The sequence below is a fragment of the Pseudomonas sp. B19(2017) genome, assembly GCF_002113165.1.
In the GTDB taxonomy this organism is placed as follows: Bacteria; Pseudomonadota; Gammaproteobacteria; order Pseudomonadales; family Pseudomonadaceae; genus Aquipseudomonas.
This window is the reverse complement of sequence record NZ_NEJR01000006.1, coordinates 171,191-228,861: the sequence shown is the minus strand read 5'-3', so window position 1 is coordinate 228,861 and position 57,671 is coordinate 171,191. Positions and strand designations below refer to the sequence as shown.

44 protein-coding genes and 1 pseudogene (2 of these 45 running past the window's edge) are annotated in these 57,671 nt (G+C 62.5%); 19 read left to right on the top strand and 26 right to left on the bottom strand.

Annotated elements, in window-relative coordinates:
* Nucleotides 1-1,322 carry the end of a DEAD/DEAH box helicase gene (locus CAF70_RS11700; protein WP_085623041.1) on the top strand. The gene continues 1,333 nt to the left of window position 1, outside the view, so the window shows 1,322 of its 2,655 coding nt (coding positions 1,334-2,655); its start codon lies beyond the left edge, outside the window; the stop codon is at nt 1,320-1,322.
* Between the two features lie 55 nt (nt 1,323-1,377).
* On the opposite strand, the gene CAF70_RS11695 is transcribed toward CAF70_RS11700, so the two are convergent.
* The 3 genes from CAF70_RS11695 to CAF70_RS28130 form a co-directional block, all read right to left on the bottom strand.
* Nucleotides 1,378-2,088, bottom strand: a complete 711-nt coding sequence (locus CAF70_RS11695; protein WP_085623163.1) for a hypothetical protein — start codon at nt 2,086-2,088, stop codon at nt 1,378-1,380.
* Between the two features lie 5 nt (nt 2,089-2,093).
* Entirely contained in the window at nt 2,094-2,720 is a 627-nt protein-coding gene (locus tag CAF70_RS11690) for a DarT ssDNA thymidine ADP-ribosyltransferase family protein (RefSeq protein ID WP_085623039.1), read from the bottom strand.
* A 105-nt stretch (nt 2,721-2,825) separates the two neighbouring features.
* Nucleotides 2,826-2,936, bottom strand: a complete 111-nt coding sequence (locus CAF70_RS28130; protein ID WP_371915947.1) for a DUF4113 domain-containing protein — start codon at nt 2,934-2,936, stop codon at nt 2,826-2,828.
* Nucleotides 2,937-3,124: 188 nt separating this feature from the next.
* On the opposite strand from CAF70_RS28130, the pseudogene CAF70_RS27880 reads away from it, so the two are divergent.
* Nucleotides 3,125-3,194: pseudogene (locus CAF70_RS27880) on the top strand (hypothetical protein); the annotation flags it as partial.
* A gap of 836 nt (nt 3,195-4,030) precedes the next feature.
* Here the strand turns inward: CAF70_RS27880 and CAF70_RS11680 are convergent.
* From CAF70_RS11680 to CAF70_RS11665, 4 genes are all read right to left on the bottom strand, one after another.
* Complete coding sequence (locus CAF70_RS11680) at nt 4,031-5,407, bottom strand: cytosine permease (RefSeq protein ID WP_085623037.1); 1,377 nt, start codon at nt 5,405-5,407, stop codon at nt 4,031-4,033.
* A 72-nt stretch (nt 5,408-5,479) separates the two neighbouring features.
* Entirely contained in the window at nt 5,480-6,361 is an 882-nt protein-coding gene (locus CAF70_RS11675; protein WP_085623035.1) for a carboxylate/amino acid/amine transporter, read from the bottom strand.
* A gap of 285 nt (nt 6,362-6,646) precedes the next feature.
* Nucleotides 6,647-7,246 carry an FMN-dependent NADH-azoreductase gene (locus CAF70_RS11670; RefSeq protein WP_085623033.1) on the bottom strand — a complete coding sequence of 200 codons (600 nt, stop codon included), beginning with the start codon at nt 7,244-7,246 and terminating at the stop codon, nt 6,647-6,649.
* 109 nt (nt 7,247-7,355) lie between these two features.
* The gene (locus CAF70_RS11665) at nt 7,356-7,670 is read right to left on the bottom strand and encodes a hypothetical protein (protein WP_003254609.1); all 315 of its coding nucleotides are present in this window, start codon (nt 7,668-7,670) and stop codon (nt 7,356-7,358) included.
* Nucleotides 7,671-7,718: 48 nt separating this feature from the next.
* Between CAF70_RS11665 and CAF70_RS11660 the strand changes: the two genes are divergently transcribed.
* The 4 genes from CAF70_RS11660 to CAF70_RS11645 all read left to right on the top strand — a co-directional run bounded on the left by CAF70_RS11660 (nt 7,719) and on the right by CAF70_RS11645 (nt 11,914).
* Nucleotides 7,719-8,642, top strand: a complete 924-nt coding sequence (locus tag CAF70_RS11660; protein WP_012273620.1) for a LysR family transcriptional regulator — start codon at nt 7,719-7,721, stop codon at nt 8,640-8,642.
* Between the two features lie 13 nt (nt 8,643-8,655).
* The gene (locus CAF70_RS11655) at nt 8,656-9,468 is read left to right on the top strand and encodes an alpha/beta fold hydrolase (RefSeq protein WP_085623031.1); all 813 of its coding nucleotides are present in this window, start codon (nt 8,656-8,658) and stop codon (nt 9,466-9,468) included.
* The gene (locus CAF70_RS11650) at nt 9,462-10,019 is read left to right on the top strand and encodes a peptidylprolyl isomerase (RefSeq protein ID WP_063912933.1); all 558 of its coding nucleotides are present in this window, start codon (nt 9,462-9,464) and stop codon (nt 10,017-10,019) included. Before CAF70_RS11655 ends, CAF70_RS11650 begins: the two co-directional genes overlap by 7 nt.
* A 62-nt stretch (nt 10,020-10,081) precedes the next feature.
* On the top strand, nt 10,082-11,914 hold the full coding sequence (locus tag CAF70_RS11645) for an ABC transporter ATP-binding protein (protein WP_085623028.1): 1,833 nt from the start codon (nt 10,082-10,084) through the stop codon (nt 11,912-11,914).
* A gap of 126 nt (nt 11,915-12,040) precedes the next feature.
* On the opposite strand, the gene CAF70_RS11635 is transcribed toward CAF70_RS11645, so the two are convergent.
* Nucleotides 12,041-13,168, bottom strand: coding sequence for a GNAT family N-acetyltransferase (locus tag CAF70_RS11635; RefSeq protein WP_085623162.1), 1,128 nt, complete (start codon nt 13,166-13,168; stop codon nt 12,041-12,043).
* Nucleotides 13,169-13,430: 262 nt separating this feature from the next.
* Here CAF70_RS11635 and CAF70_RS11630 point away from each other — a divergent pair, with 262 nt between their 5' ends.
* Complete coding sequence (locus CAF70_RS11630) at nt 13,431-14,675, top strand: putative porin (protein ID WP_023660852.1); 1,245 nt, start codon at nt 13,431-13,433, stop codon at nt 14,673-14,675.
* A gap of 200 nt (nt 14,676-14,875) precedes the next feature.
* On the opposite strand, the gene CAF70_RS11625 is transcribed toward CAF70_RS11630, so the two are convergent.
* Nucleotides 14,876-15,997, bottom strand: a complete 1,122-nt coding sequence (locus CAF70_RS11625; RefSeq protein WP_015271305.1) for a beta-ketoacyl-ACP synthase III — start codon at nt 15,995-15,997, stop codon at nt 14,876-14,878.
* A 199-nt stretch (nt 15,998-16,196) separates the two neighbouring features.
* Nucleotides 16,197-20,102, bottom strand: coding sequence for an ATP-dependent RNA helicase HrpA (gene hrpA / locus CAF70_RS11620; protein ID WP_085623024.1), 3,906 nt, complete (start codon nt 20,100-20,102; stop codon nt 16,197-16,199).
* A 532-nt stretch (nt 20,103-20,634) separates the two neighbouring features.
* Between hrpA and CAF70_RS11615 the strand changes: the two genes are divergently transcribed.
* Both CAF70_RS11615 and CAF70_RS11610 read left to right on the top strand, forming a co-directional pair.
* Nucleotides 20,635-21,999, top strand: coding sequence for a glutamine synthetase family protein (locus tag CAF70_RS11615; protein WP_085623022.1), 1,365 nt, complete (start codon nt 20,635-20,637; stop codon nt 21,997-21,999).
* Between the two features lie 24 nt (nt 22,000-22,023).
* Entirely contained in the window at nt 22,024-23,331 is a 1,308-nt protein-coding gene (locus CAF70_RS11610) for an FAD-binding oxidoreductase (protein ID WP_085623020.1), read from the top strand.
* 103 nt (nt 23,332-23,434) lie between these two features.
* On the opposite strand, the gene fadD1 is transcribed toward CAF70_RS11610, so the two are convergent.
* Both fadD1 and fadD2 read right to left on the bottom strand, forming a co-directional pair.
* Complete coding sequence (gene fadD1, locus CAF70_RS11605; RefSeq protein WP_085623018.1) at nt 23,435-25,132, bottom strand: long-chain-fatty-acid--CoA ligase FadD1; 1,698 nt, start codon at nt 25,130-25,132, stop codon at nt 23,435-23,437.
* Between the two features lie 358 nt (nt 25,133-25,490).
* Nucleotides 25,491-27,179 (bottom strand): long-chain-fatty-acid--CoA ligase FadD2, encoded by a 1,689-nt coding sequence (fadD2, locus tag CAF70_RS11600; protein WP_085623016.1) that lies wholly within the window; start codon nt 27,177-27,179, stop codon nt 25,491-25,493.
* 219 nt (nt 27,180-27,398) lie between these two features.
* Between fadD2 and CAF70_RS11595 the strand changes: the two genes are divergently transcribed.
* Nucleotides 27,399-28,343 carry an alpha/beta hydrolase gene (locus CAF70_RS11595; RefSeq protein WP_085623014.1) on the top strand — a complete coding sequence of 315 codons (945 nt, stop codon included), beginning with the start codon at nt 27,399-27,401 and terminating at the stop codon, nt 28,341-28,343.
* Between the two features lie 34 nt (nt 28,344-28,377).
* A complete protein-coding gene (locus CAF70_RS11590; RefSeq protein ID WP_085623012.1) occupies nt 28,378-28,848 on the top strand; it encodes a MaoC family dehydratase in 471 nt (156 codons plus the stop codon).
* Between the two features lie 126 nt (nt 28,849-28,974).
* On the opposite strand, the gene CAF70_RS11585 is transcribed toward CAF70_RS11590, so the two are convergent.
* From CAF70_RS11585 to CAF70_RS11565, 5 genes are all read right to left on the bottom strand, one after another.
* On the bottom strand, nt 28,975-30,213 hold the full coding sequence (locus CAF70_RS11585) for an RNA polymerase sigma factor (protein WP_085623010.1): 1,239 nt from the start codon (nt 30,211-30,213) through the stop codon (nt 28,975-28,977).
* Entirely contained in the window at nt 30,213-30,698 is a 486-nt protein-coding gene (locus CAF70_RS11580) for an SRPBCC family protein (RefSeq protein ID WP_063912944.1), read from the bottom strand. Before CAF70_RS11580 ends, CAF70_RS11585 begins: the two co-directional genes overlap by 1 nt.
* 21 nt (nt 30,699-30,719) lie before the next feature.
* A complete protein-coding gene (locus CAF70_RS11575; RefSeq protein WP_013973721.1) occupies nt 30,720-31,064 on the bottom strand; it encodes a YciI family protein in 345 nt (114 codons plus the stop codon).
* A gap of 44 nt (nt 31,065-31,108) precedes the next feature.
* Nucleotides 31,109-31,534, bottom strand: coding sequence for a nuclear transport factor 2 family protein (locus tag CAF70_RS11570; protein ID WP_085623008.1), 426 nt, complete (start codon nt 31,532-31,534; stop codon nt 31,109-31,111).
* A 158-nt stretch (nt 31,535-31,692) separates the two neighbouring features.
* The gene (locus CAF70_RS11565) at nt 31,693-32,025 is read right to left on the bottom strand and encodes a type II toxin-antitoxin system HicB family antitoxin (protein ID WP_015271315.1); all 333 of its coding nucleotides are present in this window, start codon (nt 32,023-32,025) and stop codon (nt 31,693-31,695) included.
* An 80-nt stretch (nt 32,026-32,105) separates the two neighbouring features.
* Between CAF70_RS11565 and CAF70_RS27575 the strand changes: the two genes are divergently transcribed.
* Entirely contained in the window at nt 32,106-32,360 is a 255-nt protein-coding gene (locus CAF70_RS27575; protein WP_158090318.1) for a hypothetical protein, read from the top strand.
* A gap of 56 nt (nt 32,361-32,416) precedes the next feature.
* Here the strand turns inward: CAF70_RS27575 and CAF70_RS11555 are convergent, their stop codons facing one another.
* Complete coding sequence (locus tag CAF70_RS11555) at nt 32,417-32,674, bottom strand: DUF2790 domain-containing protein (RefSeq protein WP_003254632.1); 258 nt, start codon at nt 32,672-32,674, stop codon at nt 32,417-32,419.
* Between the two features lie 354 nt (nt 32,675-33,028).
* Between CAF70_RS11555 and CAF70_RS11550 the strand changes: the two genes are divergently transcribed.
* Nucleotides 33,029-33,397 (top strand): GNAT family N-acetyltransferase, encoded by a 369-nt coding sequence (locus CAF70_RS11550; RefSeq protein WP_256573272.1) that lies wholly within the window; start codon nt 33,029-33,031, stop codon nt 33,395-33,397.
* On the opposite strand, the gene def is transcribed toward CAF70_RS11550, so the two are convergent.
* From def to CAF70_RS11535, 3 genes are all read right to left on the bottom strand, one after another.
* On the bottom strand, nt 33,352-33,888 hold the full coding sequence (gene def, locus CAF70_RS11545) for a peptide deformylase (RefSeq protein ID WP_013973724.1): 537 nt from the start codon (nt 33,886-33,888) through the stop codon (nt 33,352-33,354). The two genes, CAF70_RS11550 and def, sit on opposite strands and share 46 nt — an antisense overlap.
* Nucleotides 33,885-34,844: a YihY/virulence factor BrkB family protein gene (locus CAF70_RS11540; protein ID WP_085623004.1), complete on the bottom strand. Its 960-nt coding sequence runs from the start codon at nt 34,842-34,844 to the stop codon at nt 33,885-33,887. Before CAF70_RS11540 ends, def begins: the two co-directional genes overlap by 4 nt.
* 219 nt (nt 34,845-35,063) lie before the next feature.
* Nucleotides 35,064-35,243, bottom strand: coding sequence for a CsbD family protein (locus CAF70_RS11535; RefSeq protein WP_085623002.1), 180 nt, complete (start codon nt 35,241-35,243; stop codon nt 35,064-35,066).
* A gap of 186 nt (nt 35,244-35,429) precedes the next feature.
* Here CAF70_RS11535 and CAF70_RS11530 point away from each other — a divergent pair, with 186 nt between their 5' ends.
* A complete protein-coding gene (locus CAF70_RS11530; protein ID WP_085623000.1) occupies nt 35,430-35,810 on the top strand; it encodes a hypothetical protein in 381 nt (126 codons plus the stop codon).
* Here the strand turns inward: CAF70_RS11530 and CAF70_RS11525 are convergent, their stop codons facing one another.
* Nucleotides 35,811-36,647, bottom strand: coding sequence for a S1 RNA-binding domain-containing protein (locus CAF70_RS11525; protein WP_085622998.1), 837 nt, complete (start codon nt 36,645-36,647; stop codon nt 35,811-35,813). It abuts the gene before it with no gap.
* Nucleotides 36,648-36,778: 131 nt separating this feature from the next.
* Here CAF70_RS11525 and CAF70_RS11520 point away from each other — a divergent pair, with 131 nt between their 5' ends.
* The gene (locus CAF70_RS11520; protein WP_085622996.1) at nt 36,779-37,639 is read left to right on the top strand and encodes a DUF6279 family lipoprotein; all 861 of its coding nucleotides are present in this window, start codon (nt 36,779-36,781) and stop codon (nt 37,637-37,639) included.
* A gap of 128 nt (nt 37,640-37,767) precedes the next feature.
* Here the strand turns inward: CAF70_RS11520 and aceK are convergent, their stop codons facing one another.
* On the bottom strand, nt 37,768-39,483 hold the full coding sequence (gene aceK / locus CAF70_RS11515) for a bifunctional isocitrate dehydrogenase kinase/phosphatase (RefSeq protein WP_085622994.1): 1,716 nt from the start codon (nt 39,481-39,483) through the stop codon (nt 37,768-37,770).
* 248 nt (nt 39,484-39,731) lie between these two features.
* On the opposite strand from aceK, the gene CAF70_RS11510 reads away from it, so the two are divergent.
* Both CAF70_RS11510 and CAF70_RS11505 read left to right on the top strand, forming a co-directional pair.
* Nucleotides 39,732-40,607, top strand: a complete 876-nt coding sequence (locus CAF70_RS11510; RefSeq protein WP_085622992.1) for a DMT family transporter — start codon at nt 39,732-39,734, stop codon at nt 40,605-40,607.
* Nucleotides 40,608-40,619: 12 nt separating this feature from the next.
* Complete coding sequence (locus tag CAF70_RS11505) at nt 40,620-41,078, top strand: DUF4265 domain-containing protein (RefSeq protein ID WP_085622990.1); 459 nt, start codon at nt 40,620-40,622, stop codon at nt 41,076-41,078.
* A gap of 3 nt (nt 41,079-41,081) precedes the next feature.
* Here CAF70_RS11505 and CAF70_RS11500 read toward each other — a convergent pair whose 3' ends face one another.
* On the bottom strand, nt 41,082-41,963 hold the full coding sequence (locus tag CAF70_RS11500; protein WP_085622988.1) for a DMT family transporter: 882 nt from the start codon (nt 41,961-41,963) through the stop codon (nt 41,082-41,084).
* A 117-nt stretch (nt 41,964-42,080) separates the two neighbouring features.
* On the bottom strand, nt 42,081-42,245 hold the full coding sequence (locus CAF70_RS27695) for a hypothetical protein (RefSeq protein WP_178076375.1): 165 nt from the start codon (nt 42,243-42,245) through the stop codon (nt 42,081-42,083).
* Between the two features lie 433 nt (nt 42,246-42,678).
* Between CAF70_RS27695 and CAF70_RS11490 the strand changes: the two genes are divergently transcribed.
* On the top strand, nt 42,679-43,539 hold the full coding sequence (locus CAF70_RS11490; RefSeq protein WP_178076374.1) for a formylglycine-generating enzyme family protein: 861 nt from the start codon (nt 42,679-42,681) through the stop codon (nt 43,537-43,539).
* A gap of 127 nt (nt 43,540-43,666) precedes the next feature.
* Nucleotides 43,667-46,132, top strand: a complete 2,466-nt coding sequence (locus CAF70_RS11485) for a TonB-dependent siderophore receptor (RefSeq protein WP_085622983.1) — start codon at nt 43,667-43,669, stop codon at nt 46,130-46,132.
* Between the two features lie 265 nt (nt 46,133-46,397).
* Here the strand turns inward: CAF70_RS11485 and CAF70_RS11480 are convergent, their stop codons facing one another.
* On the bottom strand, nt 46,398-57,671 hold the 3' portion of the coding sequence (locus CAF70_RS11480; protein WP_371915950.1) for an amino acid adenylation domain-containing protein. The gene runs 567 nt beyond the window's last position; the window shows 11,274 of its 11,841 coding nt (coding positions 568-11,841); its start codon lies off the right edge, out of view — the gene reads right to left on this strand; the stop codon is at nt 46,398-46,400.

The following is a 57,671-nucleotide window of genomic DNA, read 5'->3' as shown; positions in this document are numbered from 1 at the left end:
ACCACGCAGGACTTCCTGACATCGCTAGGATTGAGATCGAAGAGCTTTATTCACAAGAGGCAATAACTAATCTGGTTTGCACCTCTACACTCCTACAAGGCGTCAACCTTCCTGCTGACAAGCTTATTGTTATCAATCCAAAAAATGATACAACTCCACTCACGCCGTTTGAGTTCAAAAATCTGATTGGCCGCGCCGGGCGCATTAGCACGAACCTCTACGGCGAAGTTTATTGCCTGGAAGTCAAAGACGAAGAATGGGGGGAGGAAAAGCTCACCAATGAAGAAAAAAGCAAAATCAAGCCCAATACCACTTCAATCTTGCAGGAGCATACGGACACTTTAATCCGCCTGGCCACAGCAACTCGTGGCGAGATAGTCGAGGACTTGGAGGGCAGCAAGCTTTACACCACAATTTGCTATCTCAGACACTTGTTCGTCTCCGACCAAAAGCACTTTGATCGCCTACTAGATACGTCGAGAATAAATCCGCAGCACCGAACCCTACTTGAAGAGAAACTCTCTGGAATCAAAGATCAGCTTTCGATTCCCTTAGAGCTTCTTCGCCAGAACCCATACGTAGATCCGCTACTTCAAAATCAGCTCTACCTGAAAATCCATGCAGATCCATATGCATGGATCCCCACAAGCTTCCCCAACTCTCGACGTTCAACAACACCCACGGGAGAAATTGACTTCGAAGACCTGAATTTCTATGAGCAATTCGATAACATCGCCCGTAGGCTCGACTCAATCTTTCATATAGAGGCCGAGATAAATTCAAAATGGGGCGACTACATTGGTATCCGCCCATTGATCTATGATGCTTTCCAGTGGATGTCCGGAAAACCACATCGATACTTCATTGATAAGTTTCTAGTAAAGCTTACTGCAAACCATGACAACCCCGACAAAGATGATAGCTCGGATGGTAGCACTAAAACTCGAAGCGTAGACAGGGCAGCCAGCCACGTAACAAAGAATATTAGCAGCAACATCACATTCAAACTTGTCAAATACTTTTCTCTTTGGTCAGACATAACCAAGGCATGCCTACCAGAGTCAGAACATGAGCAGCATGCATATGCTCTGAGTTTACCCTCAATGATAGAACTCGGCAGTTACGACCCAAGAGTTCTAGAGCTAATGTCACTTGGCATAAATAGAAGCATTGCGCTCAAGCTACGCAAGGATCTGCCAACGAACGTAGAAAACGTTGAGGCCTGGCTACAAAAATACAATACTGCCGGGCTATCCCCCCTCCTCCGTAGATACCTCGAGCGCTCGGGGCTCACCCAAAGACACGAGCGGGAAGCATACTGACCTCTATGATGGAGCTGGACCACCAGCTCCATTAACCATTGAACACATTATACACCTACATTAATAAATCACCTTGAATGTCTTCGTTTTGGCTTGCACTTGATACTACAGCGCCACTCACTATTGAAAGAAACGACTCCTTTGAGGCCAGAGCAGCGTCCAGTAGATTTTGCTTATACAAAGAAACAAACAAGGCAATAGAATATGCTTGGCAATTAATAGATTTCTCTGGATTAAATTCAATATCAGTAAACGCTGAGTACGAAAGAATTTCATCAATGACATCTGGCGACTGCTTTTTCAATGCATTGATATACAGCCAATCATAAAAAGCCGTGCGCGGCTCCAGCTCCCAATCCGCGCCGTAAAAACTAAACCTCACCAACCTACCAGAGCTTTTTATTCTTTCATCGAGTTTTGCCTCTCGAGATGTCTTCGCAAATAAATCTTTAAAGGGGCCACCTCTCTCAAAGACCTTACTCCCCTGAAAGGCACACTCTACACTCATAGTGAAGTTTTGCTTTAAAGTGGTAAAGCTTAAGTTGAAAGCACTCAGTGCTACACCCAGCTTCTCCTTGGACTTACTTGAAACCTCCAGTATCTCACCGATAGTTGGCATAGCTTCCTTAGCAGCAGCGTGCAGCGAGTCAATCGATCGCTGCTTCTGAGCCACGGACATGCCAGGGAACCACTTGAAATCTACGGAGTTAGTCCGAGCGAGGGTTTCAGCCCCTGGCGTAGGGATGAAAACTGGTCTGAATGCCATCATTACTACCTTACGAATGAGCGCGCGGCAAAAAAACCGCTGCCAGAGCCCTGGATCAACAGTTTACGATCTCCACAGCGAGCTGCATGGAGGTTCCGAGCACTCTGGGTTTGAAAAGCCACCCCTGTGATCAGGTTCGGCTCAATATCATCGAAGACTAGCACCTCAGCTTGAGGATCAGTAGGGTCGAACTTTTTCAGCCTTTGCTCCTGACGTGTCCCTAGGCCATCAATCTCGTCGAACATGCCCTGGAAAGCGGTCAGCGTCTGCAGATTCGCAACGGTTTGCTGGGCCATCTCGTTTGTCGCAGCGTTGCGCTGACAAAACCCGCAATCCTTGGTCCAAAGCACGGACTCATCAATGCCAAGCACCACCCATTCAGTGTTTGGCTGCAGACGATACTTGTAAAACATGTGGTAGTTTGGAAATGCGATGGACAGCGAGGTGCCATCGAGGTGCCCGTCGAGGCGAAGCCCATCATTGATCACTGGCTGATTACACAGCGCCCCATGCTTGCTGACAGGGCGGAGACCATGCTGAAGAATCGAAGGGAGGTTTTCGAGCCGGGTGAAATGCACCAAGTAGGGAATCTCGCGTGCCTGACTGTAAGCTTGAATTTCGGATTTGGACATATGGGTACCTAATGAATTGCATGAGATACTCTGAGCCTAGTCAAGCGAAGCGGAATATGACGGCGAAATGCCAGCATATGTGTAAGCAAATGCTTCGTCCCCAATTCATTTACAATACGCAGTCCAGAGCTCATCGACCTGCGTTGTGAAACTCTGGCTCATCATCTCCCGCCGCATGCCCCAGCTTGGATCGACTGGCACGCTCGCCAGCCGCATCGTCCCTCTACCCCGCCTGGTGTTCATAGCATCAAGCACCCCCATGAGCTTTTCGCTCGTCAGCGGCTGAGGAACCGTAAATAGGTCACCAGTTAGCTAGTTGTGCTGAGTGAGTTCGAGGAGCAGCACCTCCGCCTTGCTGTAGCGGAAGCCCTCCCGGTAGACCGCTCCACACCCTCGGCTGCGCTGATCGCATCAAGACCGCCGTGGATGCCCGTACCGACGACAGTTTCGTGATCATGGCGCGTACCTGCGCCCCCCCGATTGGAATGGTGGCTGCATTTCCGCTCCCAGCCTCTACTTGTGCAGCAAGCTCATGCCTTTTGCCTGAAATCGAAAGTTCTGAAGTACTTTTGATCAATCTGTTGCCTCAGCAGGGATCGGTCTGAGCATGTTGGTTCTGCAGGAGCAGCTAGGAGAAGGTATGTCGCTTCGGCGTTGAATAGTCACGGCTCCCTACTGAGCACAACAATGACGACCATTTCTCCGGACTGGATCATCCCTTCCGCAATTCCATTCGAGCACCCTAAGGCGAAGACAACTTAGGTCGTGGGGAGAGCTGCCCCCGTTCTGAATCCGAGGTTTCGCTCAAGAATCGGGAAGGTTTGGGCTAAATTGCCCAGCAGATTTTCAGCTACCGGATGGACTGCTGGCAAAACAGCAAGGTTGAAATAGTACCCGTGGGCAGCTTGGATTGAATCCAGCAGTAGCTGCGAGAGGTGAACCGGCGAGTGGCTAGGGCTTGGCCTCTTCGCTGCTGAGCGTTGCGCATGCGCTGCCTGAGCCACCGTGACATGCTATGTATAGGAGCTATCCATTTTGGTCTCAAAAAATCATGACAGATGGTTTTTAGGGGCTAGCCCGGTTTCATTGGCTGGAATGCTGTCCGAATTCTTAGAAGCTCACCATTAGAGGGTTTCGACAAGACCATCATCTCCGTCTCCACCTGGCGTCTGATGAGCGAGCACTGGCCTACCTGAAGAACCACCCCAATGTGCACGGCGCCAGTGCCAACCCCGCGCCGCCTTGAGGAAATGAACGAGGTCTGAGCTTACCGGGGCTGCTTTGCAGCCCCTCTCCGTCTCAAGGCCGCGTCAGGGGTGCGCATTCATGGTTGTCGAAAGCTGCTTGCTATCACGCCCATGGACCATGCAATACAGCGCACCGGCCAGAATCAACCCCATCGCCCAACTGATATCCGCCCCCAGCCACTCGGCCACGAAGCCCGTGTAGAACGACAGCTTCATGAACGGGATGGTACCGATGATCGACACGGCGTACACACTCAGGCTTCGACGATTGAAGCATCCATAAGGCCCCTTGGCGTCATACAGCGCCCCCACATCATAGTGGCCACGGCACACCCAGTAGTAATCCACCAGGTTGATCGCGCTCCAGGGGATCAACAGGTACAACTGGCCGATCAGTATGTCGGCAAAGAACGTATCGAAATTGTATTGGGTAGCGATGGCGATCACCGTTGCCGCTGCGGTCAGCCCAGCCATTACTAGGGCTTTGGCAGTCGCGGTCACGCGCCGGATGGTCTTGAAGGCGCCAAAGATCGTGACCGACGACATGTATGCGCTGTACAGGCACAACACGTTGTACTGGATCACCCCCAGCGCTATCACTGCCAGCGCCAAAGGCGCCCACGGGCCGAACAACGCGGCAATGGCTGTGGCCGGGTCATGCCCCAGTGCCGACGGCAATGCCACTGCCACCAGCGCGCCCAGTGCCATCATGGCGAAGGAGCCCAGCGCACAACCGCAATAAGTGGCCCAGAACGTGGCGCGCGGGTTGACGTTGGCCGGGAGGTAGCGCGAGTAATCGGCCACATAGGGGCCATAGCCCAGCGTCCACGAGGCCGATTGGGCCACGATCAAGTTGAACGCGGTGAACGAAAAGCCGGTACTCACCGCCGTCGTGGTTGCCATGTCGCCGGGGTGCAGCAGGATCAACACCAGGGCGCCAGCAAAAACCAGCGTGGACAACAGACTCATCCACGCGCCCAGGCGGTGGATCAGTTCGTAGCCGACAAAGCCGATGACAAAGGTCAGCAAGCCAACCACCACAATGGCCTGGTCATCGCTCATGGGCACCAGCGCCTGCAGGGCATTGCGCATCAGCACACCGCTGGCGGCGAGGAACAGGACTGCGGCCGTGACCATCACCAGCAAAGGCAGCGCCGCCCCATGGACACCGAATTGCGCCCGGCTCTGGATCATCTGTGGCACGCCCAGGTGCGGCCCCTGGGCAGAGTGCGCGGCCATGAACACGGTGCCGATCAGGTTGCCGACCAACAGGGCCAGCAAGGTCCAGCCCAGGCTTAGTCCGGACGCCACGCCCAGGGTACCGACCATCAGGGCGGTTATCTGGAAGTTGGAGCTGAACCAGATGGTGAACAATCGTTTCGGCGTGCCATAACGCTCAGCGTGTGGGACGAATTCGATACTTCGCGTTTCTAGCTTCACGCCGGTCTCCCGATATTATTTTCATGATTATCGGGTAGGTACCGGCGGGATTTGGGTTCAGTAACGAACGCGTCATAGCTGGCTGCGCCATGGCTTGCTTGAAACCGTCAGGGTGCCCAGGCGGCTCATCCACACCGACGCCAGGATCACCGCCCCGCCGATGAACAGCCTGCCCAGTGGCTCGTCCTGGTTCCAGATCAGCAAATTGAGCAGCAACCCTACCGGCACGTGCAGGTTGTTCATCACCGCCAGCGTAGCGCCGGAAACCAGGCACGCGCCCTTGTTCCACCAGTACAGCCCCAACGCTGTCGGGCACAGGCCCAGGAACAGCAATACCAGCCACTGCACGTTGGTGGTCGGCAGGTGCTGGGCGTTGCCGAACAGCAGGAACGCCGGCAACACCACGAGCAAGGCGCCGAGGTAGAAGTAGCCAAAGCGCTTGTAGTGCGGCAGGTCGCTGGGGTGGCGGGCGACCAGGTGGCGGTACAGCACCTGGCCGGCGGCATAGGTGAAGTTGGCCAGTTGCAGCAGCAGGAAGCCGATGAAGAACTCGCCACTGATGGTGTCGAAGCGGATTACCGCAGCACCGGCCACCGCCACCAGCGCTGCCACCAGGGCCCAGGGGTTGAAGCGCCGGTTCAAGGCGTCTTCGATCAGCGTCACGTGCAAAGGCGTGAGAATGGTGAACAGCAGCACCTCCGGCACAGTGAGCACGCGAAAGCTCAGGTACAGGCAGACGTAGGTGATGCCGTACTGCAGCGCACCGATCAGCAGCATCGCGCGCATGAAGCGCGGCTCGACCTGGCGCCAGCGGGTCAGCGGCAGGAATACCAGGCCAGCCAGCACCACGCGCGCGAGCACGGCAAAGTAGCTGTCGACGTGCCCGGCCAGGTATTCGCCGATCAGGCTGAAGGAAAACGCCTGGATCAGCGCAACGATAATCAGGTAGCCCATGGTTGCCTCTCGGGGATCAAGGCCGCGACCTTAGCGGGTTGCGGGGAATGAGTTCAACCATGAGGAATGTGGGGCTGTGCCGGCCTCTTCGCGGGTAAACCCGCCCCCACAGGGACACCACTGATCTCAGGTGCCGTGATATTCCTGTGGGAGCGGGTTTACCCGCGAAGAGGCCGGCACAGGCCCCCACAAAATTCACAGGCATAAAAAAGCCCGGCCATGCAGGCCGGGCAGGTACACCCAAAGGAGCAAAACCAGGTGTCAGGGTTGGGAATTCGCTAAGCCTCAGGCCACCGCCGCCAGCCTGGCCTTGGCCTGGTTGACGCCCTTCTCGTGGAAGTCAGGGCTCATGTTCAGGCCTTCGGCATGGATGAATTCGACATCGTGAATGCCGATGAAGGCCATGACCTGGCGCAGGTAGGGTTCCTGGTGGTCGCTGGTGGCGCCAGCATGGATGCCGCCACGGGCCGTCAGTACGATGGCGCGCTTGCCGGTCAGCAAGCCCTGCGGGCCGGTGGGGGTGTACTTGAAGGTGATGCCGGCACGCAGCACGTGGTCCAGCCAGGCCTTGAGGGTGCTGGGGATGGTGAAGTTGTACATTGGCGCAGCCATCACCAGGACGTCGGCAGCAAGCAATTCATCGGTCAGTTGGTTGGAGCGTGCCAGCGCTTCCAGTTCGGCAGCGCTGCGTTGTTCTTCAGGCTTCATCCAGCCACCCAGCAGGTTGGCGTCCAGGTGTGGCACCGGGGTCACGGCCAGGTCGCGCACGCTGATCTGATCGGCCGGGTGGGCAGCCTGCCATTGCTGGATGAAATCACGGGTCAGCTGACGGGAAACGGAATCCTGCTGGCGGGCGCTGCTTTCGATGATCAGTACGCGGGACATGGGGTGCCTCCATCGGCAAAAAGGGTTGCGATTCGATGGAGGTGAGATTACGGCTTGACCTATCGATAAAAAAGCGTAAAAAATGGGTTCAATCTATCGATTTATCAGCTTATTCTGCCGTGCAGTTCAAGGCGATCCGTAGTTTGATGATTTGCCGGTTGAACTTGGCGGTGACATCGACGCTTTTACCAGCCGGTACGTTCACCCGGCGCACCCGTGGTGCTTCCGGGCCGTTGCGGAAGGTCACCTTGCACGCGGCCGGCACCTGCCCATAGTTGTTCAGGGTGATGGCGCCTATGTCGTAGGCCGTGTCATAGGCGGTGTAGTCGAGCTTGACCCCGGTCAGTTCCTTCTCCACGTCGATGGGATACGCCATGGCCCCGAGGGGCAGGCACATCAGTATTGCCGCACAACATTTCTTCATGGGCCGCTCTCCTTGAAAGAGCGCAGCTTAGGACAACAGGAGCGAAAGATGAAAGCGCCGCGCGTAACCCTTGACCAGTGGCGAACCCTGCAGGCAGTGGTCGATCACGGCGGGTTTGCCCAGGCTGCCGAGGCACTGCACCGCTCGCAGTCATCGGTCAGCTACACCGTGGCGCGCATGCAGGAGCAACTGGGCGTGCCGCTGCTGCGCATCGACGGGCGCAAGGCGGTGCTCACCGAAGCCGGCAATGTTCTGTTGCGCCGCTCGCGCCACCTGGTCAAGCAGGCCAGCCAGCTCGAAGACCTCGCCCACCACATGGAGCAGGGCTGGGAGGCTGAGGTCCGCCTGGTGGTCGACGCCGCCTACCCCAGTGCCCGCCTGGTACGTGCCCTGGCCGCGTTCATGCCGCAAAGCCGCGGCTGCCGGGTGCGCCTGCGTGAAGAAGTGCTCTCTGGTGTCGAGGAAGTGATGCACGAAGGCATTGCCGACCTGGCCATCAGCAGCTACAGCATCGGTGGCTATCTGGGCGCTGAACTGAGCGCGGTGGAGTTCGTCGCCGTCGCCCACCCCGAACACAGCCTGCACCGCCTGGGCCGCGAACTGACCTTCCAGGACCTGGAAAGCCAGTTGCAGGTGGTGATCCGCGACTCCGGCCGCGCCCAGCCGCGCGATGTCGGCTGGCTGGGTGCCGAGCAGCGCTGGACCGTTGGCAGCCTGGGCACCGCCGCTACCTTCGTCAGCAGCGGCCTGGGCTTTGCCTGGCTGCCCCGCCACATGATCGAGCGCGAGCTGCGCGAAGGCGTGCTCAAGCCGTTGCCGCTGGATCAGGGTGGCAGCCGCCACCCACTGTTCTACCTTTATTCGAGCAAAGAGAAGACCTTGGGCCCGGCTACGCAGATTCTCATCGACCTGCTGCGCAATTTCGACACTGCCCCCCTGGATGTGCCCTTCGCAGCCCCCCCGCAAGCCTGAGAGGACCGCGCCAATGGCCTATTTCGAACACGAAGGATGCGCACTGCATTACGAGGAATATGGCCAGGGTGAACCCTTGGTATTGCTGCATGGCCTGGGCTCCAGCTGCCAGGACTGGGAGCTGCAGGTACCGCTGCTCAGCCGCCACTACCGGGTAATCCTCATGGACATTCGCGGCCACGGCCGCTCCGACAAGCCACGCGACGGCTACCAGATAGCTACCTTCAGTGCCGACCTGCTGGCCCTGCTCGAACACCTGCATACCGGCCCCGTGCACTTCGTCGGCCTGTCCATGGGCGGCATGGTCGGCTTCCAGTTCGCCGTCGATCACCCGCAGTGGCTGCGCAGCCTGTGCATCGTCAACAGCGCCCCCGAGGTCAAGCGCCGCACCCGCAGTGACTGGGCATGGTGGCTCAAGCGCTGGGGCCTTGCGCGCCTGCTTAGTGTCGAAACCGTCGGCAAGGGCCTGGCCGAGCGCCTGTTCCCCAAACCGCAGCAGGCCGAACTGCGGCAGAAGATGGCCCAGCGCTGGGCCCGCAACGACAAGCGCGCCTATCTCAAGAGTTTCGACGCCATCGTCGACTGGGGCGTGCAGGAACGCATCGGGCAGATCCACTGCCCTACCCTGGTGATCGCCGCCGATCACGACTACACCCCGATACAACTGAAAGAGCGCTATGTCGCTTTGATGCCCCATGCCAGGCTGGTAGTCATCGACGATTCCCGGCACGCTACCCCCCTCGACCAACCCGAGGTCTTCAACCAGACCCTGCTGCAGTTCCTTGCAGCCGCTTCCACCTCTCAAGGATCTTTGAGCCCATGCTGAAAAAACTCCTGCTCACCGCCTGCTCGGTCGCCTTCGCCACCAGCGTCATGGCCTCCGACAAGACCCCGCACGTACTGCTGGACACCAGCTTCGGCCAGGTCGAAATCGAGCTGAATGCCGAGAAGGCGCCGGTCAGTACCAAGAACTTCCTCGAGTACGTCGACAGCGGCTTCTATAACAACACCATCTTCCACCGCGTGATCCCGGGCTTCATGGTCCAGGGCGGCGGCTTCACCGACCAGATGGTGCAGAAGAACACCCGAGCCCCGATCACCAACGAAGCCGGCAACGGCCTGCAGAACACCCGTGGCACGCTGTCCATGGCCCGTACCCAGGACCCGAACTCGGCCACCAGCCAGTTCTTCATCAACGTGGCCGACAACGACTTCCTCAACCCTGGACGTGACCGTGGCTATGCCGTATTCGGCAAGGTGACCAAGGGCATGGAAGTGGTCGACCAGATCGTCAATTCGCCGACCACCATCAAGAAAGGCATGCGCGATGTACCGGCCGACCCGGTCTACATCAAGTCGGCCAAACGCATCGACTGACCGCAGGCTTCACAGGGACGTGAAACCGCCTGAGGCCGGATGGAACAGGAGTGTCGTTACCCATGCTGTACCGTCGTTTTGAACAACTGATCGACATCTTCCGCGACGCGCCAAGCGAGTCGCCACCCGGCCAGGTGTGGCCGTTCTACCTGTACTACCTGCGCCAGGTGTGGCCGAGCTTTCTCGCCCTGCTGGTGGTCGGCCTGTTCGCCTCGCTGATCGAGGTGGCGATGTTCAGCTACCTGAGCCGCATCATCGACCTGGCCCAGGGCACGCCCAATGCCGACTTCTTCAGTGAGCACAGTGGCGAGCTGATCTGGATGCTGGTGGTGATCCTGCTGCTGCGGCCATTGTTCTTCGGCCTGCACGACCTGCTGGTACACCAGACCATCAACCCCGGCATGACCAGCCTGATCCGCTGGCAGAACCACACCTATGTGCTCAAGCAGAGCCTGAATTTCTTCCAGAGCGACTTTGCCGGGCGCATCGCCCAGCGCATCATGCAGACCGGCAACTCGCTGCGCGATTCGGCCGTGCAGGCGGTGGATGCGCTGTGGCATGTGCTGATCTACGCCATTACCTCGCTGGTGCTGTTCGCCGAGGCCGACTGGCGCCTGATGCTGCCGCTGCTGCTTTGGATCATCGGCTACATCGCCGCGCTGTACTACTTTGTGCCACGGGTGAAGGAACGTTCGGTGATTTCCTCCGACGCCCGCTCCAAGCTGATGGGGCGCATCGTCGACGGCTACACCAACATCACCACCCTCAAGCTGTTCGCCCATACCGACTACGAACAGCAGTACGCCCGCGAAGCGATCAGCGAACAAACCGAGAAAACCCAGCTGGCCGCGCGCGTGGTCACCAGCATGGACGTGGTCATCACCACCCTCAACGGTTTGCTGGTGGTCGCCACCACCGGCCTGGCGCTGTGGCTGTGGAGCCAGTCGCTGATCACCGTTGGCGCCATCGCCCTGGCCACCGGCCTGGTGATCCGCATCGTCAACATGTCGGGCTGGATCATGTGGGTGGTCAACGGCATCTTCGAGAACATCGGCATGGTCCAGGACGGCCTGCAGACCATCGCCCAGCCGGTCACCGTCACCGACCGGCCCAATGCGCCGGCGCTCAAGGTCACTCGCGGTGCGGTGCGTTTCGATGACGTGGACTTCCATTACGGCAAGGCCGCCAACGTGATCGAAGGGCTCAACCTGGACATCCGTCCGGGCGAGAAAATCGGCCTGATCGGCCCGTCCGGGGCAGGCAAGTCGACCCTGGTAAACCTGCTGCTAAGGCTGTATGACGTGCAAGGCGGGCGCATTCTCATCGACGGCCAGAACATTGCCGAAGTGAGCCAGGCCAGCCTGCGCGCGCAGATTGGCATGATCACCCAGGACACCTCGCTGCTGCACCGCTCGATCCGCGACAACCTGCTGTATGGCCGTCCCGGTGCCAGCGAGGCGGCGCTGCACGAAGCGGTGCGCCGGGCCCGCGCCGACGAGTTCATCCCGCAGCTGTCGGACGCCCAGGGCCGCACCGGTTTCGATGCCCATGTGGGTGAGCGCGGGGTCAAGCTGTCGGGCGGCCAGCGCCAGCGCATCGCCATTGCCCGGGTGCTGCTGAAAAATGCACCGATCCTGATCATGGACGAGGCCACTTCGGCGCTGGACTCGGAGGTGGAGGCAGCGATCCAGGAAAGCCTGGAGACGCTGATGCAGGGCAAGACGGTCATCGCCATTGCCCACCGGCTTTCCACCATTGCGCGGATGGACCGGCTGGTGGTGCTGGACAAGGGGCGGATTGTCGAGAGTGGCAGCCATACTGAGCTGCTGGAGCAGCAAGGCTTGTATGCCCGGTTGTGGCATCACCAGACCGGGGGGTTTGTCGGGGTGGACTGATTTCCTGTGCCGGCCTCTTCGCGGGCTTGCCCGCTCCCACAGGATCACCACAGACCTTGAAAACTGTGCCGTACCTGTGGGAGCGGGCAAGCCCGCGAAAAGGCCGGCACAGCCAATACAAAAGGATCAGTCCCGGCGATAGGGCAGCATCCCCCTGGCTTCCTCGGCATACGCCCGCACTCCGTCCCGCTCCTGTATCAGAAAATCCTCCACCGCCCGCCGCAACCCCGGGTGCAGCAGGTAGTGCCATGACCGCGTCAGCACCGGCTCGAACCCGCGAATCAGCTTGTGCTCCCCCTGCGCCCCGGCATCGAAACGCTGCAAACCCTCGGCAATGGCAAAGTCCATGCCCTGGTAGAAACAGGTCTCGAAATGCAGCCGGTCGAATTCATCCAGGCACCCCCAATAGCGGCCAAACAGGCTGTCGCCCCCCACCAGGCTCAGGGCCATGGCCACATCACGGCCACCCTGCCGCGCCATCACCACGCGCAGCGCCTCGGGCATGCGCTCGGCCAGCAGGCTGAAGAACTCGCGTGTGAGGTAGGGCGCACGGCGGCGCACGGCGTAGGTATTGGCGTAGCAGCGGTAGACGAAATCCCACTGCGCCTCATCCAGTTCCCCCCCAAGGTACCAGCGGAACTCGATACCGTGCCCGGCCACCTGTTCACGCTCCTTGCGCATCTGCTTGCGCTTGCGCGAACTCAGGCTGTCGAGAAAATCCTGGAAGTCACGGTAGCCGTGGTTGCGCCAATGAAACTGGCAACCCAGGCGCTCCATCCAGCCCGGCAGGCCGGCCAACTGTTCGTCCAGAGCAGGCTCGGTGAAATTTATGTGCACACCAGACAGCCCGCCCTTGCCCAGGTACTCAGGCAACGCCTGTAGCATCAGCAAGCCATCGGCAGGCTCGGCGGCGAGCAGGCGCGGGCCGCTGACCGGGCTGAACGGCACGGCACCGAGCAGCTTGGGGTAGTAGGCAATGCCGGCCCGCTCACAGGCATCGGCCCAGCCATGGTCGAACACGTACTCGCCAAACGAGTGCCATTTGCGGTACGCCGGCAGCAGCGCCCGTACCTGCCCGTCACGTTCCAGCACCAGGTGTTCGGCGGCCCACCCGGTGGTGCGTGCGACGCTGCCGCTGTCCTCCATGGCACTGAGAAACGCATGGCGCAGGAACGGTTGGCCGGCCGGCACCAGGGCATCCCAGGTGGCCGCCGGAAGATCACGCAAATGGGCAAGGCTGTACAGGCTGGTCACGGTTTTGGCTCGCTGTTTCAAGGTACCCAGTATCGCCAAGGAAGGCCCGCCACTCAAATCACCAACGCCGGGCCGGATCCTTTTAACTCAATTACTTAACGGCAGTGCCACCAATTCGACATTAATCTGTCATTCGCCCCCGCAATACTTGCGCCTGTTTTCCGGAACCCCAGAACCTGTCTATTCAGGCCCTTTCCGAAGACATGCCAATACAGGGGCGGGCGCTTGAGCCTCCCCCATCTTATTCAACAGGGAGAACCTTATGCGTCTTGTTTCTACACTTACCGGAGTGAGCCTCACCGGCATGATGCTGGCTCTGAGTACTCCGGCCAGTGCAGCTGTCGACGCCAAGCTGCTCGAAATGCTCCGCGCCAATGGCTCGATCAACCAGGCGCAGTACAACGAACTGCAGGCGGACCTGGCTCAAGAAACCAAGGAAAAGGCCGCTCAGAAAGCTCAGTCCGAACGGATGAGCTCCTTTGAACAAAAAGTGGCATGGGCCGCCAAGACCCAGGTCAAGGGGGATCTGCGCCTGCGTTACGAAGATGTCAACGTAGACGACCCGAACAGCAGCAGCGGCAACCAGGACCGCCAGCGCGTGCGTGCCCGTGTCGGCTTCTATAGCGAAATCAACCCGCAGGTCGACGCCGGCATCCGTATCGCTACCGGCAGCAGCGCCGACCGCCGCTCGACCAACCAGAGCTTCGACAACTACTTCGACAAGAAGTCGCTGTGGGTCGACCAGGCCTACCTTGACTGGCACCCGACCGCCGTTCCCAACCTGCACCTGATTGGTGGCAAGATGGCGCAGCCATGGGTGAGCATGGGCGACATCATCTGGGACAGCGACATCAACCCGGAAGGCGTGGCAGCCACCTACAAGACCGACCTGGGCGGGGCCGAAGTGTTCGCCAGCGCCGGTCAGTACACCCTCAAGGACAACGTCGATGGCGACGGTGTGCAATACAAGCATGACGCACAGGTTTACCACGGCCAGCTGGGCGCCAAGTTCGCGCCGGCAGATGTGCTCAAGCTGACCGTCGGTGCCAGTATCTATGGCTACGACAACGACAAGGAAGCAACCATTCTGCAGTCGTTCGGCAACACCACCAACGAATTCAACCTGGTGGAAGGCTTTGGCCAGCTGGACTTCACCGGCTTTGCCATACCGCTGTCTGCGTACGGCCAGTACGTGAAGAACACCGAAAGCACCGATGGCGAAGACCAGGCTTGGCTGGCTGGCCTGAAAACCAAGGTCGGCGCCTGGAGCCTGGACTACAACTACCGCGATGTGCAGCGTAACGCGGTGGTCAGCCTGTTCACCGACTCCGACTTTGGCAACGGCTTTACCGGTTCGCGCGGGCACAAGTTCAAGGTCGGTTATGAAATCGACAAGAACTTCTCCCTGGGCGCAGCTTACCTGATGGCCAAGACCGATCTGTCGCAATTGCCCAACAGCGATGCCGACGTAGATACCCTGCAGGTAGACCTGGAAGCCAAGTTCTAAGCCACACCCTGCACTGCGTCACCTGAAGCGGGAAATGCCGACCCCATCCGGCGTTTCCCGCTTTTTTTTGCCTGGTAGAAATGCGCCGGCCTCTTCGCGGGCTTGCCCGCTCCCACAGGATCACCACAGATCATGAGAACTGTGCAGTACCTGTGGGAGCGGGCAAGCCCGCGAAGAGGCCGGTACAGGCGCCAGATAAATCAGCGCTTGCGCAGGATCACGCTACCAATCGAATACCCCGCACCAAACGAGCTCAACACCCCCAGCGAGCCCTTGGCCAGGTCGTCCTGATACAGGTGGAAGGCAATCACCGACCCCGCCGAGCTGGTATTGGCATAACGGTCGAGAATCACCGGCGCATCTTCCTCGGCCACTTCACGCCCCAGCAGCTTCTTGACGATCAGGTGATTCATGCTGAGGTTGGCCTGGTGCAGCCAGAAGCGCTTCACATCGCTCGGTTGCAGCCCGTTTTCCTGCAGGTGCTCACCGATCAGCTCGGCTACCTTCGGGCACACCTCACGGAACACCTTGCGGCCTTCCTGGATGAACAGCTTGTCCGCCGCGCCCTCGCCCTCTTCCGCCGCGCGGTTGAGGAAGCCGAAGTTGTTGCGGATGTTGTTGGAGAACTCGGTCCACAGCTTGCTGCTGACAATGTCGAACTGGTGCGCCGAGGTGGCCTTGTCGGCACGCTCGAGCAACACCGCCGTGGCGGCATCACCAAAAATGAAGTGGCTGTCACGGTCACGGAAGTTCAGGTGGCCGGTGCACACCTCAGGGTTCACCATCAGCACCGCGCGCGCCTGGCCCAGGGCAACGCTGTTGGCGGCGGTCTGGATGCCGAAAGTGGCCGAAGAGCAGGCCACGTTCATATCGAAGGCAAAGCCCTGGATGCCAAGCGCCTGCTGCACTTCGATGGCGATGGCCGGGTACGGGCGCTGCAGGTTGGAGCAGGCGACGATCACCCCGTCGACATCGGCCGCCGTGCGACCGGCGCGCTCCAAGGCCTGCCGGGCAGCGGCCACGGCCATTTCGCAGAGCACCGATGGCTCGTCATTGGAGCGCTCGGGCAAGCGTGGCTTCATGCGCTGCGGGTCGAGGATGCCGGCCTTGTCCATGACGAAGCGGCTCTTGATGCCCGAGGCCTTCTCGATGAACGCCGCATCGGACAGCGGCGCCGCTTCGACTTCACCGCGCTCGATGGCAGCGGCGTTGTCCTGGTTGAACTGCTGCGACCAGGTGTTGAAGGAGGCCACCAGTTCTTCGTTGGAAATGCTCTGGGCCGGGGTGTACAGGCCGGTGCCGCTGATCACGACGTTATGCACGGTCGTTCCTCTGGTCAAAGGCCATCGCCACGGGGCGCTGGCTGGAAACATGACAGGTTAATGGCACTTTAGTACCAGTTTTCAGTCGAGGGCTGCGCCCTCGTTCGCGGGCACGCCCGCTCCCACAGGGATCGTGTCGCGCCGCGAAGGGCCGCAAAGCGGCCCCAAATTGCATCAATATTGCCACATCCGGGGAAGTTTAGCCCTCCACCTGGCTCCATTGCTTGCTCAATCGCTTGTCGGAAATCGGTACCTTGGTCCCCAGTTGCTGGGCAAACAGCGACACCCGATATTCCTCCAGCCACCAGCGGTACAGGGTCAGTTGCTCATCACGCTTGCCTTCCTGGGCATGCTTGTCGGCACGGGCCTTGTACTGCGCCCACAGGTTCGCCAGCTCACCACTCCACACCCGGTCCTTCTGCACCTGCGAACCCAGCTTCTCCAGGCGCAGTTCCACAGCTTTCAGGTAACGCGGCAGCTCCTTGAACCAGGCCGCCGGGGTTTCGCGCACGAAGCCCGGATACACCAGGTTGCCGAGCTGTTGCTTGATATCGTTCAACGCCACCGCCTGGCTCAGGTCGATCTTGCCCTTGAAGCGCTTCTGCAGCCCATGCCACAGCTTCAGCACTTCCAACGTCTGCCGTGCCAGGCGCTCGGCATGCTCGGCCCAGCTGCCGCGCTTGCGCTCGGCCAGGCCAGCCAGGGCCGCACCATCGCGTGGCAGCGGCTGTTCGCCTTCAAGGATGCAACTGTCCAGGCTGGCCAGCAGAATATCCTCGACCAGCGCCTCGACCCGGCCCATTTCCCGGTACAGCAGGCCCAGTTCGGTAAGCCCCGGCAGCTTGCCGCGCAGGTACTTGGCCGGCTCGGCCAGTTGCTGCAGCAACAGGCGCTGCAAGGCGCGGCGGTGCTGGAACTCGGCTTCGGCCTGGGTCGAGAAGCGCCCTTCGCGCACGGTGCCGCCCTCTTCCACCAGCGCCGGGTACACGGTCATCGACAGGCCGGCGATCTTCTGCTGCGCGGTCTGCTTCACCTCGCTGAAGGCCTTGGCCTGCACCGGCTGCTCGCTCCTGGCGTCACGCGGCACGGCCAGCGCTGCCTGGCTGGCGGCGGCAAAGCGCGCGGTCAGCTCTGCCAGATCGCGGCCCTCACCCAGGAACTTGCCCTGGCCATCGACCACTTCGATGTTCATGCGCAGGTGGCCTTCGACCAGGTTGACCGACTCGTCCCAGGCCTCGTCGGGCACACGGGCGCCGGTCATGCGCAGCAGTTCCTGGCCCAGGGCCTGCGGCAATGCGCCCTGGCCGAAGGTCATGCGCGCCAGCGAGGCCTTGACGAAGTCCGGCACCGGCACGAAGTTCTTGCGCAGGGCCTTGGGCAGGTTGCGCACCAGCGCCACGCACTTGGCTTCCAGCAGGCCCGGCACCAGCCATTCCAGGCGCTCGCCCGGCAGGCTCGGCAGCAGCGGTGCCGGCACCCGCACGGTCACGCCATCGCGGGGGTGGCCGGGCTCGAAGTGGTAACTCAGCGGCAGGCGCAGTTCGCCCACCTGCAGGCTGTCGGGGTACTGCGCGGCGGTGACTTCGCTGGCCTCGCGGGCCAGCACGTCTTCCTCGCGCATGATCAGCAGATTGGCGTCCTTCTGGCTGCCCATGCGGTACCAGCTGTCGAAGGTCGCGGTCTGGTGGATTTCCGCCGGCAGACGCGCTTCGTAGAAGGCGTAAAGCGTCTCTTCATCGGCAAGGATGTCGCGGCGGCGGGCCTTGGCCTCCAGCTCGTCGAGCTCTTCCAGCAGGCGCTTGTTGGCCGCCAGGCACTTGGCCCGCGACTGGATTTCGCCACCCACCAGGCCTTCGCGGATAAACAGCTCGCGCGAGGTGACCGGGTCGATCGGGCCGAAATGCACCGGCCGGCGGCCAACCAGAATCAGGCCGTACAGGGTGATCTGCTCGTAAGCCACCACCTGCCCGCGCTTCTTCTCCCAGTGCGGCTCGAAGTGGTTCTTCTTGACCAGGTGGCCGGCCAGCGGCTCGATCCAGTCCGGCTCGATCCTGGCCACCATGCGTGCGTACAGTTTGGTGGTTTCGACCAGTTCGGCCGCCATCACCCACTGCGGGCGCTTGCGCCCCAGGCCCGACGACGGGTGCACCCAGAAGCGCCGCTGACGGGCGCCCTGGTAATCGCCTTCTTCGGTCTTCTGGCCGATCTGGCTGAGCAGGCCACTGAGAATGGCCTTGTGCATTTTCGGGTAGTCGGACGGGTCCTTGTTCACTGTCAGCTGCAGGTCACGGCAGATCAGCGCCAGCTGGCGATGGGCATCGCGCCATTCGCGCAGGCGCAGATAGTTCAGGAAGTTCTTGCGGCACCAGTTGCGCAGCGGGTTGGCGGTCAGCGCCTGGCGCTGTTCCTCGAAGCCACGCCACAGGTTGACCAGCGCGGCGAAGTCGGAATCCACGTCCTTCCATTGCGCGTGCGCCTGGTCGGCGGCCTGCTGGCGCTCTGGCGGGCGCTCGCGCGGGTCCTGCACCGACAGCGCACTGGTGACGATCAGCACTTCCTGCAGGCTGCCCAGGCGGGCGCCTTCGAGCAGCATGCGGCCTAGCCGCGGGTCGATCGGCAAGCGCGCCAGCTGGCGGCCGATCGGCGTCAGCTGGTTCTCGCGGTTGACCGCCGACAGCTCCTGCAGCAGGTTGAAACCGTCGCTGATGGCCTTGCCATCCGGCGGCTCGATGAACGGGAAGGCGTCGATTGCGCCCAGGCGCAGGTGCAGCATCTGCAGGATAACTGCCGCCAGGTTGGTGCGCAGGATTTCCGGGTCGGTGAACGCCGGCCGGCTGTTGAAATCCTCTTCGCTGTACAGGCGCACGCAGATGCCCGGCTCGACCCGGCCACAGCGGCCCTTGCGCTGGTTGGCACTGGCCTGCGACACGGCCTCGATGGGCAGGCGCTGGACCTTGGCGCGGTAGCTGTAGCGGCTGATGCGCGCGGTACCGGTATCGATCACGTAGCGGATGCCGGGCACGGTCAGCGAGGTTTCCGCGACGTTGGTGGCCAGCACCACACGGCGCCCGGTGTGCGGCTGGAAGATGCGCTGCTGCTCGGCCGGCGACAGGCGCGCGTACAGCGGCAGGATCTCGGTGTGGCGCAGCTGCGCCTTGCGCAGGATCTCGGCGGCATCGCGGATCTCTCGTTCGCCCGGCAGGAAGATCAGCACATCGCCGGGGCCCTTGCCCTCACTCCGCTCGTGGAGCGCCAGCTCATCCAGCGTGGCGAGGATGGCCTGGTCGACGGTGAGGTCGTCCTCGATCTGGTTGCCCTCCTCGTCCTGCTCGCTGGTCAGCGGGCGGTACCAGGTTTCCACCGGGAAAGTACGCCCGGACACCTCGATGATCGGCGCGCCGTCGAAGTGCCTGGAAAAGCGTTCCAGGTCGATGGTCGCCGAGGTGATGATCAGCTTCAGGTCCGGGCGGCGGTGCAGCAGGGTCTTCAGGTAACCGAGCAGGAAGTCGATGTTCAGGCTGCGTTCGTGGGCTTCGTCGACGATGATCGTGTCGTAGCGCTCGAGGAAGCGGTCGTGCTGGGTTTCGGCCAGCAGGATGCCGTCGGTCATCAGCTTGACCAAGGTGTTGGCGTCGCTCTGGTCCTCGAAGCGCACCTGGTAGCCGACCAGCCCGCCCAGCGGCGTGCCCAGTTCTTCGGCGACCCGCGCGGCAACGCTGCGGGCGGCGATCCGGCGTGGCTGGGTGTGGGCGATCAGGCCATGGCTGCCACGGCCCAGTTCCAGGCAGATCTTCGGCAACTGGGTGGTCTTGCCCGAGCCGGTTTCGCCCGCGATCACCAGCACCTGGTGTTCGGCCAGGGCTTTCTTGATTTCGTCACGCTTGGCAGCGATTGGCAGGCTGTCGTCGTAGCGCACGGTCGGCACGCTCTGCTGGCGCGCAGTGACCTGGGCACAGGACGCCTGGACCTTTTCCACCCACTGCGCCAGCTTGGCCTCGTCTGGGCGCTTGCGCAGTTCGTGCAATTGCCGGCGCAGGCGATGGCGGTCGGCGATCATGGCGTGGTCGAGGTTTTGCAGCAGTTTGTCGATGGCGTGGTCAGTCATGGGGCTTTTTAGTGATGCAGGTGGGCCTGCTTTTTCATGATCGGCATTCGAAGGATGCGCGATTGTCGCAGATTTGCCGGTTCTCTGCTGCCTGTGCCGGCCTCTTCGCGGGCTTGCCCGCTCCCACAGGGACCGCACAACATTCAGCCTTGATGCAATCCTGTGGGAGCGGGCAAGCCCGCGAATAGGCCGGCACAGGCAGCCAAATGTTTAGCCAAGTGCGATGTAAAGGTTGCCATTCACTGGTTTAATCAACCTTACGCCGCATGTGAGTATCAAAGGCATGATTCCCGCCCAGCCCATCGCCCCACCGTCGTCCCGCCCTTCGCAAGCGAAGGCCCGGCGCCGTGCCGGTGAAAATCCGCTGGTCCACATCATCCTAGCCTTCTGGGCCCTGTGGCACTGCCGTCACGCACGCCCACCGGATATCTCGCTCTCGCCTTTGTGACCAAACCCGGCCGTCGTCTGGCCGTTTGACTCAGCCGGGCCGCCTGCATGCGCGGTGGCCCGTGCACCCGCGAGCGAATTCATCATGCACTTTGCACCCGTAGAGCAGGCCAGCCGTTTTCTGGCCGACAACCCCGATATCGAGCTGTTCGAATTGTTCATCCTCGACGCCAACGGCGTACCGCGCGGCAAGCTGCTGCACCGCGAGGAACTGCTGGCCGTGTACCAGAGCGGCCGACCACTGCCCAGCACCATTCTCGGCCTGACCCTGAACGGCGACGACGTGGAAAACTCCGGCCTGGTGTGGGAGGTGGGTGATATCGACTGCCGCGCCTACCCGCTTGAAGGCAGCCTGGTGCGCCTGCCCTGGCGCCGGGTGCCAACCGCCGCGGTACAGGTGAGCATGCACCCGACCGAGGGCCTGCCGGCCAGCATCGCCGACCCGCGCCACGTGCTGCTGCGTACCGTCGAAGCACTGAAGGCCGATGGCTACCACCCGGTGATGGCCTGCGAGCTGGAGTTCTACCTGCTCGACCAGCAACCCGATGCCCAGGGCCGCCCGCAACCGGCACTGGACAACGACGGCGGCCGCCCCCGCACCACCCAGGTGTATGGCCTGCGCGAACTGGAGCAGATCGAGCCGTTCCTTGCCGACCTCTACGCCGCGTGCAAGGCCCAGGGCATCCCGGCCCGCACGGCGATTTCGGAATATGCCCCCGGCCAGGTGGAAATCACCCTCGAGCACGGCGACGCCTTGCAGGCAATGGACCAGGCCGTGCGCTACAAGCGCCTGGTCAAAGGCATTGCCCATGCCCATGGCATGCAGGCCTGCTTCATGGCCAAGCCGTTCGCGCAACTGGCCGGCACCGGCATGCACATGCATCTGAGCCTGGCCGACAGCGCCGGCAACAACCTGTTCGCCAGTGAGGACAAGGCCGGCACCCCGCTGCTGCGCCAGGCGGTGGCCGGCATGCTGCGCCACCTGCGCGAATCGCTGCTGCTGTTTTGCCCCAACGCCAACTCGTTCCGCCGCTTCCAGGCCAACAGCTATGCACCGCTGGCGCCGACCTGGGGCGTCGACAACCGTACCGTGAGCCTGCGCATACCGGGCGGCCCGGCCAACAGCCGGCATGTGGAGCACCGCATCTGCGGCGCCGACGCAAACCCCTACCTGGCCGCTGCGGCGATCCTCGCCGCCAGCCACCGCGGCATCCGCGAACAGCTGGACCCGGGGGCACCGGTGCAAGGCAACGGCTATGCCCAGGCCACCGAACACCTGCCCACCGACTGGCTGACTGCCCTCGATGCCCTGCAGCACTCCAGCTGGGCGCGCGAAGCACTGGGCGAGGACTTCCTTGGCGTGTACCTGAAGGTCAAGCGCGCCGAGTACCGCCAGTTCATGGCCGAAGTCAGCGAGCAGGACTGGCGCTGGTACCTGCACCAGGCCTGAGCCCCCGGATTACAAGGAATCCCCATGAATGCAGCATTGAACAAAGGCCCGGCGCAGCGCGCGCCGTCCTACTACAGCGCCACCCTCAACGACCACACCGAGTACCCGCAACTCAAGGGCACGGTACAGGTGGATGTGGCGATCATCGGCGGCGGCTTCACCGGCGTGGCCACGGCGGTGGAACTGGCCGAGCGTGGCCTGAAGGTGGCCATCGTCGAAACCAACCGCATCGGCTGGGGTGCCAGCGGGCGCAACGGCGGCCAGGTCACCGGCAGCCTGTCGGGCGACGAAGCCATGCGCTCGCAGATGCGCAACCGCCTGGGTGCCGAGGTCGATGACTTCATCTGGCACCTGCGCTGGCGCGGGCACCAGGTGATCGAGCAGCGCGTGGCGCGCTACGGCATCGACTGCGACCTCAAGCGCGGCCACCTGCATGCGGCGATGAAGCCCTCGCACATGGACGAATTGCGCGCTTTCGAGGCCGAGGCCCGGCGGCGCGGCATGGGCGAGCAGGTGCAACTGCTGGACCGCGATGGCATGGCCGAGCACCTGCAAAGCCCGCTGTACCTGGGCGCGCTGAAGAACCTGCGCAACCTGCACCTGCACCCGCTCAACCTGTGCCTGGGCGAGGCCCGTGCTGCCCATGGCCTGGGGGCGCTGATTTTCGAGAACTCCGAAGTACTGGACATCGTCCACGGCCCACACCCGGCGGTGGTCACCGCCCACGGCCGGGTCGAAGCGCGTCAGGTGATGCTGGCCGGCGATGTGTACCACAAGCTGGAGAAGCGCCAGCTCAAGGGCAAGATCTTCCCCGCCATGGGCGGCATCGTCACCACCGCGCCGCTGGGGGAACTGGCCGAGCAGATCAACCCGCAGGACCTGGCGGTGTACGACTGCCGCTTCGTGCTCGACTACTACCGCCTGACCGCCGACAAGCGCCTGCTGTTCGGCGGTGGCGCCAACTATTCCGGCCGTGACTCACGGGATATCGAAGGCGAACTGCGCCCGTGCATCGAACGCACCTTCCCGGCATTGAAAGGCGTGCCGATCGAGTTCCAGTGGAGCTGCGCCATGGGCATCGTGGTCAACCGCATCCCGCAGTTGGGCAAGCTGTCGGACAACGTGTGGTACTGCCAGGGCTATTCGGGGCACGGGATTGCTACCAGCCACATCATGGGCGAGATCATGGCCGAGGCGCTGACCGGAACACTGGAAAAGTTCGACACCTTTGCCCAGTGCAAGCATGTGCGGGTGCCGATGGGGGATCTGCTGGGGAACCCGCTGTTGGCGGCGGGGATGTGGTACTACCAGATGCTGGAGAAATTGCGCTGAAGCATTCGCGGGCACGCCCGCTCCCACAGGTACAACGCAGCCCTCTAGCTCGGCGCAATACCTGTGGGAGCGGGCGTGCCCGCGAAGAGGTCAGTGAGGTCGATCAGGCGATCTTCTTCAGGCCCTGCTTCTTCAGCTCTTCATCGCGCAGTTCGCGGCGCAGGATCTTGCCCACGTTGGTGGTCGGCAGCGCATCACGGAACTCGATCTGGCGCGGGACCTTGTAGCCAGTGACGTTGGCGCGCATGTGTTCCATCACCTGCTCCTTGGTCACGGTCATGCCCGGCTTGACCACGATGAACACCTTGATCACTTCACCGGACTTCTCGTCCGGCACGCCGATGGCTGCACATTGCAGCACGCCCGGCAGGGCCGCCAGCACATCCTCCAGCTCGTTGGGGTACACGTTGAAACCCGAGACCAGGATCATGTCCTTCTTGCGGTCGACAATGCGCATGTAGCCGTCCGGCTGGATCACGGCGATATCACCGGTCTTCAGCCAGCCATTGCTGTCGAGGATCTCGGCGGTTGCCTCTTCGCGCTGCCAGTAGCCCTTCATCACCTGAGGGCCCTTGATGCACAGCTCACCCACTTCGCCCAGCGGCAATTCGTTGCCGGCGTCATCGATAACCTTGCACAGGGTCGAGGGTACCGGAATACCGATGGTGCCGACCTGGTTGGCCTCCGACGGGTTCACTGCAGCCACCGGGCTGGTCTCGGTCATGCCATAGCCCTCGCAGATGGCGCAGCCGGTCACCGCCTTCCAGCGCTCGGCCACGCTCAGCTGCAAGGCCATGCCGCCGGACAGGGTGATCTTCAGCGCCGAGAAGTCCAGGGCACGGAACGCCTCGTTGTTGCACAGGGCAACGAACAGGGTGTTGAGGCCGACGAAGCCGCTGAACTTCCACTTGCCCAGTTCCTTGACCATGGCCGGCAGGTCACGCGGGTTGCTGATCAGCACGTTGTGGTTGCCGATCAGCATCATTGCCATGCAATGGAAGGTAAAGGCGTAGATGTGGTACAGCGGCAGCGGGGTGATGAGGATTTCGCAGCCTTCGTGCAGGTTGGAGCCCATCAGCGCACGGCACTGCAGCATGTTGGCCACCAGGTTGCGGTGCGTCAGCATCGCGCCCTTGGCCACGCCGGTGGTGCCACCGGTGTACTGCAGCACCGCCACGTCGTTGGCCTGCGGGTTGGCCTCGGTCACCGGCTGGCCCTTGCCAAGCGCCAGTGCGTCGTTGAAGCGTACGGCACGCGGCAGGTTGTAGGCCGGTACCATCTTCTTCACGTACTTGATCACGCTGTTGATCAGCAGGCGCTTGAGCGGCGGTAGCAAGTCGGCCACTTCGGTGACGATGACGTGCCTGACCTGGGTCTTGGGCACCACCTTCTCGGCCAGGTGGGCCATGTTGGCCAGGCACACCAGGGCCTTGGCGCCCGAGTCGTTGAACTGGTGTTCCATTTCCCGCGCTGTGTACAGCGGGTTGGTGTTGACCACGATCAGCCCGGCACGCATGGCACCGAACACCGCCACCGGGTACTGCAGTACGTTAGGCAGCTGCACGGCAATGCGGTCACCCGGCTTGAGGTCGGTATGCTGCTGCAGCCAGGCGGCAAACGCCCCCGACAGCGCATACAGCTCGCCATAAGTGATAGTCTTGCCCAGGTTGCTAAAGGCCGGTTTGTCGGCAAAGCGTTGGCAGGATTGCTTGAGTACCGCCTGGATATTGGGGAATTCGTCAGGATTGATTTCCGCCGTAATCCCGGCTGGGTACTTATCCTTCCAAAAATGTTCGATCATGGAAGCCCACTCCTTCAGCAACAGCGAAGTTCGATTCACGCGTCGATGCGCTTATTATTGATATGAGATGACGGCTCGTTGCAAACCGGATCACCTGAAAGCGGGCCGAGAGTAACAGCTTTGCCAGGGGTCGCCTAGAGGCCAAAACAGGCTTCGCGGTCACAAAAATGACTCAATGAACAATACAGGTCATTTTTAGAGTATTTATCCAAAATGTCGCAGAACGGGCTATAAACTGCCTGTTAGAGCGATTTCCCGGCATTCGCGGGCTCGCCCGCTCCCACAGGGACGTCACAGTTCTTGAATGCTGTGCAGTACTTGTGGGAGCGGGCAAGCCCGCGAAGAAGCCAACCCGGAATCAAGCGATGTCGCGCAGCTCCCGCCGCAGGATCTTGCCCACCGGCGTCATCGGCAGCGATTCGCGCAGCACGATGTGCTTGGGTACCTTGTAGCCAGTGAAGTTGGCCTTACAGTAGGCCTTCAGCTCCTCCACGCTCAGCCCGCCCTCGCGCGGCACCACGAACAGCTTCACCGCCTCGCCGGAACGCTCGTCCGGCACGCCGATGGCCGCACAGTTGGCAACCTTGGGATGGCCCATCACCACGTCCTCGATCTCGTTGGGGTACACATTGAAACCCGAGACGATGATCATGTCTTTCTTGCGGTCGACGATGCGGGTGAAGCCGTCCGGGTCGATCACCGCGATGTCGCCGGTCTTGAACCAGCCCTCCGCATCCAGGGCCTGGGCCGTGGCCTCGGGCTGCTGCCAGTAGCCTTTCATCACCTGCGGCCCCTTGATGCACAGCTCGCCCCGCTCGCCCAGCGGCAGCTCGTTGCCGTCGTCGTCGATCACCTTGAAGGCGGTGCCCGCCACCGGGATGCCCACCGTGCCCAGGCGCGCCAGCTGGCCATAGGGGTTGGTGCTGGCCACCGGCGAGGTTTCGGTCAAGCCGTAGCCCTCGACGATGCGGCAACCGGTAAGCGCCTCCCAGCGCTCGGCCGTGGCCTTGACCAGTGCGGTGCCACCGGAGTTGGTGACCTTCAGCGCCGAAAAATCGAGCTGGCGGAAGCCCGGATGATCCATCAACGCGACGAACAGCGTGTTCAGGCCCAGCAAGGCGGAGAAACGCCATTTGCCCAGCTCCTTGATGAAGCCGGAAATATCCCGTGGGTTGGTGATCAGCACGTTGTGGTTGCCGGTGACCATCATGCACATGCAGTTCGCGGTAAAGGCATAGATGTGATACAGCGGCAGCGGCGCGATCATCACCTCCTGGCCTTCCTTGATCAGCTTCTGCCCGTCCGGCCCGTGCTGCGAGAAACAGGCCAGCACCTGCAGCATGTTGGCCACCAGGTTGCCGTGGGTGAGCATGGCGCCCTTGGCCAGGCCGGTGGTGCCGCCGGTGTATTGCAGCACGGCCGTGTCGTCCAGGCTGAGCGGCACCGGCTTGTGCGACAGCTCGCGGCCCTGGCGCAGCACCTGCTTGAACGACACCGCCTGGGGCAGCTGGTAGGCCGGCACCATCTTCTTCAGCTTGTCGACCACGGTGTTGACCAGCCAGCCCTTGGCGGTGGGCAGCATGTCGCCCATCTTCGCCTCGATCAGGTACTCGATGCCGGTATCGGGCAACACCTCCTGCACGCGCTTGCCGAACATGTTCAGGTACACCAGCGCACGCGCGCCGCTGTCCTTGAACTGGTGGCGCATCTCGCGCTCGGTATACAGCGGATTGGTGTTGACCACGATCAGGCCTGCGCGCAGGGCACCGAACACGGCGATGGGGTATTGCAGCACGTTGGGCATCTGCACCGCGATGCGGTCCCCCGGGTTGAGGTCGGTATGCTGCTGCAACCAGGCCGCGAAGGCCGCCGAATGGCGTTCCAGCTCGGCGTAGTTCAGGGTCACGCCCAGGTTGCTGAAGGCCGGGCGGTCGGCGAAGCGTTTACAGGAGCGCTCGAACACCTCGACGACCGAGGTGTAGGCATTGATGTCGATGGTCGAAGGCACGCCCGCCGGGCGCTTGTCATTCCAGAAGTCGGCTTGCATTTATTATTGTTCCTCTGCCTGGACCTGCTGTGAGTCCTGTAGTCCTTTCACCTGCCCGCCCGAAAGCGAAAAGGCGTTGATCCGACGTTAGCAGGTAAGCCCGAGGTGGCATATACGCCAAGTGCCGCCATTAACATTGTGAATCTTATTTGTGCCCTTCCTGCAATCCGCCCGGTTGTGCATACACTGTCCGGGTACCTGTGCGCACAAGGACCCGCCATGCCTCACGACGCCTTCTGGCTGCCCGCCAGCGAGCACTGCAGCCTGTATGTGCACCAATGGTTGCCGGCCAAACCGGTAAAAGCCGTGGTGCTGCTGGCCCACGGCATGGCCGAGCATGCCGGGCGCTACCAGCACCTGGGCCATGCCCTGAGCGAGGCCGGCTTCGCCTTGTTCGCTGCCGACCAGCGCGGCCACGGGCGCACCGCCGAACTGGGCAGCCTCGGCCTGTTCGCCCGCCATCATGGCTGGAATGCCGTGGTCAACGACCTCGGGCTGCTGGCCCAGCACATCGGCCAGCAATACCCGTGTACGCCGCTGTTCCTGTTTGGCCACAGCATGGGCAGCTACATTGCCCAGGCCTACCTGCTGCACCACAGTGGCAGCCTGCATGGGGCGATCCTCAGCGGCTCCAACTACCAGCCGGCGGTGCTGTACCGCGTAGCGCGGCTGATTGCCCGGCTGGAGGCCTGGCGCCAGGGGCCATTGGGCAAGAGCGCGCTTATCGAGTGGTTGTCGTTCGGCTCGTTCAACAAGGCCTTCAAGCCCAATCGCACAGCGTTCGACTGGCTCAGCCGCGACCCGGCGCAGGTCGACCTGTACGTCAACGACCCACTGTGCGGCTTTCGCTGCAGCAACCAGTTATGGCTCGACCTGCTGCAAGGCTTGGCGCAAATCAGCCAGCCGAGTAACCTCGCGCAGATCGATCCGAACCTGCCACTGCTGGTGATCGGTGGTAAATGTGATCCGGTCAGCGCCGGCAAGCGTCTCACCCACCTGGCCGACGCTCTGCGCGCGACCGGCAATCGACATGTACAGCTGCGCGTCTACCCCGAGGCGCGGCATGAAGTGCTCAACGAACTCAATCGAGACGAGGTCACCGGCGATATTCTCGCCTGGCTCGAACAGGCGCTGGCCCTTGGCCGGCCTGCCCGCAGCGAATGATAGGCGCCCTCGCCCGCCCTTTAAGGAAGCCCCGATGACCCAGGTCACCAACACGCCCTACGAAGCCCTCGAAGTCGGCCAGAAGGCCGAATACAAGAAGTCCGTTGAAGAACGCGACATCCAGCTGTTCGCCGCGATGTCCGGTGACCACAACCCGGTGCACCTGGACGCCGAGTTCGCTGCCAGGAGCATGTTCCGCGAGCGCATTGCCCACGGCATGTTCAGCGGTGCGCTGATCAGTGCTGCAGTGGCCTGCACCTTGCCCGGCCCTGGCACCATCTATCTGGGCCAGCAAATGAGCTTTCAGAAGCCGGTGAAAATTGGCGATACCCTGACCGTACGCCTGGAAATCCTCGAGAAGCTGCCCAAGTTCAAGGTGCGCATCGCCACCAATGTGTTCAACCAGAATGATGAGCTGGTGGTCCAGGGCGAGGCCGAGATCCTGGCGCCGCGCAAGCAGCAGACCGTCGAGCTGGTGTCGCCGCCGAATTTTGTCGCTAGCTGAAAAGTGATGTAAGCAGTACCGGCCTCTTCGCGGGCACGCCCGCTCCCACAGGTTTTTCGCTGGATTGAAGACTATGCAATCCCTGTGGGAGCGGGCGTGCCCGCGAAGAGGCCGGCACAGCCAACATCATTCGATAGCCTGCAACCGCCGCTCGATATGCCTGCGCTCCGGCTCCTGCCGGGTCAGCGCCAGCGCCTGCCGCCAGGCCGCACGCGCCTGCTCCACATGCCCCAGCTGGTAATACAGCTCGGCCCGCGCCGCATGGGCCAGGTGATAGTCCAGCAGTTCACCCCGCGCCAGAATCCCTTCGACCTCTCGCAGGCCAGCCTCCGGCCCATCCCGCTTCGCCAGCGCCACGGCCCTGTTCAGCTCTACCACGGCCGACGGCCAATGCCGCTGCAGCACGTCATACAGCCCGACGATCTCCGCCCAGTCGGTCGCTTCGGCGGTCGCTGCTTCGGCATGCACCGCAGCAATCGCCGCCTGCACGGTATAGGCACCGAACGCCCGGCTTTGCAGGGCCTGGCGCACCAGTTCGCAACCCTCTTCAATGCGTTGCCGGTCCCACAGGCTACGGTCCTGCTGCTCGAGCAGTACCAGATTGCCCTGGCCATCGGTACGCGCCCGCTGCCGGGATGCTTGCAGCAACATCAAAGCCAACAGGCCACGCGCCTCCGGGTCGGGTAGCAACTGCACCAGCAGCCGCGCCAGGCGAATGGCTTCGTCGCTCAGTTCCTGTTGCAACAGCGCCTCGCCCGATGACGCCGAATAGCCCTCGTTGAACACCAGGTAGATCACCCGCAGCACGCTCTCCAGGCGCTCGGGCAATTCGCTCAGCTCCGGCACCTGATAAGGGATGCCGGCATCGCGGATCTTGGCCTTGGCACGCACGATGCGCTGGGCGATGGTAGCCGGGCTCTGCAGGAAAGCGCGGGCGATCTGCTCGGTGGTCAGGTCGCACACTTCACGCAGGGTCAGCGGCACCTGGGCATCGGCGGACAAGGCCGGGTGGCAGCAGGTGAAGATCAGCCGCAGGCGGTCATCGGCCAGCAGCTCTTCTTCACTTGGGTCCTGCGCCTGGCCATCGAGCAGCATGCTCAGGTCCGCCTGGGAACGGTCGAAACGGGCGCGCCGGCGCAGCGCATCGATGGCCTTGAAGCGGCCGGTGGACACCAGCCACGCCCTCGGGTTATCGGGAATACCGTCGCGCTGCCAGCGCTCTACGGCGATGAAGAAGGCGTCGTGCATGGCCTCCTCGGCCAGGTCAAAATCACCCAGCAGGCGGATCAGCGTCGCCAGGATGCGCCGCGACTCGCGCCGGTAGACCGCCTCGACCTCGGCACGTACTTGCGCCAGTGGCGTCATCAGTCGGGCATCCGCTGGGTCACCACCTCCACCAGGCGGTCCAGGCTTTCTCCCCAGCCCTGGTGAAAGCCCATTTCCTCATGGGCACGGCAGTCGGCGGCATTCCAGTGCCAGGCGCGGGCGGTGTAGCGGGTTTTGCCCTGCTCCTCGTCAAAACTGATCACGGCAGTCATGAAGGCCTTGTCCGAAGGCACCCAGCCCGGGCCGAAGGCATCGGTGAACACCAACCGACGCGGCGCGGCGATTTCCAGGAACACGCCCTGGTTCGGGTACTCGCTGCCATCCGGCGCCCGCATCAGGGTGCGGAACAGGCCACCGATCCACAACTGCATCTCGCACTCCGGGGTGGTCATGCCGTGCGGCCCCCACCACTGCATCAGCCACTGGGGGTCGGTCCAGGCGCGGAACACCTTGGCCGGAGGCGCGTCGATCAGGCGGCTGATGGACAACTCGTGTTGCGCTTGCGCGGGGTGTGCAAGGCTCATGCTGGTAAGTCTCCGTTGCTGTCAGGGTTGCAGTTCGCGCACCGGCCGCACCTCGACACTGCCGACCCGTGCGGCGGGGATGCCCTTGGCGATGTTCAGTGCCTCGTTCAGGTCGCGGGCCTCCACCAGGTAAAACCCCGCCAGTTGCTCCTTGGTCTCGGCGAACGGGCCATCGGTCAGGCTCATGTGCCCGTTACGCATGCGCACGGTGGTGGCGGTCTGCACCGGCTTCAGCGCCTCGGCTGCCAGCATTCGCCCGGAACCCTGGATGGATTCGGCGTACGCCATGCATTCGGCGTCTTCCGGGCTGTCGGGCAGGCTGTGCAGCAGCCCCTCGTCACAATAGACCAGGCACAGGTATTTCATGATTGCCTCCAGGGCATTGGCAAAGTGCGTTTGGCGATAACGGCTCAGGGCTTGAGATCGAACAGGGCTTTCTGGGTTTCCATGTCGAACGGCGCCGACCAGTGTTCGTGGATGATCTGCCACTGGCCACCCTGACGACGATAGCCCACGGTGGCGCGCATGAAGCCGCACTGGCTTTCATTGTCCGCCGGGCCACAGCGGTTCAGCCAGTGGGCCAGGGCCAGGTCGCCAGCGGCATGCACGGTCAGCTCGGCAAATTCGAAAACCATCGGGCCGGGGCACATGCCCATGCACATTTCCCAGTGCGCCTGGTAGGTGGCCTTGCCTTTGAATTGCAGGGACTGGATGGCATCGAAGGCGACGATGTCGTCGGCGTAGGGGGCGATGATGTTGGGGATGTCGCGGTCGCGCACGGCCTGCATCCAGCGCTCGATCAATTGGCGGATCTCGGTTTCGGCTGCGGTGCTCATCGGGGGTTCCTCCGACAGGTCATGGGTGGTTGGGCACGGGGTGCAACGTGCTTTCACCTATGGTCGAACGGGGGACGGCGGAATCGACAGGCAGCGGAAACTATTCTGCATGGGTGATGGCAGAATACCCGCGATAAACAACGAAAAAGCAGGCTGGTTCAGGCCATTGCGGCTTGTTCAAAGACCTCATCGGCCCACTGGTTGAGGCTTTTGCCGGCAGCACGGGCAGCAACACTCGCGGCGGCATGAACTTCGGGGCGGATACGCAGCATTACTTTGCCCGAGGCAGGTTTTTCCGGCGCAATGCCCTGCTCTGCACAATCGGCCAGGTAATCTTCCAGCGCATCGCGAAACGCCTCATGCAACTCGGGCACCGAGCTTGCGTGAAAACTGATGATGTCACGCATACCAAGCACACGGCCGACGAAGATATCGTCACGCGCGTCGTACTCGATACGGGCGGCGTAGCCTTTGTAGCGCATGCAACTCATATCCTGACTCCTGCCCGCAAGAGGAATTCACGGGCTCCTTCAATCTGATACCGCTTGGCTTCCTTGCCTGGATGAGGCCGATGGCATCTCCAGAATTGGCCACCAAGCACCAGCTTGCCCCTGGAACCTTGCCGCTCCAGCACCTCACCGCCAAGATGGAGTACCAATGCCTCGATCTCGGAGAAAGCCAACGACGCCGTGGCCGGCGTTCGGAAGATTGCGTCGAGGATTTTGCGGTATCGAGTGTTCATCGAAAAATGCTATCAAATAAAGATAGCACTTTTCCTCGATATTCATTCAGGATTTTTCTGTTGCTCGAACTGCAATACGGTTGATGACCCCGACGCCAGCAGGCCGTCGACGGGGCCATCAACACCAGGCAAGCGCCCGCTCAACCCTGCTGGCAACCCTCACCCATGGCCCGGTACTGGATGGTATGCACCTGGCCTTGATGGTCTTCGTAGGTCATGGTCGCAGGTACCACTTCGCAGACGTTGGGGATGGTCGACAGGTTGATCACCCGCTTGATGTCCAGGTTCATGGAGTAGTCGTACTGCTGGGCCACAGGCTCGCTGGAGACGGGTTTGGCCTCATCGGCGAGGGCGAACGAGGACATACCGACCAATGCAAGAATCAGTAATGGTTTCATGTGTGTTTGCCTTTTGAGCATTCAAGCTGATCGATCGACTTCTATTGCCGTAACCGGCGCGGAGAAGTTGCCATCTGCGGTGAAGATGGCACGAAGTACCGATCCCGCTTCGTACTGCCAGTGGGGATGGGTAAAAGTCTACTCCTGGCCCGGAATAGTTGAACCCCGAACTCGGATATTCACCCTTGCCAGATATGCAACAATCTGCGACAAGATGACCAAAAAACCTCAGGCCAGAGCACCTGGTCGCATTTCAGGGTAGGACGCGCGATTTCTGAAAATGTGCACTGTTCGAAACTTTCGGACCCGGAACGCCGGCTGCTGGACAACTTTTACCGCCAGCACGGCTCACGCATGCGCGCTGCCGGCGAAGCTCAGCTGTGGGTAGCGCGAGGCCCGGGCATCATCGCGGGCCTGAGCCTGAGCGCGGTGGACGATGGCGTCTGGCTGACCGGGTTGTTCGTCGACCCGCAGCGACGCAGCCAGGGGGTGGCCGGGCGGTTGGTCGCGGCGGCGCTGGCGCAGGCTGGCGGGCCCACCTGGCTGTTCTGCCACCCGGACCTCACGCCGTTCTACCAGCGCCTGGGCTTCGACATGGCTCTGCAGCTGCCGCAAGCCCTGGCTGGCCGCCTGCAGCGCTACCAGCGCAGCAAGCGCCTGGTGGCCATGCAGCTAGGTCAGTCGTCGCTGGCGTCCAGCCCGGGGAACAGCACCTCGGTGTAGCCGAACCGGGAAAAGTCCTGGATGCGTGACGGGTACAGCCGGCCGATCAGGTGGTCGCATTCATGCTGCACCACCCGCGCATGGAAGCCGTCGGCAAAACGGTTGATCGGGTTGCCCTGGGGGTCGATGCCTTCATAGCAGATGTGCTTGAACCGAGGCACCACGCCGCGCAGGCCGGGCACCGACAGGCAGCCTTCCCAACCGTCCTCGATCTCGCTGGACGTTGGCGTGATGACCGGGTTGAGCAGGATGGTCTGCGGCACCGGTTCGGCATCCGGGTAACGCTCGCTGCGCTCGAAACCAAAGATCACCAGCTGCAGGTCGATGCCGATCTGTGGCGCGGCCAGGCCCACGCCGCCCACATGGCGCATGGTTTCGAACATGTCGTCGATCAGTTGCTGCAGTTCGGCGCTGCCGAGCATATGTTCGGGTACTGGCGGGGCGATGCGCAGCAGGCGTTCGTCGCCCATCTTGAGAATGTCTCGGATCATCGGGGGTTCGGCTCGGAAGATTGATGCTCGCTCGGTATAGGGTGCTCATGGCCCAGCACGGTAATGGTTTCGCCGGGCTTGTGCTCATCGACGTCCTTCTCGCCAGGGTTCTTGCCCTCGCTCGACATGTGCTCGATCACTGCGTTCATCTCCGCGCCCAGCAGCAAAACGGCGGCGGAGATATAGAAATACAGCAACAGCACGATGATTGCACCGATACTGCCGTACATTGCGTTGTAGTCGGCAAAGGTCTTCACGTAGTAGGCAAAGCCCAGCGACGCCAGGATCCACACCACCACCGCCAGCACCGAGCCCGGTGTGATGAAGCGGAATTCCTGCTTCACATCCGGCATCACGTAATAGATCAGCGCCACCGCCACCATCATCAGAATGATGATCGCCGGCCAGCGCAGAATGGTCCACACGGTGACGATCACCTCCTGCATGCCGACCTGGGCGGCGATCCACTCCATCACCTGCGGCCCCAGTACCATCAGCGCCGCAGCCACCAGCAGCATGCCGGCAATGCCCACGGTGTAGATGATCGACAATGGAATGCGTTTCCACACCGGGCGGCCCTCGGGCACGTCGTAGGCGGCGTTCATCGCGCTCATCATCAGGCGCACACCGGCTGATGCGGTCCACAAGGCAATCACGATACCCACCGACAACAGCCCGCCCTTGGACTGCTGCAACTGGTCGATCACCGGGTTGACCTGCTCCAGCGCCTGGGGAGGCAGCACCAGTTCCGATTGCAGGCGCAGCCAGGAGAAGAAGTCCGGCAGGTGCAGGAAGCCGATCAGGGCGATCAGGAACAGCAGGAACGGGAACAGCGAGAACAGCATCTGGTAGGCCAACGCGGATGCGTAGGTCGACATCTCGTCGTCTAGAAATTCCTTGACGGTGCGTACCAGCACGCGGTGCAGGGGCAGGCCGCGCAGGTCGGGGAAAATCATAGCGTCTCCTTTCGCCGCTTGATTCGTGAGTACCACGGGTAAGTCTAATAGACCGTGCCGTTACTGTGCTGATCCCGGCCATGCTGCAAGAATTTGCTTACGCCAGTACCGGCCTCTTCGCGGGCACGCCCGCTCCCACCGGTACTGCAGACTTAAAGCACCGTGCAGTACCTGTGGGACCGGGCGTGCCCGCGAAAAGGCCGGGACAGGATACTCACATCAAGGCTTCTTCACCGCGTCCTTCACGTTGCCCTTGATCTGTTGCCCCTCGCCCTTGAGCTCCTGAGCCTCGCCCTCGACCCGCAGCCGCTCGTTGTCGGTGACTTTGCCAACACCCTGCTTGACGTTGCCGATCGCTTCGTTGGCCAAGCCTTTCGCTTTGTCTTTGGTACCGCTCATGGCAAAACTCCTGAAATTGGGGACACGTGAACCGTGCCGACAATCGGTGGACCCAACACCTTCGCCAAGCGTTCCAACGGTTTTTTCGCCTTCGAACCGAGCGGCAAGGCAGCTGGCAAACCTTGCCCCGCCACCCGCCACCCCTCACAATGCAGGCCTTCATAGCGTCAACCCGCAGGAACCTGCATGAAACTCGACAAACCCGCCGCCATCGCCCGGCGCAACGAAGCACTGGCCCGCCCAGTGCTGACCAGCAGCAACACCCTGTTCGCCATTCTCGACCGCAAGCGCAACCTGTGGTGGTTCGAGGTGCCGGTGGCGCTGCTGCGCAAGGGCCAGCCCGACTGGGTAAACCTGCTGCTGCACACACCGGAAAGCGACGACCTGCAGCACCTCAAGGTGCCGACCAACTTCCTGCGCGCTCACCAGGAGCAAATGGAAGTGCGCAACCCCGGCAAGCGCCGCTCGACCATCAGCCTGGCCCTCAGCGCCGACCGCGACTCGCTGCTGCGCGACACCCGCCCCGGTGGCGAGCAGCTGGACTTCCGTACCTTCGTGCAGGCCTGATCAGGCCTTTTCGATGCGATCGTCATGGATGACGATGCGGCCCTGCTTGAACAACCCGCCAATGGCCTTCTTGAAGTTGCCCTTGCTGACGTTGAACAGCTTGCTGATCAGCGCCGGGTCGCTCTTGTCGCACACTCCCAGCACCCCGCCTTCGGCCTCCAGGCGCGCCATGATCTGCTCCTGCAGGTTGTCGGCCAGGGCAGCGCCCACCGGTTGCAGGCTCAGGGCGATCTTGCCGTCCGCGCGCACTTCCTTGATGAAACCCTTCTCGTGCATGCCCGAGCGCAGGAACTTGAACACCTCGTTCTTGTGGATCAGGCCCCAGTGGCGATTGTTGATGATCGCCTTGAAGCCCATCGGCGTTTCGCCGGCCACCAGCAGCTCGACCGGCTGGCCCACCTGGTAGTCCGCCGGGGTGTGGTCCAGGTAGCGGTCCAGGCGTGAGGTGGCTGTGATGCGGCGGGTGCGCTTGTCGAGGTACACATGTACCACGCAGTAGTCGCCGATCTTCAGCGGCCGCGCCTCTTCCGAATACGGCATCAGCAGGTCCTTTGACAGGCCCCAGTCGAGGAAGATGCCAGCACCGTTGATGTCCTTGACCTTGAGGCTGGCGAACTCGCCGACCTGCACCTTGGGCTTCTCGGTGGTGGCGATCAGCTGGTCTTCGCTGTCCAGGTAGATGAACACGTTCAACCAGTCATCGACCTCGGTTTCGGCGTTTTTCGGGATGTAGCGCCCAGGCAGCAGGATCTCGCCGTCGGCGCCGCCGTCCAGGTACAGGCCGAAGTCCACGTGTTTCACGATTTGCAAACTGTTGTAACGCCCAAGCAGAGCCATTTCCGATGTTCCTCAAGACAAGGCGGCTATTCTACACCTGAAGCCAGCGCGCCGCCCGACCGCTGATGCAGTGGAACCGTCAGCGTCCCCCTTGCGTCTACCGTCGGGCCAGCACCCGCAAGGAACAGCACATGCCGTTACGCCTGTCCAAAGCCCTGCTCATCGCCATTGGCTTCGCCCTGGCCCTCGCCGCCTGCAGCCGCATCGACCTGGCCTACCGCAACCTCGACCGCCTGGTGCCGTGGTCGCTGGGCGACTACCTGGCCATGAACAGCGAGCAGAAGGCCCTGCTGGACGACCGGCTGCGCGAGCACCTGGCCTGGCACTGCAAGACCCAGTTGCCTGGCTACCTTGACTGGCTGGACCGGATACGCGGCATGGTCGCCGACGACCAGGTGACCGACCAGGCCCTGCAGCAGCGCACCCACGAAGCCCGCGAGGCGATTGGCCGGGTGGCCGAGGCAATTACCCCGTCGGCTACCGAGTTGCTGCGCGGCATGAGCGATGCACAGGTGGCGGAAATGCGCGAAGCCTTCCGCGACGATATCGCCGAACGGCAGAAGCAGTATGTGGACACACCGTTGGCCAAACAGATCGCCCGCCGTGCCGAACGCATGGAGAAACGCCTGACGCCGTGGTTCGGCGAACTGACCGCAGTGCAGAGGCAGCGTGTGCAGGCCTGGTCCCAGGCGCTTGGCGACCAGAACCGCCAATGGATCGCCAACCGTGCGCACTGGCAGCAGCAACTGCTGCTGGCGATGAACCAGCGCAACGACGCCAGCTTCGAGCCGCGCCTGGCGACGTTGTTGCAACGCAAGGAGAGTTTGTGGACGCCGGCGTACCGGGCGGCGTATCAGAATACCGAGCAGCAGGCGCGCAGCTTGCTGGTGGACCTGGTGCGGCAGAGTACCCCGCAGCAGCGGCGGTTTCTGCAGGAACGGCTGGGCAAGGTGCGCACCGACTTCAGTGAATTGAAGTGCTTGAAGGGGTGAGGGTGAAAAGCAGGCCCGGCCTCTTCGCGGGCTTGCCCGCTCCCACAGGAACCCACTGCCCTCGATACCTGTGATGTACCTGTGGGAGCGGGCGAGCCCGCGAAGAGGCAGGGCCTGATATAACAAGATCACCGCCCCTTGCGCCGATACGGAAACACATCAATCACCTTCCCCTCACGAATCGCCGCCTGCAACCCCTTCCAGTAATCCGCGTCATACAGCTCTCCATGCAAGCGGCTGAACAACCGCCGCTGGCCGATGTCGGCGAACAGGAACGGCGGGAATTCCTCGGGGAACACGTCATGCGGCCCAATCGAGTACCAAGGCTCGCCCGACATCTCGTCCTCCGGGTAACGTGGCGGCGGGATATGGCGGAAATTAACCTCGGTCAGGAAGCTGATTTCGTCATAGTCATAGAACACCACCCGGCCATGGCGGGTAACGCCAAAATTCTTCAGCAGCATGTCGCCAGGGAAGATATTCGCCGCCGCCAGCTGCTTGATGGCCAGGCCGTAATCTTCCAGCGCCTCCAGCACCTGGCCCTCGCTGGCGTGCTCCAGATACAGGTTCAACGGCGTCATCCGGCGCTCGGTCCAGCAGTGGCGGATCAGCACCGTGTCACCTTCCAGCGCCACGGTCGATGGCGCCACCTCCAGTAGCTCGGCCAGGCACTCCGGCTCGAACTTGCTGCGCGGGAAACGAAAATCGGCGAATTCCTGGGTATCGGCCATGCGCCCGACGCGGTCGACGCTTTTTACCAGCCGGTACTTGTCGATCACCGTGGCGCGATCGACTGTCTTCGACGGAGAAAAGCGGTCCTTGATGATCTTGAACACGGTGTTGAAGCCCGGCAGGGTAAACACGCTCATGACCATGCCGCGCACCCCCGGCGCCATGACGAAGCGGTCGTCGCTGCTGGCCAGGTGGTTGATCAGCGCCCGGTAGAACTCCGACTTGCCGTGCTTGTAGAAACCGATCGAGGTGTACAGTTCGGCGATGTGCTTGCCCGGCAAGATGCGCTTGAGGAAGTTGACGAACTCCGCCGGCACCGGCACATCGACCATGAAGTACGAGCGGGTGAAGGAAAAGATGATCGACACCTCGGCCTCATCGGTGATCAGCGCATCGGCCTCGATACCGTGCCCTTCGCGGTGCAGCAGCGGGATGACCAGCGGCCACTGCTCGTCGCTGTTGAACAGCCGGCCAACCAGGTAGGCGCCCTTGTTGCGGTACAGCACCGGCGAAAACAGCTCCACCGCCAGGGTCGGGTCCTTGCATACCCAGTCCGGCAGGCAGTCGCGCAGTTGGTCTTCCAGGCGCGTCAGGTCGCCTTCCAGGTCGCCGTACGGCACATCGAACGGGTAATCAGTGAACACCGCCCGCAGCAGGCCCTTGAGCCCACCGTCAGGCCGATAGGTACGGGTTTGCGCGGCGCGCTCACGGCCGCGCATGGACGGTCGGGTGGTGTGGATGAACATGCAGCCGTCGCTGATCAAATCGTGGCTGAACAGGCTGCAGAACAGCGAGTTGTACCAGGTCTCGGACAGCTCGTCGTCCAGCCGTGGGTCGATCAGGTGGATATAGGCGTTTTTCACCAAGGGCCATTGCTCCACATCCAGCAGCACATCCTCGGCAAAGCCCTGGCGCAGCCAGCCGTTGACCTCGGCGACCTTTTCTTCATAGAGATTGATGCGGGCGGCGGAAGCACGCTGGATATCCTGCCAGTGCGCTTGCTCGAAGCGCTTGCGGGCACCGAGGGTGATGCGCTGGAAATGGTCGCGGTAGTCGTCGAAGCCGGCGAGGATCATCCGGGCGATTTCGATAGCTGGCCAGGGCTGGGGCATGCGAAGACCTCGGTGCGGTGTTGAGTTACAGAGCTTAGTCGCCTCTTGGTTTTTGCGGAGCCTGTGCCGGCCTCTTCGCGGGCTCGCCCGCTCCCACAGGATTACCACAGTGCCGAGCATTGCAGAGAACCTGTGGGAGCGGGCATGCCCGCGAAGAGGCCAGCACTGGTTTACACCGCAAGAAAGCACAAGAATCCCCAGCCCCCCTGACGTACACTCGCGCCCCTGCCCCGCCTCCGGAGACCGTCGTGAGCCCCATCGCCCTAGCCCGCCTGCTGACCCTTGCCGCCGTCTGGGGGGCGAGTTTCCTGTTCATGCGCATTATCGCCCCCGAGCTGGGCACGGTGCCGACGGCATTCTTCCGCGTGTCCATCGCCTGCCTCGGCCTGATCGCGCTGCTCGCCGCCGCCCGCGTGCGCTGGGATTTCAAGGGCAAGCTCGGGGCCTGCCTGGTGCTGGGCATGATCAACTCCGGCATCCCCGCCACCTTCTACTCCGTGGCCGCCCAGGTACTGCCTGCCGGCTACTCGGCAATCTTCAACGCCACCACGCCGCTGACGGGCGTACTGGTCGGCGCGCTGTTCTTCCGCGAACCGATGACCCTGGCCAAGCTCTGCGGCATATTCCTGGGCCTGTTCGGCGTCGGCATCCTCAGCGGCGCCGGCCCGGTGGCCCTGGACCTGGCATTGCTGCAAGGCGCCCTCGCCTGCCTGGCGGCCACCACCTGCTACGGCTTTGCCGGCTTCCTTGCCCGCCGCTGGGTCAGCGGCCTGGACAGCCGCCTGTCGGCACTGGGCAGCATGCTCGGCGCCACCCTGATGCTGAGCCCGCTGTTCGCCTGGAGCGCACTGAGCCAGCCACCGGCCAGCTGGGGCGGCTGGCAGGTGTGGCTGTCGCTGCTGGGCCTGGGCCTGCTGTGCACAGCGTTCGCCTACATTCTGTACTTCCGCCTGCTGGAGGAGATCGGCCCGGTCAAGGCCAGCACCGTGACCTTCCTGATCCCGGTATTCGGTGTATTGTGGGGGGCGTGGTTGCTGGACGAACCGTTGTCGATGGCGCACCTGTACGGCGGCCTGCTGATTGGCCTGGCATTGTGGCTGGTGCTGCGCCCGGCACGCAGCTGAAGCGGGTACACGATGAACGACGCATACAAAAAGGTGCTGTTCCGCCTGGAGCAGGATGAAAACGGTTACCCGCCGGCCTCGGTCGAAGGCCTGTGGGCCAAGGCCGTGGAAGGCGGCCATGCCGTCGACAATATTCCCTTCCATGTCTACGGTATCGCCCCGGGCGATGTGATCGGTACCCGTGAGGAAGCCGGCGAAACCTGGTTTACCGAACTGCGCCACAGCAGCGGCAGCTCGGTGTTCCGGGTTATCGTCAAGCCCCCGGAAACCCTGGACCAGGTGCGCGCGGCCTTGCACGACTTCGGCTGCAACTGCGAAACCGAGCAGGCAGTGAAGATGCTGGCGGTCGAGGTCCCGCCGCAGCGCTCGCTCGACACCTTGCTCTACTACCTGCTCACCCAGCGCGAAGCCGGCCTGCTGGACTTCGAGGAAGGCGTACTGCGCCACGCCATCCCCGAAGAGTTCCGCTAGGGTCTACGCCTCGGCCAGGCGCGCGGCGGGCTTGCGGAACACGAACAGCAGGCCCACCACGATCAGCCCCATGCCCAGCAGGCTGAGCGGCGCCAGGCGGTTGCCGAAGATCAGCAGGTCCATCACCGCGGTCACTGCCGGCACCAGGTAGAACAGGCTGGTGACATTGACCAGGTTACCCTTGGCGATCAGCCGGTACAGCAGCAGGGTCGCCAGCAGCGAGACCACCAGCCCCATCCACAGCAGCGCGCCGACGAAACCACCCGTCCACTCCACCTGCAGCGGCTGCAGCGGCGCGAACAGCGCGCACATGGCAAAGCCGGCCAGATATTGCAAAGGCAGCGTGCCCATGGGGTTGTCGGTGATGCGTTTCTGCAGGATCGAGCCGAAGGTCATGCTGGCCAACGCCAGCAAGGCGAACAGCATCCCCGCCAGCGACACCCCGCCCAGGTTGATGCCCTGGTAGACCACCATGATCAACCCGCCAAGCCCCAAGCCCAGGCCGAACAAGCGGCTCCAGGAGCGCTGGCGCTCCATCAGCACCACGGTCAGGATCGGTTGCACCCCCATCACCGTGGCCATCACGCCGGGTGTGACATGGGTGGCGAGCGCCAGCAGGTAGAAGATCTGATAGGCGCCGAGCAACACGCAGCCGGTGCCCAGGGCCCGCAGGATGGCCCCGCGACTGCGCGGCCAGCGCAGCCCCAGCAACGGGCCGATCAGCAGCAGGCCGGCCAGGGCCAGCGCCGAGCGCAACAGCAGGAAGGCGAACGGGCTGGCATGCGCCAGGCCCAGCTTGGAAACGATCGCCCCGCTGCTCCACAGCAGGACGAACAGGCTGGTAGTGGCCGCCGAGGCCACGGATGCTTTGCTAAGGACAGACATGTATTGCCACCTGAATATAAGGCGAATAAGCCAGACGGACGGCGTGCGCTTCAGCGTAGAAAGTCGCCGACCGTGTTCAGTAGGTTGCGTGTGCGAAGGGATGCGGCCAGAAGCCGATCAGCCCAGCACGACCACGCAAGGAGGCGGAGCTACGCCGCCTACGACGCCACTGACAGGTGGTGGTGGATAGTGACTGATCATCGCCGGCTGCTGGCAGCCACGCACGACCATGCCCGCGACTGGCGCGATGGCAAAGTGTGTGGTGGAAGGGCTGGCTGGCATGAACAGGTCTTCGGGAAGAGAACAGTGGGCTGGACTATAGCCCGGTGCCAGGCAGCTGGCAACCTCCCCAAACTCAACCTGGCGCATATCACCGTGGGGCAACTGTCCTGCTCAATCTCGAAGCTTCCGCGATCCCTGTGGGAGCGGGCGCGCCCGCGAACACCGGCGAAGCCGGTGCCATACACCGCGTTGCCTGCTTCGCGGGCACGCCCGCTCCCACAAGGGAGGGTGACATGCTTTCGAACATTGCTCCCTGTGCGACAGCGCAGCCCAAAGGGCTGGGCCATCTCCCACAGGGGTTTATGCAACCTTCAAGTTTTTGAGCAAGCCAGCCGCGACCATAGGGGCCGCGTCTCTATTGGTTAATTTTTCACCGCCCCGGCTCGTCTGAATGCGAAACGCAGCCCGCATTCACCCGTTTCGAGGAGCACCGATGAACGTATCTACCTGGCTCTGCCGGCCAGCCCAGATCACCTGCCTGCTGCTGGTCAGCGCCTACGCCCACGCCGCCAAGCCCGGCGACGTGTTCAAAGACTGCAAGGACTGCCCCGAGATGGTCGTGCTGCCCGCCGGCAGCTACGTGATGGGTGCCCCCGACGACGAAGTCGGCCGCCAGCCCGACGAGGGCCCGTTGCACACCGTGACCTTCGCCAGGCCCTTCGCCATGAGCCGCTACCAGGTGACCGCCGGCGAGCTGGACGCCTACATCAAGGCCACCGGCACCGTCATCAAGAGCGGCGACGACCGCCCAGGCCGCTGGTGCGAAGCCAGCAAGCCCAGCTACAAGCAGGGCCCCCGCCAACCAGCGGTGTGCGTCGACTACGACGAAGTGCAGGCCTACACCCGATGGCTGGCGAAAACCACCGGCAAGCCCTACCGCATGGTCAGCGAAGCCGAACGCGAATACGCCGCCCGCGGCGGCTCGACCGGCCCGTTCCCCTTCCCTTTCGACGAACCCGGCAAGTACGAAATCAGCAAGCACGCCAATACCTATGGCCCAAGGGATGGCTACACCTTCACCGCCCAGGTGGGCAGCTACCCGCCCAATGCCTTTGGCATGTACGACATGCACGGCAACGTCTACGAATGGGTCGCCGACTGCTACCACGAGAGCTACGAAGGCGCCCCCACCGACGGCAGCGCCTGGATCCAGGACCCCACGTGCATCCGCGCGCACATGCGTGGCAACGACTGGGGCGAGCCGCCAATCTTTTCCCGCTCGGCCAACCGCAACGACCGCCTCAAGACCACCCGCGGTGACTTCCTCGGCTTTCGCGTAGCACGCGAACTGTGAAGTTGTGACGCGGTTAACGCAGCACCGGCTAAAAAAATCGCCAATAAGAATCGTTCCGGTTTTTCACAGGTGCTGCGTCCTATAGCTGACATAGAAAAAAACCCCTCTGCCAACGAGACCGCAACAGATGTCCAAGTCCTTGCCCGGCCCGCTCAACCCGCTTGCCAAAGCATTACTGATCCGTCATTCCCTTCGTCCCCAGCGTGCGTTCACACGCATCGGCCTGGGCCTGGCGATATCCGCTGCGATGGTTGCCCAGGTGCAGGCACAGGAGTGGACACTGGATATTCCCGCGCAGTCGATGAACTCGGCGTTGCAGGCACTGGCCAGGCAGACCGATACCCAGTTGCTGTATAGCCCGGAGGACATCAGCGGGTTGCGTTCCACGGCCCTCAAGGGCCGGCATGACCTGCAGTCCTCGCTGCGGACATTGCTGCAAGGTACCGGGCTGCGTTACCAGATCGATGGCAACACCGTGACGGTGACGGCCGGTTCGGGCGCACAGGCCGGCCAGGTCGAGCTTTCGGCGACCAACGTCAATAGCGTGGGCCTCGGCGCCACCACCGAAGGTACGGGCTCCTACACCACCGGTGTGACCAACACCGCCACCAAGATGAACCTGTCGATCCGTGAGACGCCGCAAACCATCACGGTGGTGACCCGCCAGCGCATGGATGACCAGCATCTGAGCAGCATGACCGACGTGCTGAGAGAGACACCAGGCATCACCATGTCCCAGGATGGTGGTGAACGCTTCAACATCTATTCTCGCGGCAGCGCAATCAACACTTACCAGTTCGATGGCGTCACCACGTTCCAGGACAACCAGACCCGTAACATGCCCAGCACCTTGCTGGATGTAGCCCTGTATGACCGGGTGGAAATCGTCCGCGGTGCAACGGGCCTGATGACCGGTGCCGGCGACCCCAGTGCCGTGGTCAACCTGATCCGCAAACGCCCGACGCGGGAGTTCAAGTCCTATATCCAGGGCGGTGCCGGTTCCTGGGACTACTACCGCGCAGAAGCGGACGTTTCCGGCCCACTGACCGAAGAAGGCAATGTACGCGGACGCTTTGTCGCGGCACAGCAGAATAATCACACCTTCATGGACTGGTACACCCAGGACCGCAGCATCCTGTACGGCGTATTGGAAGCCGACCTTACCGACACCACCCTGGTTCGTTTCGGTATCGACCGACAGACCTACAAAGTCAACGGCGCCTCAGGCGTTCCGCTGATTTTCACCAACGGTCAGCCCACCAATTTTTCCCGTTCGAAAAGTTCCGATGCTCGCTGGGGTTACGATGACTACGAAACCACCAACTACACAATGACGCTTGAACAGCAACTGGCCAACGATTGGCAGTTGAAAGTTTCCACTCTGTACATGGACGTCGATCGCGACACGTTCTCTTCTTATATCTCGACCAGAACCAACAGGTCATACCTGGAGCCTGATGGCTCCACGACCATCAGCGCTGGCGTGGCCTCGGCGGACCAATACCAGAAAGGCGCGGACGTTTCCCTGCAGGGGCCTTTCCAGTTGTTTGGACAATCACACGAACTCATTTTTGGCTACAACTATCTGGAGTATGAGAACAAGCACCGCGAATACGCTGGCCCTGACCAGGACATCAACTACTTCACATGGGAAAACGTGACGCCCAAGCCCGGTAAAGACGAGCTTTCGCCAAGCATCAAATACGATATCTTCAACCGCCAGAGCGGCTACTACGTCGCCGGGCGGTTCAACCTCACTGACGACCTGCACCTGATTCTGGGTGCGCGTGCTTCCGACTACCGCTTCGATTACAGCCTGGGCATCATCGACAGCCCCGACGCGCCGACTACCTACAACATGAAAGAGCATGGCGTAGTGACACCTTATGCAGGCGTGGTGTACGACCTGACCCCGGAACAATCGGTGTATGTCAGCTATACCGACATTTTCAAGCCTCAAAGCAACCTCGACAGCTCGGGAAAGCCAATTGAGCCAGAAGTTGGTAAAAACTATGAGGCAGGCTGGAAGGGCGAGTTCCTGGACGGCCGTCTTAACGCCAACGTCGCAGTCTACCTTGTGAAGAGAGACAACTTCGCGGTGGAAACCACCGAACCCCTCAAGGAACCACTTAAAGGATTCGCCTACAAGTCGATCGACGGCGCCGAAACCAAGGGCGTGGACCTGGAGCTCTCAGGCGAAGTACTGCCTGGCTGGAACGTCTATACCGGCTACAGTCATTCCCGCACCGAGGACGCAGATGGCGTTCGCCAGACCACCCAACTGCCGATGGACACCTTCCGCTTCTGGAACACCTACCGCCTGCCAGGCGATTGGGACAAGCTGACCCTGGGCGGTGGCGTGAACTGGAACTCCAAGTCCACACTCCAGTACCCGCGCTACAACAGCCACGTCACCCAGGATGACTACTACGTCGCCAGCCTGATGGCTCGCTACCGTATCAACCAGAACCTGGCGGCCACGCTGAACGTCAACAACCTCTTCGACAAGAAGTACTACGCAGGCATGGCAGGCAGTTACGGCCACTACGGTGCGCCGCGCAACGCCACGGTGACTCTGCGCTACGACTTCTGAGCCGCGCAGGCCAGACCCGGGACATGCATCGGGTCTGGCCACACTTCCCCCCGCTTCGCCCTTCCAGCGCCATCTGCCGTTTCCTCTCCCAGCCCCCACACATTGCACACCACCCTTGCGTGCCTTCCCGCACGCGAAAGCGCAGCCCCGAGGGGGCAAGGCCACGCCAACCCGGTGAACAAACGACATCGCCCCGCGCCAGCAGCTCAAGGGCTGCCAGCGCGGGGCGACGGGTGATGACATCACGTCAACCGGTCAGCATCCTTCAATCGACCATGGTGTCCTCCATCGACCAGTGCATGGCCAAGCCTTCGATCACTTCAGGCTGCCTGAGAATGTCGTAATGCCCCGCCTCGACCGCATGGTTTGCCTGTGTCGCGAAGGTCCACGCCGGATCGGCAACCCGACCAGCCCACCAGCAGGTCGCAAGGGCCTTGGTCCGCGGCAGGCTGCTCAACTTCCGTGACAGGGCTTTCAGGCGCATCGCGACGTCGAAGGTATGGGCCAGTTCGGCACTGTCGATATCGGCGTACAGCGACTGCCCGGCTTGCGCCGCACGAACCTGCTCGACAATTTCCTGAAGCGCCATGACATCGGTACCCACTGTGATGGCCGGTACCGCCAGTTGGTGCCTGGGTATGCCCAGCAGCACACTGAGGAAGCCTTGCAAGTCGTCCGTCCAGTCCTCGGTCACCTCATCATGAAGCGCGCAAGGCACGAAGCTGTCGACCAGGCCGAGCAAAGCCACTGCCTGCCCCTGCCGTTCCAGCTCCTGGGTCACCAGCACTGCCAAGGCGCCCCCCAGCGACCAGCCCGCCAGCCGGTACGGCCCTTCAGGTTGCTTCTGGCGGATGTACTGCGCATAGTCGATGGCCATCGCCTGCAGCGACTCGTCCTGCCACGCACGGTCCAGCAGCATGCGGCACTGCACGCCATAGACACTGCACACCCCTTCCAGGCGACGCGCCAGTGGCTCGTAGTCGAACACCGTGCCAAAGCCCGCATGCAGGCAGAACAGCGGCGTGGCATTGGCGATACGGGTATTGAGCAACAGCACCGGGTCCAGGCTGACTTCAGCAGCCGAGTAGCCCGACAGCTCGGCAATGGTCGGTCTGGCCATCACGTCACGCAACTTCAGCTCCAACGGCAAGCCGCTGTGCGCACGCACTCTGGAGAGCATTTTCAGCACCCGCAGCGAGTCGCCACCCAGCTCGAAGAAGTTGTCGTCAATACTGATCTCTTCAACACTCAACACGTCCTGCCAGATCTGCGCCAAGGCCTGCTCGGTCTCGTTGCGCGGCGCCAGGCGCAGCCGCTGCCCGACAAAATCAGGCGCCGGCAGCGCATTGCGGTCGATCTTGCCGTTGGGCGTCAGCGGCATCGCCTCAAGCAGCACCAGTTGCGCTGGCACCATGTAGTCCGGCAACTCGGCACGCAGGGCTTCACGCAATTGTGCCGGCATGGTGGTCGCGCCGGTGCTGACCACATAGCCAACCAGTTGCTTGCCGTTAGCCGCCTCACGCGCCACCACCACCGCATCACGCACATCGGCCAGGTTGCGCAGGCGCGCTTCGATCTCGCCAGGCTCGATGCGGAACCCGCGAATCTTCAGCTGGTTGTCCAGCCGACCGATAAAATCGAGGGTACCATCGGCACGGCGGCGAACGCGGTCGCCGGTACGGTACAAGCGCCCGCCCTTGGCGAACGGGTCGGCGACAAAACGCTCGGCGGTAAGCGCCGCACGTTGGTGATAACCCCGCGCCAGCCCTTCGCCACCGATATACAGCTCACCCGCCACGCCATCAGGCAGAGGGTTCAGGTCCTGGTCAAGCACCTGCAGGGTGCGCTGGCCAACCCGATCGCCGATCGGCGCATACACCGCCTGGCAGGACTGATCAGCCGAGACTTTCCACAGCAAGGGCGTGACCACTGTCTCGGTAGGTCCGTAGCCATTGGTCAGGTACTGCGGCCGCAGCGTACGCTTGACCAGTTCGAACAGGGCATCGGGCACTGCATCGCCACCAAAGCAGTAGATGCGCACCGGCGGCGCCGCCTGCTGCCGGCTCTCGCCGAATTCGGCCAGTTGTTGCAGATAGGCTGGCGGGAAGCAGGCAATATCGATGCGCTGCTCGTGCAGCACTTGCCAGGTTTCCTCCGCAGTCCACAGGCGATTGCCACGGATCACCAGGCAGCCACCTGACGATAACGTCGACAACCAGCGTTCCTGCGCGCCATCGAAAGCGAACGACATGAACAGCAGTTCGCGCGTGCTTTCATCCATTTCGTAAAGCTGGGCAATGGCCTGGCAATGCATGCGGATCTGGCCATGGCTGACTGCCACACCCTTGGGCTTGCCGGTCGAACCGGAGGTGTAGATCAGGTACGCCAGGTTGTCGTCCAGCACCGGCACCTGCGGCACACTGGCAGGCAGGCCTGCCAATTCCAGGCGGTCAAGCTCGACGCAATGTTCCACCTCGGTGAAACGCTCGCGCAAGGCACTGCTAGTCAGCAGCAAGTGCATGGCCGAGTCTTCGACGATCCACTGCAAACGCTCCTGAGGATAATCGATGTCCAGCGGTACGTAGGCAGCGCCGGTCTTCATCACCGCGAGGAAGGCGACAATCACCTCGACCGAACGCCCAAGGGCAATCCCGACCGTGGTTTCCGGCCTGGCCCCCAGGGCGAGCAGATGGTGCGCCAGGCGGTTGGCACGCAGGTCAAGCTGCGCATAACTCAACTGCTGATCAGCGCAGACCACGGCCACGGCGTCTGGCTGCAGTCGGGCGTGCTCGGCGATGCGCTGGGCCAGGCGCGGAACATTTGCTGTACCTGCCGCCAACCGGTTGCGCTGACGCACCAACTGCGCTTGCTCCGGCGTCAGCATGTCGAGGCTGCCCAGGGTGGCATCCGGGTTGTCCAGCATGCCTTCGAGCAGGCGCTCGAAGCTGCCGCGGATAATTGCGGTAGCGGCCTCGCTGAAGCTGCCGCGCAGGTACATGAACTCCACCGAGAGGGTATCGGTCAGGTGTACGGCCAGGTCCATCGCATAGTTGGTCACACCACGCTCGGTCACCTTGCCAAACTGCAAGGCGTTTTCACCGCTGTCGTGCAGGCGATCGTCCAGCGGGTAGTTCTCGAACACGATGATGCTGTCGAACAACGCCTGCCCCGGGCGCCCGGCCCAGCGCTGAATGTTCGACAATGCCGCATGTTCATGGTCACGCAGTTCGAGGTTGTAGTCCTGCAGTTGCTGCAGCCAGTCGCTGACCAGCCAATGTGCAGCAGGTGCCTGCGCGACAGGCAATGTGTTGATGAACAAGCCGAGCATGTTATCCACACCCGGCAGGTTCGCCGGCCGGCCGGCAACGGTAGCGCCAAAACAGACTGCCTGCTGCCCGCTGTAGCGCTGCAACAGCAGCAGCCAGGCGGCCTGCACCAAGGTATTGGGCGTTACCCGCAGGCGCTGGGCCAGGGCACGCAGGCGCTGGGTACGCTGGGCATCCCAATGCAGGTAGAGCGCCGCATGCCCTGACAGGTTGGCATCCGGCCGTGGCAGCAACGCCTGTTCCAGCAGGGTCGGGCTTTCCAGAGCGGCGAGCTTGCGCGTCCAGAACGCCTCGAGCTCGGCCTGGGGTTGTGCCTCGAGCCAGCGGATGTAGTCACCGAAGCGCGGTACATGCGTGTCCAGCGCCTGCCCATGATAGGCCTGGAACACTTCACCCAGCAGGCGTGAGTTGCTCCAGCCATCCATCAGGATGTGATGACGGGTCCAGATCAGTTGCATGCGCTGGCCATCCAGGCGCACCAGCGTTACCCGCATCAACGGCGCCTGCGTCATGTCGAAGGCCTGCTCGGCGTCGCGGTCGACCAGGGCCTGCAAAGCCTCGGCCTGGACCTCACGGTCACGCCAGTCGAGCACGCGGATCGGCAGTTCGACATGGCGATGAACGATTTGCAGCGGCTGGGCCAGCTGCGCCTCGGACCAGAACCCGGTGCGCAGGATGTCATGCCGCGCCACCACCTGCTTCCAGGCCTCGGCGAAACGCTCGATATCCAGGCCGTCGACCGCTACCGATGTCTGGTTGAGGTAAAGCGCCGCGTCACCGCCCTGGGCGCTGTAGAACAGCATGCCTTGCTGCATCGGTGACAAAGGGTAGATATCGTCGATCTGCGCCACGGGTACCGGCAACCGATCCAGCTGCGCCTGGGTCAGGCCAGCCAAGGATGCCGGTTGGCTGCCTGTGACCTGGTCATTGGCAACCTGCTCGCCAACCTCGGCAACGGCAGCCAGCTGCTCCACCGTCTGATACTGGAACAGTTGCTTGGGCGTGAAGCGGATACCCGCCTGGCGCGCACGGCTGACCAGCTGAATCGAAATGATCGAGTCACCGCCCAGCTCGAAGAAGTTGTCGGTAACCCCGACTTGCGCCACTTTCAGCACGCCAGCCCAGATATCCGCCAGCTGCCGCTCAAGGGCACTGCGCGGGGCCACATGCTCGCTGTGCGTCTGCATCTGGTCGATACCCGGCAGGCGTTTGCGGTCGAGCTTGCCACTGGGGGTCATGGGCATGTGCTCAAGCAGCATCAGGTAGGTCGGCACCATGTAGTCCGGCAGGCTTGCCAGCAGCGCCTGCTTCAACGTCACCCGCAAAGCCGTACCATCAACGGTCGGGTCAACAGGCACCACGTAACCGCACAACTGCTTGACGCCCGCGTGGTCGACGGCGAGCACCGCTGCCTGGCGGACCTGCGGGTGCGCTTGCAAGTGTTGCTCGATCTCGCCCAGCTCGATGCGAAAGCCGCGCACCTTCACCTGATGGTCGGCCCGACCACGGTAGGCGAGCTGGCCCTGCTCGTCGAAGTAACCCAGGTCACCCGTTCGGTACAGGCGCGCACCCGCGGTTTCGGCCAGCGGGTCCGGGACGAAGCGCTCGGCGGTCAACGACGGGCGCTGGTGGTAACCGCGTGCCAGGCAGCCGTCACCACCGATGTACAGTTCGCCCGGCACGCCGATTGGCGTAGGCGACAGGCCGTCATCCAGGGCGCGCATGACGCGCCCGGCCAGCGCACGGCCAATCGGCACGCCGCTATGCACGGCGGGTAGCTGGGCCAGACGCGAGCAGTCGTAGGTGGTAGCGACCACGGTGGCTTCGGTGGGGCCGTAGGTATTGAGCAGGCGCACCTGCGCCGGCCCGTCCTCCAGCCATGCCTGCAGCCCGTCCAGGGCCACGGCTTCGCCGCCGACGTGAATCTGCTGCAACTGGCCATAGGCGCGCGCAGGGCGGCGCTCCAGCGCCAGCAAACGCCAGTAGGCCGCAGGCAGGTCAGCCACGGTGACGCCATGGCGAATGACTTGCTCGCTGAAGGTGTCGGTGTCCCACAGCTGCTGGTCGCGCATTACCACACACGCGCCACGCGCCAACGGTGGGAAGAACTGCTCGATGAACCCGTCGAAACTGAACGTGGCGAACTGCAGCACCCGGTCTTGCGGGGTCAACCGCGAGTAGCCACTGGCAACTTCACAGAACACCGACAGCGCCTGGTGAGCAATGGCCACGCCTTTCGGCATGCCTGTGGAGCCGGAGGTGTAGATGACATAGGCCAGGCTGTCGAGCGAAACCTCATACGGCAGCGGCTGGTCACTGAAAGCCTGCAGCCATTGCTCACCCGGCTGCAGGTCGATGCATGGCAAGCCGGCAGGCACCGGCATGCGCGCCACGGCCTCGACGTCGCCCAGCAGCAGGCCAATGCCGCTGTCCTCAATCAGGTAGGCCAGGCGCTCCTGCGGGTAATCCGGGTCCAGTGGCACGTAAGCCGCCCCGGCCTTGTGGATGGCAATCAAGGCCACGGCCAGCGCCAGGCCTCGCTCGGCGGCGACCCCCACCAGGCTGTTGGCGGTAACGCCGCGCGCAACCAGCAGGTGCGCCAGGCGATTGGTGCGCAGGTCCAGCTCGCGGTAGCTCAGTTGCTCCGTGCCGAACACCAGCGCCAACGCATCGGGCCGCTCACGGGCCTGTGCCTCGAACAACTGGTGAGCGCACATGCCGGACGGGGTAATGGCCGCGCTACGGTTCCAGTCATGCAGCACCCGCTGGCGCTCGGTATCCCCCAGCAACGACAGTTCACCGATGGCCGCGGTAGCGTCATCGACCAACGCCCGCAGCAGATTGCCGAAGTGCTCGGCCAGGCGCTGGATCGCCACGTCGTCCCAGTCGGCGCGGTTGTGGCTGTACTGGATGGACAGGGTCTCACCCAGGGTGGCAGCCAGGGTCAGGGGGTAGTTGGTCTGCTCCAGGTTGGCCACCGGGCCGAAACGCAGGCCCTCTGGTGCACCCGCCTGCAGGGCTTGAGCAACCGGGTAGTTCTCGAACACCAGCAGGCTGTCGAACAGCGCCTCGCCGCCCAGGCCGGCCCAGCGCTGCACCTCGTTCAACGGCGTATGCTCGAACTCGCGCAAGGCCAGGTTGCAGGCCTGCACCTGGGCAATCCATTCGGCCACGGTCTGCTCGCTGCGCGGCGTACCGATGACCGGCAAGGTATTGATGAACAGGCCGATCTGCTCTTCCACTCCCGGCAAGTCTGCCGGGCGCCCTGCAACGGTTGCCCCAAAGCACACGGAAGATTGCCCAGTGTAGCGTTGCAGCAACAGCAACCAGGCCGATTGCACCAAGGTATTGACGGTAACCCGGTTGGCACGCGCGAAGCCTTCGATACGCTGGGTCATCGCGCGGTCGAACAGTTGGTGGTACTCACTCTGGCCTTGCTGCGTTACAGCGCTTCGGCGCACCACCCGGGACAGCCGGGTCGGCTGTTCCAGTGGCGCCAAGCGGGCCTTCCAGAACGCTTCGGCTGCCGCGGCGTCCTGGCGCTGCAGCCAGGCGATATAGTCGCGATAGGGTGCCGTTGGTGCTGGCACCTGCTGCCCGGCATAACGCTGCAGCACTTCGCCCAGCAAGCGCGAAGTGCTCCAGCCATCCATCAGGATGTGATGGTTGGTGTAGATCAGGTGGTGGCAGTCATCCGCCGTGCGTACCAACGTCAGCCGCTGCAGCGGTACCTGGTCAAGCGCGAAACCAGCCTGGCGGTCATCCTCGGCCAAGCTTTGCAGTGCCTGGGCCATTGCCGGCTGGCCGCGCCAGTCGTGCTCGACCAGCGCCTGCACAACCTGCTTGTGCACCACTTGCATGGCCTGCTCCAGCTCGCCCTGCCAGATAAAACCGCTGCGCAGGATGGCATGGTTGTCCACCACCGCCTGCCAGGCCTGACGGAAACGCTCCACCTCCAGGCCGTGGACATCCACGCGCAACTGGTTGATGTAATCACCCGATTGCTGCTCATACAGCGTATGGAACAACATGCCCTGCTGCATCGGCGATAACGGGTACACATCAGCAATCTGCTCGGGCGCAACCGGCAGGTTGTCCAGCTGCGCCTGGGTAAGGCCAGCCAAGGGGAAGTCCGAAGGCGTCACCCCACGGTGCTGCGGCTGACGGCAATGGGCGATCAGCATCGCCAGTTCCCGTGCATAATCGTCGGCCAGGCGCTGGATGGTGGCTTGGTCGAAAATGTCGCGGCTGAAGCTCCAGCCCAGTTTCAGCTCACCGCCGTATACCTGCCCGTTCAGCGCCAACAGGCTGCCCAACGGCGCATTTTCATCCTGGGTAGCACCGGCGTACTCCTTGGCCGGCATGAACAGCCCCGCCTGCTGGTCGAAGCTGGCGTCGAACTGGCCAAGGTAGTTGAACACGATTTCGCCACGCGGCAATGCCGCCAGGGCTGCTTGTGCCTCGGCATTGCCCAGGTAGCGCAGCAAGCCATGGCCAAGGCCCTTGTTGGGCACCGCACGCAGTTGTTCCTTGATGGCCTTGAGCGAATCGACCAGCCCGGCCTGCGGGCTGAGCCTGACCGGGTACATGCTGGTGAACCAGCCCACGGTGCGGCTCAGGTCGACACCCTCGAACAGGTCTTCACGGCCGTGGCCCTCCAGGCGCACAAGCACATCGGCGCGGCCGGTCCAGCGGCTGATCACCCGCGCCAGTGCGGTCAGCAGCAGGTCATTGACCTGGGTACGGTAGGCTGCCGGTGCTTCCTGCAGCAATTGCCGGGTCAGCTCGCGATCCAGGCGGGTACTGACCGAGGTGGCATGCCGCGCCAGGTTGCTGCCCTGTGGGTGGTCACACGGCAAGGCATCGCTGCTGCCTTGCAGTTGCGCCTGCCAGTAGCCCAGTTCCGCTTGCAGCTCGGCGCTGGTCGCATGGCCCTGCAGCTGCTCGGCCCAGGCTTTGAACGAGGTGGTCCTGGCTTGCAGCTTCAGCGGCTGGCCAGCACGCAACGCCTGGTAGGCCTGCTGCAGGTCCTCCAGCAGCACACGCCAGGACACACCGTCCACCACCAGGTGATGGATGACCAGCAACAGGCGTTGGCTGCCGTCCGGCAAGTCGGCCAGAACGGCACGCAGCAGCGGGCCATGCGCCAGGCTCAGGCTGCGCTGGGCCTCGTTGGCCAACACTGTCAACGCCTCGGTATCGGCCACCTCTCGACACCACAACAGGGCCTGCCCGGCACTGCCGAAGTCGGCCTGCCGGCGGCCATGCTCCCGGGCAAACTGCAGGCGCAGGGCATCGTGGTGTTCAACCAGCGCTTGCAAAGCCGCTTGCAGGTGCTGTTCATCCAGCACCTCGCTGGTTCGCAGCATCACCGACTGGTTCCAGTGATGGCGCTCGACGATGTCCGATTCGAAGAACCAGTGCTGGATCGGTGTCAGCGGCATGCTGCCTTCCACCGGCCCCTGGTCGATTGCCGTACCGGCCTCTCGCCGGGCAATCGCCGCCAGGCCTTGCACGGTCTGGTACTGGAACAGCTCCTTGGGGGTGAACTGGATGTCCAGCTGACGGGCCCGGCTGACCACCTGCAGCGACATGATCGAGTCGCCGCCCAGTTCGAAGAAGTTATCGGCAAGGCCAACCTTCTCCAACTTCAATACATCGGCCCAGATCGCCGCGATCTGCTGCTCCAGCTCGGTTTGCGGCGCGACATATTCACCCTGCAGCAAGCTGGCATCCGGCGCCGGCAAGGCCTTGCGATCGAGCTTGCCGTTAGCGGTCAGTGGCAGTTGCTCGAGGAACAGCAGATGCGCGGGTACCATGTGTTCAGGCAGGCTGGCCTTCAGCTCGGCACGCAGGCTGTCACGCAACACGGCCTGCTGTTCAGCCCCCTGCAGCATGCCACCGTCGACGGGTACCACGTAGCCCACCAGTTGCTTGCCACTGGCGCCATCCATCGCCAGCACCGCGACCTGGCGCACCGCAGGTTGTTCGAGCAGGCGTGCTTCGATCTCGCCTAGCTCGATACGGAAACCGCGAATCTTCACCTGATGGTCGATACGCCCGATGTATTCGATGACCCCGTCGGTACGGTAACGGGCCAGGTCGCCCGACCGGTACAGGCGGCCACCGTTGTCATCGAAGGGGTCTGGCACGAAGCGCTCGGCGGTCAACCCAGGGCGGCCGTGATAACCCCGCGCCAGGCCCGCCTGGCCAATCAGCATTTCACCTGTGCAGCCCGGCATGATCGGGTTCAATGCCGCATCGAGCAGGTACCAGGACAGGTCGGGAATCACCTCGCCGATCGGGCTGCTGGCGCCCTTTTGCAAGTCTTCGAGGGTGATCGGCCGATAGGTCACGTGCACGGTTGTTTCGGTAATGCCGTACATGTTGATCATGCGCGGCGTGCAGTCACCAAACACGTCGAACCAAGGCTTGAGGCTGCTCACCTCCAGGGCTTCGCCGCCAAACACCACGTACCGCAGGTTCAGCCCCTGGCCAGCCTTGGCCGCCTCGCAGGCAACGGGGACAAGCGGCTTGAAGGCTGATGGCGTCTGATTGAGCACGGTGACCTGCTCACGTACCAGCAAGGCATGGAAGTCTTCGCTGGAACGCGCCACATCCTTGGGCACGATGACCGCTCTGCCACCATGCAGCAACGCGCCATACAGCTCCCATACCGAGAAGTCGAAGGCGTAGGAGTGGAACACCGTCCATACGTCACTGGCGTCGAAATGGAACCAGTGCCGGGTGGCTGCAAACAGGCGAACCACGTTCCGATGCGGCAGCAGCGTCCCTTTGGGCTTGCCGGTAGAGCCTGAGGTGTAGATCACATAAGCCAGGTTGTCCGCGCTCACCCGGCAGGCGGGGTTGGCTTCGCTGTAGCCGGCCAGGTCGGTATCGCCGTCCAGCATCAGCGTCTGCACGCCTGCCGGTACTGGCAGCGCGTCACGCAAGTGCTGCTGGGTCAGCAACAGGCGTATGCCGCTGTCCTCGAACAGGTAGGTGAGGCGCTCCTGTGGATACTCCGGGTCGAGCGGCACGTAGGCAGCGCCCGCCTTGAGAATGCCCAGCAGGCCGATGACCATTTCAAGGCTGCGCTCGACGGCCAGGCCGACCAGCACATCCGGCCCGGCCCCCAGTTCCAGCAGCTTGTGCGCCAGCTGGTTGGCCCGGCGGTTGAGCTCGGCGTAACTCAGGGTTTGCTCGCGGCAGACCAGCGCCACCGCATTCGGGGCAGTTTCGACCTGGGCCTCGATCAGTTGATGCAGGGACTGCTCGGCAGCGAAATGTGTCAACGACGGGTTCCAGGCCTGCACGGTCTGCTCCTGCTGCGCCCGGCTGACCAGCGGCAGATCGACCACGCGCTGGTCGGGCTGGCGCACGATCGCCTCTAGCAGGTTCACCCAGTGTTGCGCCATCTGTTCGATGGTCACGGCATCGAACAGGTCGGTCGCGTAGCTCAGGGCGGCGCCAAGGCTGTGCTCGTACTCAAAGGTGTCCAGGGTCAGGTCGAACTTGGCCGTGTCGTGGTCCCAGGTCAGCCCCTCCACCTGCAGCCCCGGCACGCTGCGTTGCTTGCCCTTGGCCTGCATCTGGTGGTTGTACATCACCTGGAACAATGGGCTGTGGCTCAGGCTACGCTCGGGCTGAAGGGCATCCACCAGTTGCTCGAACGGCAAGTCCTGGTGGCTCTGCGCGCCCAGCGCACGCTGTTTGACCTGCTCCAGCAGGTCGCTGAAGGTCATCTGCAGGTCGAACTCGGCGCGCAACACCTGGGTATTGACGAAAAAGCCGATCAGCCGTTCGGTTTCCACCCGGTTGCGGTTGGCAACCGGTACCCCTACGCGGATGTCGGACTGCCCGGAATAGCGGTGCAACAGGGTCTGGAAACTGGCCAGCAACAACATGAATAGCGTCGCGCCCTGGCGTTGGGCCAGTTGCCTGAGTGAATGCACCAGGGCCTCGGGCAGCCGCACCTCATGCCTGGCGCCCCGGTGGCTACTGGACGCAGCGCGGGAGCGGTCGGTCGGCAGCTCGAGCACCGGCTGCTCATCGCCAAGCTGTGCCTTCCAGTACGCCAGTTGCCGCTCCTGCTCGCCGGCCTCCACCCACTGGCGCTGCCAGATCGCGTAGTCGGCATACTGCACCGGCAGCGCCGGCAACTGCAGCTCTTCGCCTTGGCTATAACCCGCATACAGTTGCATCAGCTCTTC

Coding starts and splice junctions, on each gene's coding strand:
- CAF70_RS11565 (WP_015271315.1), bottom strand. CDS start 32,025: ATGAGTTGCATGCGCTACAAAGGCTACGCCGCCCGTATCGAGTACGAC.
- CAF70_RS11555 (WP_003254632.1), bottom strand. CDS start 32,674: ATGAAACCATTACTGATTCTTGCATTGGTCGGTATGTCCTCGTTCGCC.
- CAF70_RS28130 (WP_371915947.1), bottom strand. CDS start 2,936: ATGCGGCTGGCGAGCGTGCCAGTCGATCCAAGCTGGGGCATGCGGCGG.
- CAF70_RS27695 (WP_178076375.1), bottom strand. CDS start 42,245: ATGCCAGCCAGCCCTTCCACCACACACTTTGCCATCGCGCCAGTCGCG.
- CAF70_RS11630 (WP_023660852.1), top strand. CDS start 13,431: ATGCGTCTTGTTTCTACACTTACCGGAGTGAGCCTCACCGGCATGATG.
- def (WP_013973724.1), bottom strand. CDS start 33,888: ATGATCCGAGACATTCTCAAGATGGGCGACGAACGCCTGCTGCGCATC.
- hrpA (WP_085623024.1), bottom strand. CDS start 20,102: ATGACTGACCACGCCATCGACAAACTGCTGCAAAACCTCGACCACGCC.
- CAF70_RS11660 (WP_012273620.1), top strand. CDS start 7,719: ATGAAAGCGCCGCGCGTAACCCTTGACCAGTGGCGAACCCTGCAGGCA.
- CAF70_RS11540 (WP_085623004.1), bottom strand. CDS start 34,844: ATGATTTTCCCCGACCTGCGCGGCCTGCCCCTGCACCGCGTGCTGGTA.
- CAF70_RS11665 (WP_003254609.1), bottom strand. CDS start 7,670: ATGAAGAAATGTTGTGCGGCAATACTGATGTGCCTGCCCCTCGGGGCC.
- fadD1 (WP_085623018.1), bottom strand. CDS start 25,132: ATGATCGAACATTTTTGGAAGGATAAGTACCCAGCCGGGATTACGGCG.
- CAF70_RS11645 (WP_085623028.1), top strand. CDS start 10,082: ATGCTGTACCGTCGTTTTGAACAACTGATCGACATCTTCCGCGACGCG.
- CAF70_RS27575 (WP_158090318.1), top strand. CDS start 32,106: ATGGCATCTCCAGAATTGGCCACCAAGCACCAGCTTGCCCCTGGAACC.
- CAF70_RS11675 (WP_085623035.1), bottom strand. CDS start 6,361: ATGGGCTACCTGATTATCGTTGCGCTGATCCAGGCGTTTTCCTTCAGC.
- CAF70_RS11500 (WP_085622988.1), bottom strand. CDS start 41,963: ATGTCTGTCCTTAGCAAAGCATCCGTGGCCTCGGCGGCCACTACCAGC.
- CAF70_RS11615 (WP_085623022.1), top strand. CDS start 20,635: ATGCACTTTGCACCCGTAGAGCAGGCCAGCCGTTTTCTGGCCGACAAC.
- CAF70_RS11580 (WP_063912944.1), bottom strand. CDS start 30,698: ATGAGCCTTGCACACCCCGCGCAAGCGCAACACGAGTTGTCCATCAGC.
- CAF70_RS11490 (WP_178076374.1), top strand. CDS start 42,679: ATGAACGTATCTACCTGGCTCTGCCGGCCAGCCCAGATCACCTGCCTG.
- CAF70_RS11585 (WP_085623010.1), bottom strand. CDS start 30,213: ATGACGCCACTGGCGCAAGTACGTGCCGAGGTCGAGGCGGTCTACCGG.
- CAF70_RS11505 (WP_085622990.1), top strand. CDS start 40,620: ATGAACGACGCATACAAAAAGGTGCTGTTCCGCCTGGAGCAGGATGAA.
- CAF70_RS11535 (WP_085623002.1), bottom strand. CDS start 35,243: ATGAGCGGTACCAAAGACAAAGCGAAAGGCTTGGCCAACGAAGCGATC.
- CAF70_RS11485 (WP_085622983.1), top strand. CDS start 43,667: ATGTCCAAGTCCTTGCCCGGCCCGCTCAACCCGCTTGCCAAAGCATTA.
- CAF70_RS11570 (WP_085623008.1), bottom strand. CDS start 31,534: ATGAGCACCGCAGCCGAAACCGAGATCCGCCAATTGATCGAGCGCTGG.
- CAF70_RS11525 (WP_085622998.1), bottom strand. CDS start 36,647: ATGGCTCTGCTTGGGCGTTACAACAGTTTGCAAATCGTGAAACACGTG.
- CAF70_RS11550 (WP_256573272.1), top strand. CDS start 33,029: ATGCGCGCTGCCGGCGAAGCTCAGCTGTGGGTAGCGCGAGGCCCGGGC.
- CAF70_RS11520 (WP_085622996.1), top strand. CDS start 36,779: ATGCCGTTACGCCTGTCCAAAGCCCTGCTCATCGCCATTGGCTTCGCC.
- fadD2 (WP_085623016.1), bottom strand. CDS start 27,179: ATGCAAGCCGACTTCTGGAATGACAAGCGCCCGGCGGGCGTGCCTTCG.
- CAF70_RS11530 (WP_085623000.1), top strand. CDS start 35,430: ATGAAACTCGACAAACCCGCCGCCATCGCCCGGCGCAACGAAGCACTG.
- aceK (WP_085622994.1), bottom strand. CDS start 39,483: ATGCCCCAGCCCTGGCCAGCTATCGAAATCGCCCGGATGATCCTCGCC.
- CAF70_RS11690 (WP_085623039.1), bottom strand. CDS start 2,720: ATGTCCAAATCCGAAATTCAAGCTTACAGTCAGGCACGCGAGATTCCC.
- CAF70_RS11590 (WP_085623012.1), top strand. CDS start 28,378: ATGACCCAGGTCACCAACACGCCCTACGAAGCCCTCGAAGTCGGCCAG.
- CAF70_RS11650 (WP_063912933.1), top strand. CDS start 9,462: ATGCTGAAAAAACTCCTGCTCACCGCCTGCTCGGTCGCCTTCGCCACC.
- CAF70_RS11670 (WP_085623033.1), bottom strand. CDS start 7,246: ATGTCCCGCGTACTGATCATCGAAAGCAGCGCCCGCCAGCAGGATTCC.
- CAF70_RS11575 (WP_013973721.1), bottom strand. CDS start 31,064: ATGAAATACCTGTGCCTGGTCTATTGTGACGAGGGGCTGCTGCACAGC.
- CAF70_RS11695 (WP_085623163.1), bottom strand. CDS start 2,088: ATGGCATTCAGACCAGTTTTCATCCCTACGCCAGGGGCTGAAACCCTC.
- CAF70_RS11655 (WP_085623031.1), top strand. CDS start 8,656: ATGGCCTATTTCGAACACGAAGGATGCGCACTGCATTACGAGGAATAT.
- CAF70_RS11595 (WP_085623014.1), top strand. CDS start 27,399: ATGCCTCACGACGCCTTCTGGCTGCCCGCCAGCGAGCACTGCAGCCTG.
- CAF70_RS11610 (WP_085623020.1), top strand. CDS start 22,024: ATGAATGCAGCATTGAACAAAGGCCCGGCGCAGCGCGCGCCGTCCTAC.